50 protein-coding genes and 1 tRNA gene (1 of these 51 only partly in view) are annotated in these 57,671 nt (G+C 39.8%); 35 read left to right on the top strand and 16 right to left on the bottom strand.

What is annotated here, in order from left to right:
- Positions 1-291 precede the first annotated feature (291 nt).
- Both ACQ96U_RS17495 and ACQ96U_RS17500 read right to left on the bottom strand, forming a co-directional pair.
- Entirely contained in the window at positions 292-786 is a 495-nt protein-coding gene (locus ACQ96U_RS17495; RefSeq protein ID WP_431722554.1) for a hypothetical protein, read from the bottom strand.
- A 181-nt stretch (positions 787-967) separates the two neighbouring features.
- Positions 968-2,929: a M4 family metallopeptidase gene (locus ACQ96U_RS17500; RefSeq protein WP_431722555.1), complete on the bottom strand. Its 1,962-nt coding sequence runs from the start codon at positions 2,927-2,929 to the stop codon at positions 968-970.
- A gap of 478 nt (positions 2,930-3,407) precedes the next feature.
- Between ACQ96U_RS17500 and ACQ96U_RS17505 the strand changes: the two genes are divergently transcribed.
- From ACQ96U_RS17505 to ACQ96U_RS17585, 17 genes are all read left to right on the top strand, one after another.
- The gene (locus ACQ96U_RS17505) at positions 3,408-4,022 is read left to right on the top strand and encodes a flavin reductase family protein (RefSeq protein WP_431722556.1); all 615 of its coding nucleotides are present in this window, start codon (positions 3,408-3,410) and stop codon (positions 4,020-4,022) included.
- 310 nt (positions 4,023-4,332) lie between these two features.
- Complete coding sequence (gene mnmG / locus ACQ96U_RS17510; protein ID WP_431722557.1) at positions 4,333-6,222, top strand: tRNA uridine-5-carboxymethylaminomethyl(34) synthesis enzyme MnmG; 1,890 nt, start codon at positions 4,333-4,335, stop codon at positions 6,220-6,222.
- 139 nt (positions 6,223-6,361) lie between these two features.
- Entirely contained in the window at positions 6,362-7,006 is a 645-nt protein-coding gene (rsmG, locus tag ACQ96U_RS17515; RefSeq protein ID WP_431722558.1) for a 16S rRNA (guanine(527)-N(7))-methyltransferase RsmG, read from the top strand.
- Positions 7,007-7,031: 25 nt separating this feature from the next.
- Positions 7,032-7,820 carry a ParA family protein gene (locus ACQ96U_RS17520; protein ID WP_431722559.1) on the top strand — a complete coding sequence of 263 codons (789 nt, stop codon included), beginning with the start codon at positions 7,032-7,034 and terminating at the stop codon, positions 7,818-7,820.
- 35 nt (positions 7,821-7,855) lie between these two features.
- Positions 7,856-8,728, top strand: a complete 873-nt coding sequence (locus ACQ96U_RS17525) for a ParB/RepB/Spo0J family partition protein (protein ID WP_431722560.1) — start codon at positions 7,856-7,858, stop codon at positions 8,726-8,728.
- 255 nt (positions 8,729-8,983) lie between these two features.
- Positions 8,984-9,358 carry a F0F1 ATP synthase subunit I gene (locus tag ACQ96U_RS17530; RefSeq protein WP_431722561.1) on the top strand — a complete coding sequence of 125 codons (375 nt, stop codon included), beginning with the start codon at positions 8,984-8,986 and terminating at the stop codon, positions 9,356-9,358.
- A 27-nt stretch (positions 9,359-9,385) separates the two neighbouring features.
- Positions 9,386-10,264 (top strand): F0F1 ATP synthase subunit A, encoded by an 879-nt coding sequence (atpB, locus tag ACQ96U_RS17535; protein ID WP_431722562.1) that lies wholly within the window; start codon positions 9,386-9,388, stop codon positions 10,262-10,264.
- A 61-nt stretch (positions 10,265-10,325) separates the two neighbouring features.
- On the top strand, positions 10,326-10,583 hold the full coding sequence (atpE, locus tag ACQ96U_RS17540) for a F0F1 ATP synthase subunit C (protein ID WP_431722563.1): 258 nt from the start codon (positions 10,326-10,328) through the stop codon (positions 10,581-10,583).
- 78 nt (positions 10,584-10,661) lie between these two features.
- On the top strand, positions 10,662-11,132 hold the full coding sequence (locus ACQ96U_RS17545) for a F0F1 ATP synthase subunit B (RefSeq protein WP_431722564.1): 471 nt from the start codon (positions 10,662-10,664) through the stop codon (positions 11,130-11,132).
- 14 nt (positions 11,133-11,146) lie between these two features.
- On the top strand, positions 11,147-11,680 hold the full coding sequence (locus ACQ96U_RS17550; protein ID WP_215821859.1) for a F0F1 ATP synthase subunit delta: 534 nt from the start codon (positions 11,147-11,149) through the stop codon (positions 11,678-11,680).
- 16 nt (positions 11,681-11,696) lie between these two features.
- Positions 11,697-13,241 (top strand): F0F1 ATP synthase subunit alpha, encoded by a 1,545-nt coding sequence (gene atpA, locus ACQ96U_RS17555; protein WP_431722565.1) that lies wholly within the window; start codon positions 11,697-11,699, stop codon positions 13,239-13,241.
- An 89-nt stretch (positions 13,242-13,330) separates the two neighbouring features.
- The gene (atpG, locus tag ACQ96U_RS17560; RefSeq protein ID WP_431722566.1) at positions 13,331-14,191 is read left to right on the top strand and encodes a F0F1 ATP synthase subunit gamma; all 861 of its coding nucleotides are present in this window, start codon (positions 13,331-13,333) and stop codon (positions 14,189-14,191) included.
- Positions 14,192-14,233: 42 nt separating this feature from the next.
- A complete protein-coding gene (atpD, locus tag ACQ96U_RS17565; RefSeq protein ID WP_431722567.1) occupies positions 14,234-15,610 on the top strand; it encodes a F0F1 ATP synthase subunit beta in 1,377 nt (458 codons plus the stop codon).
- 62 nt (positions 15,611-15,672) lie between these two features.
- On the top strand, positions 15,673-16,092 hold the full coding sequence (locus ACQ96U_RS17570; RefSeq protein ID WP_431722568.1) for a F0F1 ATP synthase subunit epsilon: 420 nt from the start codon (positions 15,673-15,675) through the stop codon (positions 16,090-16,092).
- A gap of 219 nt (positions 16,093-16,311) precedes the next feature.
- Complete coding sequence (gene glmU / locus ACQ96U_RS17575; protein WP_431722569.1) at positions 16,312-17,685, top strand: bifunctional UDP-N-acetylglucosamine diphosphorylase/glucosamine-1-phosphate N-acetyltransferase GlmU; 1,374 nt, start codon at positions 16,312-16,314, stop codon at positions 17,683-17,685.
- 70 nt (positions 17,686-17,755) lie between these two features.
- Complete coding sequence (glmS, locus tag ACQ96U_RS17580; protein ID WP_431722570.1) at positions 17,756-19,588, top strand: glutamine--fructose-6-phosphate transaminase (isomerizing); 1,833 nt, start codon at positions 17,756-17,758, stop codon at positions 19,586-19,588.
- Positions 19,589-19,859: 271 nt separating this feature from the next.
- Positions 19,860-20,633, top strand: coding sequence for a substrate-binding periplasmic protein (locus ACQ96U_RS17585; RefSeq protein ID WP_431722571.1), 774 nt, complete (start codon positions 19,860-19,862; stop codon positions 20,631-20,633).
- A 97-nt stretch (positions 20,634-20,730) separates the two neighbouring features.
- Here the strand turns inward: ACQ96U_RS17585 and ACQ96U_RS17590 are convergent, their stop codons facing one another.
- From ACQ96U_RS17590 to ACQ96U_RS17610, 5 genes are all read right to left on the bottom strand, one after another.
- Positions 20,731-21,996 (bottom strand): MFS transporter, encoded by a 1,266-nt coding sequence (locus tag ACQ96U_RS17590; protein ID WP_431722572.1) that lies wholly within the window; start codon positions 21,994-21,996, stop codon positions 20,731-20,733.
- Between the two features lie 237 nt (positions 21,997-22,233).
- Entirely contained in the window at positions 22,234-22,974 is a 741-nt protein-coding gene (locus tag ACQ96U_RS17595) for a helix-turn-helix transcriptional regulator (protein WP_431722573.1), read from the bottom strand.
- Between the two features lie 130 nt (positions 22,975-23,104).
- Complete coding sequence (locus ACQ96U_RS17600; protein ID WP_431722574.1) at positions 23,105-23,848, bottom strand: SDR family oxidoreductase; 744 nt, start codon at positions 23,846-23,848, stop codon at positions 23,105-23,107.
- A 111-nt stretch (positions 23,849-23,959) separates the two neighbouring features.
- On the bottom strand, positions 23,960-25,141 hold the full coding sequence (locus tag ACQ96U_RS17605) for an SGNH/GDSL hydrolase family protein (RefSeq protein WP_431722575.1): 1,182 nt from the start codon (positions 25,139-25,141) through the stop codon (positions 23,960-23,962).
- A gap of 578 nt (positions 25,142-25,719) precedes the next feature.
- The gene (locus tag ACQ96U_RS17610; RefSeq protein WP_431722576.1) at positions 25,720-26,808 is read right to left on the bottom strand and encodes an SGNH/GDSL hydrolase family protein; all 1,089 of its coding nucleotides are present in this window, start codon (positions 26,806-26,808) and stop codon (positions 25,720-25,722) included.
- A gap of 774 nt (positions 26,809-27,582) precedes the next feature.
- Here ACQ96U_RS17610 and ACQ96U_RS17615 point away from each other — a divergent pair.
- From ACQ96U_RS17615 to tcdA, 7 genes are all read left to right on the top strand, one after another.
- On the top strand, positions 27,583-28,215 hold the full coding sequence (locus ACQ96U_RS17615; RefSeq protein WP_431722577.1) for a PEP-CTERM sorting domain-containing protein: 633 nt from the start codon (positions 27,583-27,585) through the stop codon (positions 28,213-28,215).
- Between the two features lie 168 nt (positions 28,216-28,383).
- Positions 28,384-29,172: a substrate-binding periplasmic protein gene (locus tag ACQ96U_RS17620; RefSeq protein ID WP_431722578.1), complete on the top strand. Its 789-nt coding sequence runs from the start codon at positions 28,384-28,386 to the stop codon at positions 29,170-29,172.
- Between the two features lie 493 nt (positions 29,173-29,665).
- Positions 29,666-30,400 carry a substrate-binding periplasmic protein gene (locus ACQ96U_RS17625; RefSeq protein WP_431722579.1) on the top strand — a complete coding sequence of 245 codons (735 nt, stop codon included), beginning with the start codon at positions 29,666-29,668 and terminating at the stop codon, positions 30,398-30,400.
- A gap of 373 nt (positions 30,401-30,773) precedes the next feature.
- Positions 30,774-32,123, top strand: a complete 1,350-nt coding sequence (locus tag ACQ96U_RS17630; RefSeq protein WP_431722580.1) for a sodium-dependent transporter — start codon at positions 30,774-30,776, stop codon at positions 32,121-32,123.
- A 361-nt stretch (positions 32,124-32,484) separates the two neighbouring features.
- Positions 32,485-33,228, top strand: a complete 744-nt coding sequence (locus ACQ96U_RS17635; protein ID WP_431722581.1) for a tryptophan 2,3-dioxygenase family protein — start codon at positions 32,485-32,487, stop codon at positions 33,226-33,228.
- Positions 33,228-34,364, top strand: coding sequence for an aminotransferase class V-fold PLP-dependent enzyme (locus ACQ96U_RS17640; RefSeq protein WP_431722582.1), 1,137 nt, complete (start codon positions 33,228-33,230; stop codon positions 34,362-34,364). The genes ACQ96U_RS17635 and ACQ96U_RS17640 overlap by 1 nt, the downstream gene beginning before the upstream one ends.
- Before the next feature lie 66 nt (positions 34,365-34,430).
- The gene (tcdA, locus tag ACQ96U_RS17645; protein ID WP_431722583.1) at positions 34,431-35,225 is read left to right on the top strand and encodes a tRNA cyclic N6-threonylcarbamoyladenosine(37) synthase TcdA; all 795 of its coding nucleotides are present in this window, start codon (positions 34,431-34,433) and stop codon (positions 35,223-35,225) included.
- 18 nt (positions 35,226-35,243) lie between these two features.
- Here tcdA and ACQ96U_RS17650 read toward each other — a convergent pair whose 3' ends face one another.
- Positions 35,244-36,953 carry a SufS family cysteine desulfurase gene (locus ACQ96U_RS17650; protein ID WP_431722584.1) on the bottom strand — a complete coding sequence of 570 codons (1,710 nt, stop codon included), beginning with the start codon at positions 36,951-36,953 and terminating at the stop codon, positions 35,244-35,246.
- A gap of 205 nt (positions 36,954-37,158) precedes the next feature.
- On the opposite strand from ACQ96U_RS17650, the gene ACQ96U_RS17655 reads away from it, so the two are divergent.
- The gene (locus ACQ96U_RS17655) at positions 37,159-37,605 is read left to right on the top strand and encodes a VanZ family protein (protein WP_431722585.1); all 447 of its coding nucleotides are present in this window, start codon (positions 37,159-37,161) and stop codon (positions 37,603-37,605) included.
- A gap of 8 nt (positions 37,606-37,613) precedes the next feature.
- On the opposite strand, the gene ubiT is transcribed toward ACQ96U_RS17655, so the two are convergent.
- Positions 37,614-38,096 (bottom strand): ubiquinone anaerobic biosynthesis accessory factor UbiT, encoded by a 483-nt coding sequence (gene ubiT / locus ACQ96U_RS17660; protein ID WP_431722586.1) that lies wholly within the window; start codon positions 38,094-38,096, stop codon positions 37,614-37,616.
- A 141-nt stretch (positions 38,097-38,237) separates the two neighbouring features.
- On the opposite strand from ubiT, the gene ubiU reads away from it, so the two are divergent.
- From ubiU to ACQ96U_RS17675, 3 genes are all read left to right on the top strand, one after another.
- The gene (gene ubiU / locus ACQ96U_RS17665; protein ID WP_431722587.1) at positions 38,238-39,236 is read left to right on the top strand and encodes a ubiquinone anaerobic biosynthesis protein UbiU; all 999 of its coding nucleotides are present in this window, start codon (positions 38,238-38,240) and stop codon (positions 39,234-39,236) included.
- A gap of 8 nt (positions 39,237-39,244) precedes the next feature.
- Positions 39,245-40,120 carry a U32 family peptidase gene (locus ACQ96U_RS17670; RefSeq protein WP_431722588.1) on the top strand — a complete coding sequence of 292 codons (876 nt, stop codon included), beginning with the start codon at positions 39,245-39,247 and terminating at the stop codon, positions 40,118-40,120.
- A gap of 908 nt (positions 40,121-41,028) precedes the next feature.
- A complete protein-coding gene (locus tag ACQ96U_RS17675) occupies positions 41,029-41,892 on the top strand; it encodes a DUF4123 domain-containing protein (RefSeq protein ID WP_431722589.1) in 864 nt (287 codons plus the stop codon).
- Positions 41,893-42,090: 198 nt separating this feature from the next.
- Here ACQ96U_RS17675 and ACQ96U_RS17680 read toward each other — a convergent pair whose 3' ends face one another.
- Both ACQ96U_RS17680 and ACQ96U_RS17685 read right to left on the bottom strand, forming a co-directional pair.
- Positions 42,091-42,276 (bottom strand): PA3496 family putative envelope integrity protein, encoded by a 186-nt coding sequence (locus tag ACQ96U_RS17680; RefSeq protein ID WP_431722590.1) that lies wholly within the window; start codon positions 42,274-42,276, stop codon positions 42,091-42,093.
- A gap of 146 nt (positions 42,277-42,422) precedes the next feature.
- A complete protein-coding gene (locus ACQ96U_RS17685; protein WP_431722591.1) occupies positions 42,423-43,280 on the bottom strand; it encodes an SIS domain-containing protein in 858 nt (285 codons plus the stop codon).
- Positions 43,281-43,466: 186 nt separating this feature from the next.
- Here ACQ96U_RS17685 and uvrD point away from each other — a divergent pair, with 186 nt between their 5' ends.
- The 4 genes from uvrD to ACQ96U_RS17705 all read left to right on the top strand — a co-directional run bounded on the left by uvrD (position 43,467) and on the right by ACQ96U_RS17705 (position 48,262).
- A complete protein-coding gene (gene uvrD / locus ACQ96U_RS17690) occupies positions 43,467-45,641 on the top strand; it encodes a DNA helicase II (protein ID WP_431722592.1) in 2,175 nt (724 codons plus the stop codon).
- A gap of 302 nt (positions 45,642-45,943) precedes the next feature.
- Entirely contained in the window at positions 45,944-47,053 is a 1,110-nt protein-coding gene (locus ACQ96U_RS17695) for a TRAP transporter substrate-binding protein (protein WP_431722593.1), read from the top strand.
- Between the two features lie 105 nt (positions 47,054-47,158).
- Entirely contained in the window at positions 47,159-47,437 is a 279-nt protein-coding gene (locus tag ACQ96U_RS17700) for a polyhydroxyalkanoic acid system family protein (protein WP_431722594.1), read from the top strand.
- A 183-nt stretch (positions 47,438-47,620) separates the two neighbouring features.
- A complete protein-coding gene (locus ACQ96U_RS17705; protein ID WP_431722595.1) occupies positions 47,621-48,262 on the top strand; it encodes a TetR/AcrR family transcriptional regulator in 642 nt (213 codons plus the stop codon).
- Positions 48,263-48,319: 57 nt separating this feature from the next.
- Here the strand turns inward: ACQ96U_RS17705 and ACQ96U_RS17710 are convergent, their stop codons facing one another.
- Complete coding sequence (locus tag ACQ96U_RS17710; RefSeq protein WP_431722596.1) at positions 48,320-48,784, bottom strand: phasin family protein; 465 nt, start codon at positions 48,782-48,784, stop codon at positions 48,320-48,322.
- 472 nt (positions 48,785-49,256) lie between these two features.
- On the opposite strand from ACQ96U_RS17710, the gene ACQ96U_RS17715 reads away from it, so the two are divergent.
- Positions 49,257-51,065 (top strand): alpha/beta fold hydrolase, encoded by a 1,809-nt coding sequence (locus ACQ96U_RS17715; protein WP_431722597.1) that lies wholly within the window; start codon positions 49,257-49,259, stop codon positions 51,063-51,065.
- An 8-nt stretch (positions 51,066-51,073) separates the two neighbouring features.
- On the top strand, positions 51,074-51,979 hold the full coding sequence (phaZ, locus tag ACQ96U_RS17720; RefSeq protein WP_431722598.1) for a poly(3-hydroxyalkanoate) depolymerase: 906 nt from the start codon (positions 51,074-51,076) through the stop codon (positions 51,977-51,979).
- A 54-nt stretch (positions 51,980-52,033) separates the two neighbouring features.
- Here phaZ and ACQ96U_RS17725 read toward each other — a convergent pair whose 3' ends face one another.
- Together ACQ96U_RS17725 and ACQ96U_RS17730 are read right to left on the bottom strand one after the other, a co-directional pair.
- Positions 52,034-52,513: a MaoC family dehydratase gene (locus tag ACQ96U_RS17725; RefSeq protein ID WP_431722599.1), complete on the bottom strand. Its 480-nt coding sequence runs from the start codon at positions 52,511-52,513 to the stop codon at positions 52,034-52,036.
- 330 nt (positions 52,514-52,843) lie between these two features.
- A tRNA-Gly gene (locus ACQ96U_RS17730) sits at positions 52,844-52,917 on the bottom strand.
- Positions 52,918-53,073: 156 nt separating this feature from the next.
- Here ACQ96U_RS17730 and ACQ96U_RS17735 point away from each other — a divergent pair.
- A complete protein-coding gene (locus ACQ96U_RS17735; protein ID WP_431722600.1) occupies positions 53,074-53,598 on the top strand; it encodes an RDD family protein in 525 nt (174 codons plus the stop codon).
- Between the two features lie 64 nt (positions 53,599-53,662).
- Here ACQ96U_RS17735 and ACQ96U_RS17740 read toward each other — a convergent pair whose 3' ends face one another.
- Both ACQ96U_RS17740 and ACQ96U_RS17745 read right to left on the bottom strand, forming a co-directional pair.
- Complete coding sequence (locus ACQ96U_RS17740) at positions 53,663-56,179, bottom strand: glycoside hydrolase family 15 protein (RefSeq protein ID WP_431722601.1); 2,517 nt, start codon at positions 56,177-56,179, stop codon at positions 53,663-53,665.
- Positions 56,180-56,954: 775 nt separating this feature from the next.
- Positions 56,955-57,671, bottom strand: partial view of an FAD-dependent oxidoreductase gene (locus ACQ96U_RS17745; RefSeq protein WP_431722602.1) — the 3' portion only. Its footprint extends 534 nt past the window's final position; the window shows 717 of its 1,251 coding nt (coding positions 535-1,251); its start codon lies off the right edge, out of view; its stop codon occupies positions 56,955-56,957.

Consider the following 57,671-nt stretch of genomic DNA (forward strand, 5'->3'; position numbering starts at 1 on the left):
GCTAGTATTAAACAGTGGGCTAAGTGAAGATATATGGTACCTTTGCGCTTGCAGTTACTGATACCATAAGAACTGGCTGTGCAATGGGGTGATTTAATAAATAACTAGACTTGAAGTATAACTATACTATGCAATTGTATTTGCTTATTTTATTGCTCCAAGTCATTAATAGGTTTAGATTGTTTATGTAATGCGTAACTTAAAATAAAATTTTAATTTCTTAGTTGTTTATAGCTGATATTAGATCAACTACGGTGTTTTCTAATAATAGCTTTTACATCAGTAAAGTGATTAGTTTGTAGAAATCCAATTACGCTGACGACTTTTAACTAACAGTAATTTTCCATTATTACGCACCATTAGCATAGATGTTAAAGGTGTAGAATGAATATTATCAATGGTCGTGGCAATTAAATAACCGTGTCGTTCAGATTGACTGGGAGAAGTGGGTAACTGTAAGTTTAGATTTAACCAAATATAATTTGGTATGGAGAAATTATGCAACTGTTCTGGATAAATAGTTAGCATTCTATGCGCTGGATGCAGTGTAATCACCATTATCTCGCCGAGAGAGAATACGTCAGAAGAGCGTAATTCTGCTTGAATAAAAAATTGTCTAATGGTTAAGTCGAATGTGTTTGCAGCAAAGTCCTGGTCGGTGCATTCGCAACTGAATGAGAATGAACTTATCTCAAAGATTTGTTTATTTCCTAAGAAATCTTCCAGAATAATTTCTTGTTGATCGTGAGGGCTTCGGGAGTATTGAAAAAATTTTGGATTTTGCACCAGCCTGTCCTCCACGCATTGATAAGATCGTTCTATTTAAAGTACAAAACCAGTGCCAATTTGGAATAATTGCTAATAATCAATAAGTTGGGTTTGGGCGAAAGCGCTAAGTGTAAAATATTCTGAATAAAAAGCCCGCAAGAAAGCGGGCTTAATCAGATGTATTAATTAGCAGAAAGGGTTATTTGTTTTTCCAGTTCCACTGTTGTCCTTTCCACTCTGACTCATTATTCCAAACACCTACCCATTCACCGTATTTTTCAAAGTGTGTGATAAATAAAGTAGGGTAAGCTAGGTTTTTAATTTTTCCTGCGGATAAGACCCAGCGTTGGTTTAGTTGCTTGGCATCACAGTTACCAATTTTGGCTTGGTTTTTACCACTATACCAAGAAGGCATTTGTAAACATTTTTCTGGTGCTGTGGATGGATGAACTAACCCGTTGTTGTCAATAAGCCATTTTGCACTGTTTGAGCTACAAGAAGGCGCATTAACAATATCGCTACTTGAACTTAGACATGCATCTTGAGCATTAGCAAGTACCTTGTAGTCACTACCTGGGTTTGGATTGGGGTTAGGATTGGGATTTGGGTTAGGGTTTGGATTAGGATTGCTTGAATCATCAGGCTTATCACCACCATCTGCTACATTACAGTTATTACCTAAACCAACAACTTTAAAGGCAGCTTTTACATCGCCAACTGACCAGTTTTTATCTTTTGCGGCCCGCATAACATCACATGAACCCTGTTCAAAATTAGTGTTCGATTTCCAATACATTTTGTTGGCAATTAAAAAGATTTCAAAGGCATGTTTAATGTTCCAGCCATCTGTTGTCGCCAAGTTATAAAAAGCACGGTTATATACACCTGAGGAGTTGTGTACATCCATTCCTTCACGATAGTCTTTTGCATGATCAATGGAGCCTCGATGATCACTTGGCTTTTTGAAGTTACGAATGCCGCGTTTGTTTTTGGTTGCTTGAGCACCAATGATCCAGTCTACTTTTTTAAAGTTGTAGTATTCTGCTGTTTCTCCTGCCATGTCAGAGAATGCTTCATTAATGCCTCCAGATTGGCTTCGATAGGCGAGATTTGAGTTATTTGATGTGACGCCATGGCTTACTTCGTGAGCTGCGATATCAAGTGTTGTCAGTGGGTAAAATACACTGCCACCATCACCAAATGTCATGGCACGGCCATCCCAGAAGGCATTGTCATAATTACGTCCGTAATGAGCGCGCATGGTTAATTTAAAGGGTAGTGGTTTGGTTTGATACCAATCTTGGTACATGCGGAACACGATATGTCCAAAGTGATGAGCGTCATTTAGTGGGGAGTAACCACCATTTGATTCTCGTGCTGTATTTTCAGGGCAGTTGAATTGATGAACACGACCTCCACTTTGTCTATTACCCATATCCTGGGTTTCGACATACTCTGTACTCATACGGCACTGGCTATCTACTTCTAGATTCGGGTAGTCAGTACCATACTGGTATTTACCCGTATTTGGGTTGCCCCCTGGACCCGTTGCTTTCTGAAAGTTCAAGCCTTCCCATTGCTCAATAACTTCTCCAGTATGTGCATCAATGATGTAAAAAGGGCGTGTTGGACCTTCTGAATTATGGGTGAAATATGAGATTTCATAAACTAAGCGGGGTTGATCTGGGTTTTCTGCATACACATACAGTTGGCTGTTATGATGCTCAACTTGAGTATTGCTTTGGCTGAAACCTTTGGCATTGAGTGCAATTTGCAACGCATCTTCACTTGATAAGCTAGGTGACGTATTTAGGTTATCGTTCGAAAGACCTTGGACAATGAAACCACTTAAGTCACTATAAATCTCCTGCTTATTTTTTGCTGCAACAAAAGACTGACCATAAACAGGTACACCTTGATATAACTGCTGGTACTTAGTTTTTGTAGCCCCATTAGCCAGCTTCATACTGGCAACAGGCTTGATGTCTTTTTCAGATCTAAGACTTAAAACTTCATGAAGGGGGGCTATTGTTCGAAATGCCTGAAATTCGGTTTCTTGTTCCAGATTGACAATTTGTGCGGCTAACGCTGTTAGTGGAAATGCAGCAAGTGAGCTGATAGCGCCAGCACACAACATAATTTTAAGGCTATTTCGGCTCATGTTTACTCCTCAGGTGTTTACCATCTATGCCAACAGATGAGGTTTACTAACGGTTTTTGTGTGTTTTAGTTCTACTTAAGTTGGTAACGTCTATTACCCTTTTACGTCGACTTATAACCGTTTAAATAAAGTAAATTGCCCGGCAGTACCGGCATAGTCATTTGGCATAACTGACAAACGCATTGAAACTTTTACTGAAAATTAACGTTATAAAAATTGTTTTCTTCTTTTCCATTTTCAACACGCTTGGTTCTAAATGAAGGTAAGCGAGTTGAATGGGGGACAAGCATATTTGAGTTTTAATAATGACAAAAAATAAGACAGGAGATATTTACCTCGTCACATAATGGGTTAAGCTGGCGAGTAATGTGGATATTTTTGACACCTGTGGTCTTTATGATTTTTGGTTATTCACGGTCTAAGAGTGATGTAAAACAGTTGATGTAAACGAGATGATTAGATGTAGAAGAGGGACACAATGCTGATTGACTTTTCAACCCTAACACCAAATCAAACTTATCAGTGGATGACACAGAGTATTGTACCAAGGCCTATTGCGTGGGTACTTTCTGTGAGTGAGTCGGGAGGTTACAACCTGGCTCCTTTTTCTTATTTTAATGCGATTTGTAGTGATCCACCGCTTGTCATGTTATCTGTAGGTAAAAAACCTGATGGTGAACATAAAGATACCAGTACGAATTTACTGGCTCGCAAAAAGTTTGTGATTCACATTGCTAACAGTCATTTGGCACAACTGGTTACCGCCTCTTCAAAAACCCTTCCAGCAGAAACTTCTGAAGTTGATGAGTTAGGGTTGGAGCTTGTAGCGTTTGAGGGCTTCGATATTCCTAGATTAGCGTGTTGTGACATAGCAATGGCGTGCAGCTTTTATCAGGTGCATGAGCTGGGTCAAAATCAACAAAGAGTGATCTATGCAGAGGTTCATCAGCTTTTTGTCAGTGATGAAGTCATGTCAAAAGATGCAAAGGGGCGTAGTAAGATTGATGCGCTTCGAGTTGACCCTTTAGCTCGTTTAGGGAGTAGTGAGTATGCTGTTATGGGTAAAGTGATCAGTATTCCAAGACCAAAGTAAGCTTTTCTTGCTTAATTCGTTTCAAAGCAGAGTAACTACAAAAGCAAACTGTAGCCAGCAAAAGCTGATTAAGCCTTTTTAACTTATAGCAAAATCATCATAGAGAGAATGATAAAAGGTGCTTTCCTCGCTAAATATCTAGTTATTTTTCTACGGTTTCCTTTTATAATTAGCGGATTTTGCAGCAAGCACTGGTTTGGCCTTATTAGTGTGTAAAGTGTTGGCATGACACGCTGAAGATTGCGAAGGGTCCATGTGCTATATAGTTCTTGCTAGCAGTTAATGTTGCTAAAGATCGAGGTTAGAGATTGTGGATTTTCCGACACGCTATGATGTGATTGTAGTGGGTGGTGGTCATGCAGGTACTGAAGCTGCATTGGCTGCGGCACGCATGGGCGTTAAAACATTACTGTTAACACACAATATTGAGACACTGGGACAAATGTCCTGTAATCCCGCCATTGGGGGCATTGGGAAAAGTCACCTGGTAAAAGAAGTGGATGCCCTGGGTGGAGCAATGGCTCAAGCAACCGATCGGGCAGGGATTCAATTTCGTATTCTTAACTCCCGAAAAGGGCCAGCTGTTCGGGCTACACGTGCACAAGCCGATCGTATTCTTTATAAAGCTGCCATTAGACATATGCTGGAAAACCAGCCCAACCTTGATATTTTCCAACAAGCGGTTGATGACCTTATTGTTCATCAAGAGAAAGTGGAAGGTGTGATTACCCAGATGGGGCTGAAGTTTTATGCGCCTAGCGTGGTCATTACAGCGGGTACCTTTTTAGGTGGCGTTATTCACATTGGTCTGGAAAACCATTCTGGTGGTAGAGCTGGTGATCAACCCTCCATTGCTTTGGCAAAGCGTTTAAGGGCATTACCTTTCCGCGTAGAGCGTCTGAAAACAGGGACACCCCCTCGTATTGATGCACGTTCAGTTGATTTTTCTGTCATGACGCCACAGCCTGGTGATACGCCATTGCCAGTCATGTCATTTTTGGGCAACGTCACTGACCATCCACAGCAAGTTAACTGCTTTATTGCGCATACAAATGAGCAAACCCATGAAATTATTCGGAGCGGGTTGGATCGTTCACCGATGTATACCGGTGTCATCGAAGGGATTGGGCCACGTTATTGTCCTTCAATCGAAGATAAAATTATGCGTTTTGCGGATAAGTCTTCTCATCAGGTATTTGTTGAGCCTGAAGGACTGACCACCCATGAACTTTACCCGAATGGTATTTCTACCAGCTTGCCCTTTGATGTGCAGCTTGCTTTAGTTCGTTCAATCAAAGGCTTTGAAAATGCACATATTACCCGCCCTGGCTACGCCATCGAGTATGACTTCTTTGATCCAAGAGATTTGCAGAGCTCTTTAGAAACCAAGTTTATCCAAGGGTTGTTCTTTGCTGGGCAGATCAACGGCACTACAGGTTATGAAGAAGCGGCTGCTCAAGGGCTTTTAGCGGGGTTGAATGCGGCACGCAGAGCTCAAGAAAAAGAAGCATGGTGTCCACGTCGAGATGAGGCTTATATTGGGGTGCTTGTGGATGACCTAATCACTCATGGAACCCGTGAGCCCTATCGAATGTTTACGAGTCGAGCTGAATATCGACTCATTTTACGAGAAGATAATGCTGATTTACGGTTAACAGAAAAAGGGCGTGAGCTAGGACTCGTGGATGACCATCGTTGGGAAGTTTTTTCTGCTAAGCAAGAAGCTATTGCAAAAGAGCAGGAACGATTAAAAACTTCGTGGGTACAACCAGGTTCTGTTGTCGCTGAGCAGCTTAATAAAATCATTACCAGTCCGATCACTCATGAGTACAATTTGCTTGAGCTGTTGCGTCGGCCTGAAGTGAGTTATGAGCAAATTGCTGGTCTTGTAGGTGAGCCTGTATCCAGTGACGGCCAGGTTGCAGAGCAAGTTGAAATTCAAGTTAAGTATGAAGGTTATATCGCTCGCCAGGAAAACGAAATAACTAAATTGCGTCGTCATGAAGAGACGCGTTTACCTGCTGACTTGGATTATGACAATATTTCTGGTCTATCAAATGAAATAAAGCAAAAGCTGATTACACATAAGCCTGAAACGCTTGGGCAGGCATCACGTATATCAGGTGTTACGCCTGCAGCTGTTTCTTTACTGATTGTGCATCTAAAGAAGCGCTCATTGCTGAACGAGAAGTCAGCTTAATCACTATATCTATCCTTCATTTGACTTTTACGAGAGGTTAAGGCTGTTATCAATATTTTGGTAACAGTCTTGGTTTTACTTTTAACCTTCTCAGTTTTAAGTTGCTGTATTATGTAAAACCCATTTAATGATAAGTAATATGAGTATGGTGGAATCACAACGTTTACTCCTGGTCAATGGTATAAAACAGATGGGCTTGACGCTGGCGACGGATCAAATTGATGCGTTGATGACGTACTTGGGGTTACTCGTCAAATGGAATCAGGCTTACAACCTCACAGCAATTCGTGACCCCAACACCATGGTTAAGCGACACTTGTTGGATAGCCTAAGTGTTACACCGTATATCGATAAAGATCACATTCTTGATGTAGGAACTGGCCCAGGTTTACCAGGTATACCGCTAGCGCTTTTTTTTCCTGAAAAGCAGTTCACATTATTGGATAGCAATGGTAAAAAAACCCGTTTTTTAACCCAGGCAAAAATTCAGTTAGAATTGGATAACGTTATAGTTGTGCAGTCTAGAGCAGAAGAGTTTGAGGTGGAGCAGACATTTGACATAATTGTGTCACGGGCTTTTGCCTCACTATGTGATATGTTACAAAATACACATCATTTATGTGCCGATGAGGGTTGTTTTTTAGCGATGAAAGGACTCTACCCGGAGGCAGAAATAGCACAACTTGATTCTAAAATGGCAGAACAAATTGAAGCTTATCAATTGTCTGTCCCTGGGTGTGATGCGCAGCGTCACCTCATTAAAATAAGCAATAAACCTATTTAATTAAGTCAGCTGAGGGACATCCAAGGTGGCGAAAATACTTGCAGTGACCAACCAAAAGGGCGGGGTGGGTAAGACAACCACTTGCGTCAATCTGGCTGCATCTTTAGTAGCCACCAAACGCCGTGTACTTCTCGTTGATCTTGACCCCCAGGGAAATGCAACCATGGGCAGTGGGGTTAATAAACAAACACTGTCGGCATCTGTTTATGATGTGTTAACAGGGCAAAAAGAAGTGGTGGATGCACTGGTAAAAAGTGAATCTGGTGGATTTGACTTATTACCCGCGAATGGTGATTTGACTGCTGCTGAAGTACAACTGTTGGAGCTTCCGAATAAAGAAAAGCGACTCAGCTATGCATTGGCAAAGGCTGCGTCTAAATACGACTATATCATTATTGACTGTCCTCCATCATTGAATATGTTAACCGTCAATGCCCTGGCTGCGGCTAATGGTGTTATTATTCCTATGCAGTGTGAGTATTATGCGTTGGAAGGGCTAACCGCTTTACTTGATACGATTCAACGAATTAGTCGTGTTTTAAATGCCAATCTAAAAATAGAAGGCTTGTTACGTACTATGTATGACCCGCGTACAAGTTTGGCAAATGAAGTATCATCACAGCTGGTTAATCATTTTGGTGATAAAGTTTATCGCACAGTAATACCTCGTAATATTCGCTTGGCGGAAGCGCCTAGTTTTGGTATGCCCGCACTGGCGTATGACAAAGCATCTCGTGGGGCGGTTGCTTATCTTGCCTTGGCTGGGGAAATGCTTCGACGCCAGGAAACACCGCTTAAACAAGAGTCTGCATAAGTATTCTAACCCTTGGACAAAGTTGATTATTTCCTATGGCAGCTAAAAAGCGTGGTTTGGGCCGAGGCCTAGATGCTCTGCTGGGAGGTTCATCTTATAACGAGCCTGATCAAAGTAGCGAGCAACAAGAAAAAGAGCTTATGCATCTTCCTGTTGAATTTATTCAGCGGGGGCGTTACCAGCCTCGGCGGGATATGCACCCTGATGCCTTAGAGGAACTGGCAAGTTCTATTAAAGCCCAGGGGGTGATGCAACCTATTGTTGTAAGGCCAATGGGTACTGATCAATATGAGATTATTGCTGGGGAGCGGCGCTGGCGTGCGAGCCAGTTAGCGGGTTTAGATACCATACCTGCAGTGGTACGTGAAGTGCCAGATGAAGCGGCTATTGCGATGGCGCTGATTGAAAATATTCAGCGTGAGGACTTAAATCCCATTGAAGAAGCCATTGCTTTACAGCGTCTGCAGCAAGAGTTTGGATTGACTCAGCAGCAGGTGGCTGATGCCGTTGGTAAATCTCGTGTTGCCATCACAAACTTGCTTCGTTTGATGACGTTAAGTGATGACATCAAAACGATGTTGGAGCATGGTGATCTGGATATGGGCCATGCTAAAGCGCTTTTAGGCTTACCCAAGTCTACTCAAACAGAAACAGCAAAAAGTGTTGTTGCAAAAGGACTTTCTGTCAGACAAACTGAATCTTTAGTGCGTCATATTCAGGCAGATAAAAAAGTAAAAGACAATAAAAGTACGCCTATTGATCCTGATATTAAAAAGTTGGAAGATGATTTAGGTGAGAAGTTGGGTGCACCTGTTGTCATCCAACATACAGCTAAAGGAAAAGGAAAGCTCATCATCAAATACAACAGTCTTGATGAATTAGATGGTGTATTAGATCACATTAAATAAGATAGCTTTTTCAGCAGGTTATCTGCGAAGTTTTGTGTATTTGACTAATGAGCCTGGTTCATTAAGCTGCATGAGTGTTGAACACTCGAGCCATTCCCAATATACTTCAAGCCCCAAAAATTAACTGAAAATGTTTTGAGGTCTCGAGGGGGCCTTTTGTAAGCTCGAGGGGGCCTTGTTGGACAGTTGTAGGCGAGTAGCACACGTCAGTTGGTTGGTGGTGTTGTTTGTTATAGTAGCAAAGGCTTTTGCTACATGATTGCACCCCACTTAAAAAAGCCGCCCATATACCGTGTAATAATTATACAACTCTTAATTACGGTATTGGCCGCATTGGTTTTATGGCTGCATAGTACAGTTGTCGCCTATTCGGCATTGCTGGGTGGGTTAGCTTCTTTGTTGCCTAATGCCTATTTGGTTAGCAATGCGTTTGCATACTCAGGTGCTCGTGCTGCACAAAAAATAGCCAGATCGTTTTACAAAGGTGAAGCTGGAAAACTTATTTTGACCGCAATAATTTTTGCGTTGGTTTTTATTTTCGTAAAACCACTTAATGTCTTCGCCTTGTTTGGGATCTTTATTGTTGTTCAGATGGTGAACTGGTTTACTGCCTGGATAATAAAGTTTTAGCTTATTGGATTACTGCGAGAGCATACCATGGCGACTGAAAACCAAACATCTGCTGAGTATATTCAGCACCATTTACAGAATTTAACATTTGGCCAGCTGCCAGAAGGGTTTGAGCGGGTTGATCATCATGGTAAGGTGGTTGAGACGTTAACCGACTCGGCATGGACGATTGCGCATAATGCTGCAGAAGCCAAAGCAATGGGCTTTTGGGCATTTCATTTAGATACACTTGGTTGGTCGATCTTTCTGGGGGTAGTATTTTTATACCTGTTCAGAAAAGCAGCTATTTATGCAACAAGTGGCGTACCAGGTGCTTTGCAAAACTTTGTCGAGTTGATGGTAGAGTTTGTAGACACCAACGTTAAAGATACCTTCCATGGTCGGAATGCGTTGATTGCTCCCCTTGCGCTGACTATTTTTGTCTGGGTCTTTTTAATGAACCTCATGGACCTGGTACCTGTCGATTGGTTGCCTCTCATTGCGACAAATATTGGCATTCCATATATGAAGGTAGTACCTACCACGGACCCTAATGCCACAATAGCAATGGCGTTGGCTGTGTTTGGGTTAATTATTTACTACAGCATTAAGGTTAAAGGTGTAGGTGGCTTTGTTAGCGAGTTAACGCTGCATCCTTTCAACCACTGGTCTCTGATTCCTTTTAATTTCTTACTAGAGTTCGTTGGGTTGCTGGCTAAGCCTGTTTCTCTGGCTTTACGTCTATTTGGGAACCTGTACGCTGGTGAGCTGATATTTATTCTTATAGCGCTGATACCTGTTTGGTGGGCGCAGTGGTTCCTTTCAGTACCATGGGCAATTTTCCATATTTTGATCATTGTACTGCAGGCGTTTATTTTCATGATGCTGACTATTGTGTACTTAAGTATGGCTCATGAAGACCATTAATCTATCGGTTTTTGTCATCACTTTTCTTTAACTAAAGACGACGACTGTCGGGAGGAAATAAATGGAAACTGTAGTTGGTTTAACAGCGATCGCAGTAGCTCTTTTAATCGGAATGGGTGCTTTAGGTACTGCGATTGGTTTTGGATTGTTGGGTGGTAAATTCCTTGAAGGTGCTGCTCGTCAACCTGAAATGGTACCAATGCTACAAATTAAAATGTTCATCGTAGCGGGTCTATTGGACGCGGTTACTATGATCGGTGTGGGTATTGCGTTGTTCTTCACTTTCGCTAACCCCTTCCTTGATTTGGTTGGTAAGTAGGTCATTTATGCAAATAACGGCTAGTGCCAGTCGTTTGTGCATTAGTTGTCCTATAAAAATACAGCGAGAGGTGTTGGCATGAATCTCAATGCGACCCTTATAGGACAGTCACTGGCCTTCGCGATTTTCGTTATCTTCTGTATGAAGTATGTATGGCCTCCAGTCATGCAAGCACTGAAGCAGAGACAAAAGAAAATTGCTGATGGTTTAGAGGCTGCGGATCGCGCGAAGCGTGATTTAGAGCTGGCTCAAGATAAAGCTGGCAAGCAATTACGTGAAGCAAAACAACAAGCTGCTGATATTATCGAGCAGGCTAATAAACGTTCATCTCAGATTATTGAAGAAGCTAAAGAGCAAGCAAGAACTGAAGGTGAGCGGATAAAGGTTGCAGCTCAGGCAGAAATCGAGCAAGAAGTTAACCGCGCACGTGAAGCACTTCGTGCTCAGGTAGCAACTTTAGCGATTGCCGGGGCAGAAAAAATTCTTGGTGAAGCGGTTGATGAGAAAGCGCAAAGCAAACTCGTAAACCAGCTTGCCGCTGAGCTATAACAGGGGTTAGCCAAATGGAACTGACCACCTTAGCTCGACCCTATGCAAAAGCAGCGTTTGAGTTTGCAGTGGCTAAAAAAAGCCTGTCAAAATGGTCAGCAATGTTAAATCTGGGTGCTGCAATTTCCGTGCAGCCAAAGGTACAACAGTTGCTGTCCTCTCCTGATGTAAATGGAGAGACCCGGGCAGCCGTTTTTTTAGATGTGTGTGGTGATGAAATTGATAGCCACGGAGCAAACTTCATTCACGCTCTAGCAAGCAATAAACGTTTAACCTTGCTGCCATACATCGCTGGCCTGTTTGAGCAGTTAAAGGCTGAAGAAGAGAAGAAAGTTGACGTACAAGTAACTTCAGCTTTTGAACTGACAGCTGAACAGCAGGATAAACTGGCAAAATCACTCAGCTCGCGTTTCGGTCGTGAAATTAATGTTGAGAATAAGGTTGATAAGAGCCTGTTAGGTGGTCTTATCATCAAAGCTGGCGATCTGGTAATTGATGGCAGTATCCGTGCCAAGCTTGATCAATTGGCCGACGCGATGAGATCCTGAGTTAAAGGGGCATAGCATGCAGCAACTGAATCCATCTGAAATCAGCGATATTATCAAGCAGCGAATAGAAAAGCTTGATATCGCAAGTGAAGCCCGTAATGAGGGCACGATCGTCAGCGTATCTGATGGTATTGTTCGTATCCATGGACTGGCTGACGTAATGTACGGAGAAATGATTGAGTTTTCCGGCGGCGTATTCGGTATGGCGCTGAACCTGGAACGTGACTCAGTCGGTGCCGTTGTTCTAGGTGATTACAAAGGTTTGGCTGAAGGTCAAACAGCAAAATGTACGGGTCGTATTCTGGAAGTACCTGTTGGTGAAAAGCTTTTAGGCCGTGTAGTTGACGCATTGGGTAATCCTATTGATGGCAAAGGGCCTATTGATGCTGAACTGACTGCACCTGTTGAAAAAGTAGCACCTGGGGTAATTGCACGTAAGTCAGTTGATCAGCCAGTACAAACGGGTTTGAAAGCAATTGACTCCATGATTCCAATCGGTCGTGGTCAGCGGGAGTTGATCATCGGTGACCGCCAGGTAGGTAAATCTGCAGTAGCGATTGATACCATTATCAACCAGAAAGGTACTGGTATTAAATGTATCTACGTAGCGATTGGTCAGAAGCAGTCTTCTATTGCTAACGTTGTACGTAAGCTTGAAGAACATGGTGCCATGGAGCATACCATTGTGGTTGCAGCAGGTGCTGCTGATCCTGCACCGATGCAGTTCCTGGCACCCTTTGCGGGCTGTTCAATGGGTGAGTACTTCCGTGACCGTGGTCAAGATGCATTAATCATCTATGATGATTTGACCAAACAGGCATGGGCTTACCGTCAAATTTCCTTGCTATTACGTCGCCCACCTGGCCGTGAGGCTTATCCTGGGGACGTATTTTATCTACATTCTCGCTTGTTAGAGCGTGCCGCCCGGGTAAATGCTGACTATGTAGAAGCGTTTACCAATGGTGAAGTTAAAGGCAAAACGGGTTCTCTGACTGCATTGCCAATCATAGAGACTCAGGCAGGTGACGTTTCTGCATTCGTACCTACAAACGTAATTTCGATTACGGATGGTCAGATTTTCTTGGAAACGAACTTGTTTAACTCTGGCATACGTCCTGCGATTAACCCTGGTATTTCAGTATCTCGGGTAGGTGGTGCTGCGCAGACGAAAATTATGAAAAAACTGTCAGGTGGTATCCGTACTGCTTTAGCTCAGTATCGTGAACTGGCTGCTTTCTCACAGTTTGCTTCAGATTTGGATGAAGCAACACGTAAGCAGTTGGAGCATGGCCAGCGCGTAACTGAATTGATGAAACAGAAACAATACTCGCCGCTGAGTGTGGCTGAAATGTCCGTCAGTATTTACGCAGCAGATAAAGGGTACCTGGAAGACGTTGAGCTGAAGAAGATCGTTGACTTTGAAGCTGCATTAATTTCATTCATGAACAGCCAATACGCTGAGCTGATGAGTAAGATTAATGAGTCTGGCAGCTACAACGACGAAATTGAAGCAGGTATCAAACAAGGTATTGAGAAGTTTAAAGCAACTCAAACCTGGTAAGTAAGGTATCAGTCAGGGACTTAGGTCATTGACTGATCCGCTGCTGCATTACTGGCATCAGTAATGTTTTCAACCTGAAAGGGTGCTACATGGCAGTCGGAAAAGAAATTCGCACACAGATTGCGACTATTAAAAACACACAAAAGATCACCAGTGCTATGCAGTTGGTGGCGGCGAGTAAAATGCGTAAGGCGCAGGATCGTATGCAGCACAGCCGTCCTTATGCGGAGCGCATTCGTGAGGTGGTTGGTCACATTGCCAACTCAACCCCTGAGTATCGCCACACCTACATGACCGAAAGAGAGGTCAAGCGGGTTGGTTTTATCGTCGTGTCGTCTGATCGCGGTCTGTGCGGCGGCTTGAACATTAACCTGTTCAAGAAAACCATTACTGAAATGAAACAGTGGGCTGACAAAGGTGCAGAGATCGATCTTTGCCTCGTTGGCAGCAAAGCTGGTGCCTTCTTCCGCCACTATGGTGGTAATGCGGTAGCAGCTATCAATGGTTTGGGTGATGAGCCTTCCATTGCTGACCTGATTGGTGGCGTTAAGGTAATGCTTGATGCCTATGAAGAAGGTCGAATTGATCGCCTGTATCTGGTGTTCAACCGTTTTGTGAATACTATGACGCAAGAGTCTAACAGTGAGCAGTTGCTCCCCTTGCAAGCCAGTGATGACAAAACATTGAAACATCACTGGGACTACTTATATGAACCTGATGCCAAACAGTTACTTGATGGCTTACTGGTTCGTTATGTTGAGTCTCAGGTTTATCAGGCCGTTGTTGAGAACAATGCCTGTGAACAGGCTGCCCGAATGGTTGCAATGAAGAGTGCAACGGATAATGCGGGTAATCTGATTGATGAGCTACAGCTGGTTTATAACAAGGCCCGTCAGTCAGCAATCACTCAGGAAATTTCAGAAATCGTTGGCGGCGCTGCCGCTGTTTAATGGTTTGAACAGGTTCAGGTTATTGAATATGAGGAACCATCGATGAGTAGCGGACGTATCGTACAAATTATCGGTGCCGTGGTCGACGTAGAGTTTCCCCGCGATTCTGTACCCAAGGTTTATGATGCTCTTTTAGTTGAGAGCAGAGACTTAACCCTTGAAGTACAGCAGCAGCTGGGTGATGGCGTGGTGCGGTCAATCGCCATGGGTTCAACTGAAGGTGTGAGCCGTGGTTTGGATGTTAAGAACACTAACGAGCCAATTAAAGTGCCAGTGGGTAAAGAAACCCTGGGCCGTATTATGGACGTGTTGGGTAATCCAATTGATGAAAAAGGGCCTATTGGTGAGGAAGAGCGTTACTCTATTCACCGTGAAGCACCCTCTTTCGATGAGCAAGCGGCTGCCAATGAGCTGCTTGAAACAGGTATTAAAGTAATCGACTTGGTTTGTCCTTTTGCGAAAGGGGGTAAAGTAGGTCTGTTCGGTGGTGCAGGCGTTGGTAAGACTGTCAACATGATGGAGCTTATCCGTAACATCGCCATCGAGCACAGTGGTTATTCTGTGTTTGCTGGTGTAGGTGAGCGGACACGTGAAGGTAATGACTTCTACCACGAAATGCAGGAATCAAATGTACTGGACAAAGTATCTCTAGTATATGGTCAGATGAATGAACCACCTGGAAACCGTTTACGTGTGGCTCTGACAGGTTTGACCATGGCTGAGAAATTCCGTGATGAAGGTCGTGACGTACTGTTGTTTGTTGACAATATTTATCGTTACACCTTGGCGGGAACTGAGGTATCTGCACTGTTAGGTCGTATGCCATCTGCGGTAGGTTATCAGCCAACACTGGCAGAAGAGATGGGTGTACTGCAAGAGCGGATTACGTCAACGAAAACCGGTTCGATTACATCAATTCAGGCCGTTTACGTACCTGCGGATGACTTGACTGACCCATCGCCCGCAACAACCTTCTCGCACTTGGATGCTACTGTTGTATTGTCTCGTGATATCGCGGCAAAAGGTATTTACCCTGCAGTTGATCCGCTAGACTCAACATCACGTCAGCTTGATCCTTTGGTTATTGGTCAAGAGCACTACGACGTTGCACGAGGTGTCCAGTCTGTTCTCCAGCGTTATAAAGAACTGAAAGATATCATTGCCATTCTGGGTATGGATGAGCTTTCAGAAGAAGATAAGACTGTTGTTAACCGTGCACGTAAGATTGAGCGTTTCTTGTCTCAGCCGTTCTTCGTTGCTGAAGTCTTTACTGGTTCATCAGGCAAATATGTACCACTTAAAGAAACTATCAGTAGTTTCAAAGGCATTCTGGAAGGTGAATATGATGACCTACCAGAGCAGGCTTTCTATATGGTGGGAAGTATTGACGAGGCTATTGAAAAGGCCAAGAAACTTTAATGAGCCTTCAGCCGGTAGCAGGTTTACAGGTACCGGCTTAGGCCGCAGCGAGGCATACCGCGATGGCAATTACAGTACATTGTGACATCGTCAGCGCAGAGCAGGAGATCTACTCAGGCTTGGTTGAGATGGTTATTGCAACAGGTAACTTGGGTGACCTGGGTATTGCCCCTGGCCATGCTCCCCTGTTGACTGACCTTAAACCTGGTCCTGTTCGTGTCGTGAAACAAGGTGGCAAAGAAGAAATATTTTATGTTTCTGGTGGCTTCCTTGAGGTTCAACCGAATTCAATCACTGTGCTTGCTGATACTGCATTACGCGCCAGTGATGTTGATGAGGCGGCAGCTGTTCGTGCTAAACAAGAAGCAGAGCAGGCTCTGGCTAATCAAAGTGGTGAGTTTGATTATTCTCGTGCAGCTAGCCAGTTAGCAGAAGCGGCAGCAAAACTTCGTACTTTGCAACATATTCGGCAAAAGCGTTGATAAGATACGAGCTGATTTGAAAAAGGGTAGCTATGCTACCCTTTTTTTATGATTGAACTCTCGCTATAGACGCTTTTTTAATTTTTACGATGGTGTAGGATTTGCAAAGCAACTATTGCCACCTTAATAGTTCGTTTTAATTGTACGGTTTTTCAAAAAGTTGGGATTACTGCTAATCCCTATCTGTAAAAATTACCAACAAGTACCTCACGACTAATCATGAATGTTGATATTGTCATCTTGGCTGCAGGCCAAGGCACACGAATGAAATCCAAGCTGCCAAAAGTTATTCATTCTTTGGCAGGTAAACCCATGTTAGAGCATGTCATGTTGGCAGCTCAGCACGCCATGCAGCAACAGGATCAACGGCAATTGCATGTCGTTGTTGGCCATGGTGGGGATACTGTAAAGCACCGACTTAACCATTATGCTGTAAATTGGATAACCCAAGCTCAACAGTTGGGTACGGGGCACGCTGTTGCTCAAGCTGTTTCCCATATTGATGAGTCAGATGTTGTACTTATTTTGTATGGTGACGTGCCATTAATACAGACGAATACACTGCATGACTTATTAATTGCAGCAAAGCAGAGTGGTTTTGCTTTGTTAACTGTTGAGTTAGCTGATGCCACAGGTTATGGACGTATTGTACGTGATGCCAAACAGAATATTAGGGCAATAGTTGAACATAAAGATGCAAGCCCAGAGCAGCTAACCATTAAAGAAATCAATACAGGCATCATGGCGGTAAAAACTGAAAAACTAAAACAGTGGCTACCTAAACTGAGTAATGATAATGCCCAAGGAGAATACTATTTAACGGATATTGTCGCCATGGCAGTTGCTGATGGAATGACGGTTAATGGTGTTCATCCTAGTTGTGAGCAGGAAGTTCAAGGTGTTAATAACCGTGTACAGTTGGCTGAACTAGAGCGATGGTTTCAGTTCGAACAAGCTAAGCGGTTAATGCTTGCAGGAGCAACCATTGCTGACCCAAATCGTTTGGATGTTCGTGGAAATGTAACGGTTGGGCAGGATGTATTTATTGACGTCAATGTCGTTTTTGAAGGTGCTGTGACTATTGGTGATAACGTAGTAATAGGACCTAACTGTGTTATTTCTGATAGTGTCATAGCGGATAATGCGGTTATTAAAGCAAATTCAATGCTGGAGTCTGCTGAGGTGGGTATTGCCGCTGAAGTTGGACCTTTTGCACGTTTACGACCCGCCACCGTTTTGGCTAAAAAAGCTAAAGTGGGTAACTTTGTTGAAACCAAAAAAGTAAATGTGGGTGTAGGGAGTAAAATAAACCACTTGACGTATGTGGGCGATGCAGACATTGGCTCAGGTGTAAACGTAGGTGCAGGTACCATTACCTGTAACTATGATGGCGTAAATAAGCACAAAACCGTAATAGAGGATAATGTATTTATAGGCTCCAATAGTTCGTTGGTTGCTCCAATAACTATTGCTCAAGGAGCCACTATTGGTGCTGGTTCAACTATTACTCGAGCCGTTTCAGCTGAACAGCTTGCGGTAGCTCGTGGAAAACAAACGAATATTGATGGTTGGCAACGACCAAAAAAGAAATAGCAAGATAATGCAGCACGTAAATAAGACGTGTTACCTGTAAAGCTGGTTTTTAAGTATAAGGAACGTGGTTATGTGTGGAATTGTGGGTGCTGTAGCTCAACGGGATGTCGCTGAGATTTTGCTTGAAGGGCTTCGTCGTCTGGAATATCGGGGTTATGACTCGGCTGGTATGGCTGTCGTTAATCAAGCTGGCGAGCTGAATCGGTTGCGTCGTCTAGGCAAAGTGGCTGAGTTGGCTGATGCACTTAAGCTTGAGCCCTTGCAAGGTGGTACAGGAATCGCTCATACCCGATGGGCAACGCATGGAGAGCCCAGCGAACGTAATGCGCACCCTCATGTTTCTCGCGGTGATATAGCGGTAGTCCACAATGGTATTATTGAAAATCACGAACTATTACGGGAAAAACTAATAAAACAGGGCTATGAATTTATCTCGGAAACAGATACCGAAGTTATTGTTCATCTGATTCACGCGGAAATACAGCATACAAATAGCTTACTTGAAGCTGTGCAGCGGGCTGTTGAGCAACTGGAAGGGGCGTATGGAATGGTTGCCATGGATCGTCGTGATCCTAGCCGATTGATTGGTGCTCGTTCTGGTAGCCCCTTAGTGATAGGGGTCGGTATTGGTGAGCGCTTCTTTGCTTCTGATCAGTTGGCTTTATTGCCAGTAACACGGCGCTTTATTTATCTTGAGGAAGGTGATGTTGCTGAGATAACGCGTGACAGCATTGATATTTATGATCAAGCTGGCAAGCCCGTCCAGCGTGAAGAATCTGAAAGTACAGTCACTCATGACGCTAGTGATAAAGGCAAGTTCCGACACTACATGTTAAAGGAAATTCATGAGCAACCTGATGCTATTATCAATACGCTAGAAGGACGGCTTACGGATAAGCAAGTGATTGAAGCAAGCTTTGGTCATGAAGCGCATGATATTTTCAGTAAAGTTGAGTCAGTCCAGATTATTGCCTGTGGCACAAGCTATCATGCTGGACTTGTTGCCCGTTACTGGTTTGAGAGTATCGCAGGGGTGCAGTGTAATGTTGAGATTGCCTCTGAATTTCGCTATCGCAAATCAGTTGTCCCCAAAAACTGTTTATTTGTAACCATTTCTCAGTCAGGTGAAACGGCAGATACCTTAGCGGCATTGCGTTTGGCAAAAGAGCAGGGATTCATGGCATCACTGGCTATTTGTAATGTTCCTGGTTCATCACTTGTACGTGAATCTGACCTGTCGTTTATGACCCGAGCCGGTGCAGAAATAGGTGTTGCATCAACTAAAGCATTCACAACTCAGCTGGTATCCTTCTTAATGCTGGTTGCTGCGATTGGTCGTTATCGTGGCATGTCCGCAGAAACAGAAGCTGAAATAGTTAAAGCATTAAAAGAACTACCTAATCATCTTAATCATGTTTTGCAGCTAGCTGGTGATATTGAAGACCTTGCTGAAGACTTTTCAGAAAAGCACCATAGCTTATTTTTAGGGCGTGGAAACCAGTATCCCATTGCAATGGAAGGTGCATTAAAATTAAAGGAAATATCATATATTCACGCTGAAGCTTATGCAGCAGGAGAGTTAAAACATGGACCTCTTGCGTTAATTGATACCGATATGCCTGTCGTTGTTGTCGCACCGAATAACGATTTATTGGAAAAACTTAAGTCAAATATGGAAGAAGTGCGTGCACGGGGTGGCCAACTCTATGTATTTGCGGACCAAGCGACTCAAATTAAAGGTGGAGATGGGGTAAAAGTCATGTACATTGAGCATGTACATGAGGTGGTTGCCCCAATTATTTTCACTGTACCTCTCCAGTTGCTGTCTTACTATGTAGCTATTATCAAAGGTACTGATGTTGACCAACCACGTAACTTAGCAAAATCAGTGACGGTTGAATAATTTCATTAGTAGTCAACTCAGTAATAAAAAAGCTGGAATGATTTCCGGCTTTTTTATTACTTATTATTGATAAAATCCTAAATAATCATGTCTATCTACCTATTTGTTGGTAAACCATGAAAGTTTATCAATTTATATGACAGCATGGATGTTATTTCAATATGTTGGCTGTATTGGAAAGCTAAACTGTCCAATGCTAGTGTTAAGTTAGTTTGATAACCAAGTTATTGTATTTACACTAAATGGATAATCCTACAGCAGAGAATTGTTCATGGTAACTAAGCTGAACAACTCAGTGGTAAGTGGTTTATTTGCTATTTTGTTTTCCTTTGTGATTGTGCTGTCTCACGCTTACAGTAAAGAACTTAAGTTTGCTGCGACTGAATGGCCCCCTTATAGTGGAGCAAATTTAAAAGGTAATGGTTTTTCACCACAATTAATTAGAAAAATTTTTAGTAGCAATGAATATGAAGTTCAGGTGCATATTTTGCCCTGGGCCAGGGCTCTCAAAGGAACCATAGAAGGAGATTATGATGGTTTGCTTGATGTTTGGTATTCTGAGGAGCGAGCTCAAAAACTGAATTTTTCTGATCCTTATATGTATAATCGGATAAAGTTTATTAAGCGTACTAATAGTGATATTACATATAATAAATTTTCTGATCTAAAATCTTATCGAATAGGTGTTGTTCGTGATTATGCCTATAATAAAGAATTTGATATATCTAAAGAAATAGCAAAAATTTCTGAGCGAACTTTCGTTATAAATTTTTATAAATTGTTACACCATCGAATAGACTTAACACTTGAGGATGAACTTGTTGCTCGACATGAAATAAAGAAAATATCCCCTTTACTATTAAAAGAGGTAAAATTTTTACCTAAAGTATTATCTGAGAATAAATTACACGTAGCTTTTAGTAAAGAAAATGAAGCGCTTGTTAAAGTATTTAATAGTAGCCTTGAAAAAATGCAAAAAAATGGTTCTTTGTTGCAGTTAATGCTAGAACATGATTTTTTTATTGAACCAAACCCGACTCTTTAATGGATTAAGTTAAATATTAATGTGAAATAAAAAGCCGGACATGATTCCGGCTTTATAATTTTTTAACTTATATTCAATACACAGGGAGTAGCGGTAATTAAGCTCGTTGTAGTTGTTGTGCATATGCTTGGGGACTGAACTTTGCAATACACAGTAGTGATATAAGTGATACTACGGAGATATAAACACCTGGAAACACCGGGTTATAGTTGCTTAACATAAGATTAATGGTTGGTGTAAATCCCCCAAAGAGTACCAAGCATAAGTTATAGCTAATGGCTAATACTGTAGTTCGGGTACTGACTTCTGTGCTATCAACAAGTGAGATAGGCACACAAGAAAGAATGAGCGCAGCAATAATTGCCCACAGTAGTTGTGCTGATAGTAAAGCGAATAAGCCTGGTTGCTGCATAATATAATAGATGGGTGTTGCGGCAATAATGGCCAGAATAAAACCAGTACCCATCACTTTTTGCCAGCCTAGGCGATCAATTAATAGGCCACAAACGGGCATAAGTCCTGTTAGTAATATTGCATTGAAAACAGGCAACCACAGTTTGACTTGGTCTGATACTGGCAGTCGCTTTACTAACATTTGCCCTGAAATATTATAAGTATAAAAAACAACAGCAGGTGCCATAATCATAATAAAGATAAAAATGATGCTACGATAATGCTGGGTTAAAGCCTCTTTGACGGGGGCTTTCGTAAAATGCGTGAGTTTCTTGCGTGCAGCTTGAAACTCAGGAGTTTCTAGTAATTTGAATCGATAATACAGACATATTAGTAATGTAATGAAGCCAATGCCAAATGGTAAACGCCAACCCCAGGCAATAATTTGTTCATCCGTTAACCAACTATTAAGGCCCATCATAGCTAATGTTGCCAGTAAAACACCACCAGTGGTTGATATTTGAACAAAGGTACCGTAAAGCCCCCGTTTTCCAGTTGGACTCGATTCTATTAAGTAGGTTACGAGTGCTGGGTATTCTCCCCCAATAGCAATGGACTGTATGACTCGTACTAACAGTAAAATTATAGGGGCAGCAATACCCAGTGTTTCATAGGTTGGCATGAGTGCAATTGCTATTGATGTAAACGCTAAAATACCCCCTGAAGTATACAAAGCAAGTCGTCGCCCATAAGCATCTCCTAAATGTCCAAATATTAAACCACCAATGGGGCGTGCTAAAAATGACATTGAAAAAATGGCTAATGTCATTAGTAAGCCAGAATTAAAATCTGTATTGGGAAAAAACAACTTAGTCAGCACACTGGATAGGCTTGCATAGACAACAAAATCAAGCCATTCGAAAGCATTTCCAGCAATAACCAGTGCTATTTGTCTTTTTGAAATTGACATATACTTCTTATCCTTCCTTGTCCCCAGCTTTAATGTTTAAAGCGTATTCACTGCTGATGAGAATCTGAATAATTACCATAATACAAGGCATTTGGTTGATTGAGTTTCTTCAGCATAATGCTTTATAGGAAACCGCCTTGAAGAAAACATACAATGTTCAGCAAACCTACAATGTTCAGCAAACCTACAATGTTTAAGCCTGAATCCCTATAAAACTTATTGTAGGATATAGTAAAACTAAGCTTTCATTAATCCAATAGACTGACTTTTTTCCTTAAACTGAAAGTAAGCGGGATGGTCTTCTTTTAATTTTGCATTGATACGGTAAATAATCGCTTTTATACCAATTTCGCTTAGTCCTAATGAATTAGCCATTTCCTTGGTGGAGTATTTAAGGTTAAGCAAATCCAGGCACTGCTTTTCTATGTGGGTAAGGTTTAAACTGTCTGCTGGTTGCTGAATTTTATTATTAATAACCAGCTGATCACGTAGTGAAATATCTGGCTCTAGATAGATTTTAGAGCCAGTCTCATCAATAATGTTGTGTAGGCTATTTGCTAGAGTCTGCAGTTTTTCTTGAAATAATTGGTAATTGCTTAGAATGTTATCTAGTACAACTTGAGCAGGCATGAGACTACCAATGCTAAACAATTGACAATAGTTTTCATGTTGGATAACGATATCGAGCTTGTATTTTAGTCCGCTTTTATGGGCGAGTCTGGTTTCAGCTCGAAGATGATTATTCAGTGTCCAACTATGAAACCCAGGCTTAAGCCTACCAATGACTTTGTTTTGTAACCCATACTCCCAGTACGCTCTAAACCAATCAATATCCGTTCCGAAGCTAGCAATGCCATAATCATAATGCACATAATTGTAAACTATCTGATTAATAGGTAGCCAGCTAAAGTGACGTATTTGCCATTGAGGCATATATGTTGACGCTTTTATAAGCGGATGGTTATTTTTAATAATCACGGATGATCCCTCTTTCCATAGAGTGGATTAAGTAACTCCTTTGAGTGTGTTTTATGGCACTTTCAGCTTGTCATCATATTAGATAGTACTGTTATTTAAATTGTCTGACACTGCTACTTATTATCAACAATTACAAACCGCCTGTTAAATTCAAAAAACTTCCAACGCAGTAAGAAGCTTTTTCTGATAAGAGCCATAAGATTGCTTCTGCAATTTCTTCAGAACTCCCGCATCTTCCAAGTGGAATAATTTTATTTGCGTTGTTAAAGCGATCTGTATTTCCTGTATCGGCATGAATCTCTGTGCTTATAAAGCCAGGACGAACAGCATTGACCCGGATACCTTCCTGAGCAACCTCCTTGGCTAATCCTTTGGTGAAAACATCAAGCGCACCTTTACTTGAGGCATAATCAACATATACATTTGGGCTGCCAGTAATCACTGAGCTTGAGCTGACATTGATGATACTACCACCATTACCCCCATGACGAGTAGACATTCGTCTAATAGCCTGTTGAGCGCATAACATAGCACCAATCACGTTAGTATTAAAAATACGTTGTAAGCGATCAGGGCTAACATCAACAAACGAGGATTGTAAATCCACAACACCTGCGTTATTAACCAATGCTGTCAGTATACCTAATGAATCAATTTCATTAAACATATGAATCACTTGGTTTGGACAACTTACATCTGCCTGGATTATTGAGGCATTACCACCATGCGCTTGAATTTGTTCCTTTAAGCGGGTTGCTTTATCTTTTTGAGACTTATAATTGATGATTACATTGTAGCCTTTTGAAGCAGCAAGTAGTGCAGTTGCTGCTCCTATACCACGACTGGCACCTGTGATTAAAATAAGCTTATGCATATTCTTCCTTAGAGTTACTCATGTTAGAAATACTGACTAAAGGAAGCTGTTACTATAGCTTGATTCTATTAAAGCGCCTATCAGTAAAAAACAACTGTTTACAGTAACGCATTAGTATGAGCTATTGTAATTAACATAGCGTTGTTGGAGAAACTTGAAAATTTTATCAGCTAAAATCTTATGCGCCGCAGATGTTGGGTGCACTTTGTCCCAAAATAAATAACCTTCACAGCTTTCGGGTTTATCACCAGCTAACTCAAGGTCTTGTTCTACTCGTCTATCTTGAGAGTAATAAACCTGCTGAGATGGAAGTGCATCTTGCATCATTGGGTTATTCGCGAGAGGTGAGTTCATGAGCAATTGATAGACTTCTTTTGCACTCATTTCATCTAGAGACCTTGTCTGATTGTTTTCTGCTGAAAAGGTAACCTCCTTAGCAACCATCTGTTGTGGTTGGTAATATTCATTTAGAAAAGGTCGCCAAATGTAACCTTTTTTATAACAGGCTTGATCTATGTGATGAAAACCATAGTAAGTGGGGGTTTTCATTATATTTGAAAATTCATAAGCAATATCATACAACCTGACATGCTTGTAATTTCGAGTTTTAATTAATCGACGTAGTTTATTATTGTGTTCTTCAGTAATTTCTTTAAGCTCATTAAGTTTTTCTGGCTCATAGTGAATTGCAAAAGGAGTAGTACTCAATAAGGGTAGGTTAAAAACTAATACATTATTAGCTCCAGCCAATAAGACTTTGGTAATAAGCTGGTCGATTGCAAGCATAACGGTGTCGCTGTCGCGCCAGCCATTTGTCATATAATCATTAGCACCTGCCCATATGACGACTAAATCATTAGGTTTAAATTGATAGTCTTTCGAATATTGATTGAACTCAAAATCAAGATTGTTAATAACTTGGTAGGTAGGATTCCATGACTCTTTTTCATAAGCGGCTGCGGTTGCGCCACCTTCTGCTTCATTGATAACTGTTACCTGATGAGTATACTTTTTCTGCAGCTTTTCTTTTAAGTAGTCCACCCAGATTGGACCATCCGAAAATCGACCTTCATGGTAAGGTGGGCTAGAAGGTAACCATCCTTTAGACTTTTGATACATTTTCCCGGTATCACTTAAACTGTCTCCAAATATGATAATACGATCGAATGTTAACCCTGCTTGTGCATAAAAACTAACAAGGAATAAAAAGCATCCCAGTAAATATTTGAAATGTAGCATTCTGTTTTTAATTATATAAATGTGTGGCAACATGATGTTTGTTTTTATTTTCATGATAAAGTTTACTTTAAAAAGTTAGTTGTAGCGTAAATAGGTAGTTCGTTAAATGTCATTGAAACTGTAAGCAATTTATGTTGATTGCATGGGGCTATAGGTTTTCTTTGTAGATACTATGTGTGCTTACATGATTTGAGCAATCAGAATACCTATTGAATAAATCGGAAGACTAATTTAATTGCATGAAAAAAAGAATATCTAAACTTGTTGAAATTTATAAAATGAAATCCACTTCAATAAAAACAAATTATCTTATTCGGCAATCTAAGTTGATTTAAAATTATAGAGGCGGTGTATAGAAAGATATATTTAATACTGCTATTATCTACAGTTTAATTCAAGCAAGAAAATTAGCTAAAACTAATTTTGTTTCAACTGTGTAGAGTAACACCAAAAGTTAAATAGTAATGTTAGTTGAGCACGGTGTTGTTATTACAATCAAGGGTGGCCCATAAGAGGAAACTGTTCAGAAGCAAACCCGTACAGCTAGGTTTGCAAGTGGTACGTTACAATGTTGTAAGAGATAGGAGTATAAGTCTATTTATATAAGCAAAAGGACTTTGTGCTGTTATGCTTTAAAGCATTGATTGCTCGAATAAGTACCCGTAAAATTTGTTTGCTAACACTTTGTGTGTTGTTGTGGTTGGATGAATTTTATCCCAAAATAAGTAGCCATCACAGTTTTCTGGTGCATCACCTGCAGGTTCAATTCTTTGAGGACCTGATTTTTTGCTTTGTATACGTGGTAATGCATCTTGTAGCATGGCGTTGTTAGTGAATGCTGGGTTTTGAAACAGCAGTGCAAGCTCTTGAGGCGTCATTTGATCAATTGGCTTTAATGCTAAATACTCTGCGTGATAATCATCAATGTAGGGCATAGCTTTTTTACCTTTGATGAAAGGTCTCCATAGATATCCTTTTGTGTAACATGCTTGCGTTGTATTAGTTAATGCGTATTGCACAGGATTAGTCATCATATGTGCTAATAATGATTCTACATCAAATACTTTCACCTTTTCACTATCGTATTTTTTTATGAGTTGAAGTAAACGGCTATTATGCTCTTTGGTTATCTTAGCCAATTGGCTTAACTTGCCTGGAAATTTTTTTTTGGCATGTGGTGTAGTATCCAGTCGTGGTAAGTTAAACGCAATAACCTGGCTAGCATTACTATTCACAGCCTGGTTCAGTAAGTTATCGATAGCAGATAACACAGTACTAACACTTTCTTGTTTTTGGTTTAAGTAGTCATTACCACCCGCCCAGACTATGACTAAATCTCCAGATCGAAAATAATCTTTATTGAGAAATTGGGTTAATTCATTACTTAATGTATTGATGAACAAGGTTACAGGACTATTTGTAATGTCGTATGCAGCTGCAGTTGCACCTCCTTCTGCTTCATTAATAATAGATATTGGAATATTGTCTTGCATTAGTTTGCTTTTTAGGTGGTCAACCCAGACAGGGCCATCAGAGAACCGGCCATCATGATAAGGTGGGCTAGAGGGAATCCATTTTAGTGACTTCCCAAACATTTTCCCTGTATCACTTAAGCTGTCTCCAAAAACGACAATACGGCTAATCGTTTGTTGCGTTGCGAGTACAGGATTTAAAAATACGATTGCGGTAGAAATAAGCAGGAAGTGTATTAGTTTTTTCATATCGTTATATTTATGTCGTTATTGTTAGTTATGAAAATAGGTTAGTTTATAGGGTATACTTTAATTTTGATTAAATTGTAAACAGTTGTAGGGAGTGAAATTACGCAATAAGGGCCTCCTAAATAAGGGGTGTAAGTTGTTTATTTTATGCTTCCATTATTATTGGCTTACAACTTAAAAAACGTGCCAATGATAAATTACATTAAATGAGAACTATTAACAAATTATTGATTATTTATGTAAGGGGGCTATACAAGTAAATAATATTACATTCGTGATGGTGCAAAGCGATGAAAACCTTGTTTAGTAAAGCGTTTATGTTTGTAAATCATCGTTTGGGCTAAGAATGGGTGTTGGTATATTTTACAGGTATAAAATATACGATCTGTTTAAAATTTAATCAAAAAGAGATGGTTTAGTTTGTTTATAAAGATTTTTGTGATAGGTGTAACGAAATAGTGCAGCTTATATTAGTGTAAATTTATGTTCTAATTTTACAGTTTTGATACAGTTTTCAGTAGTGATTGTTAAAAGTGAAGTGCTTTCTAATAGTGTGTAAATAAAGTTAGTCGTAAGGTTTATTTTTTTACAATAAAATCAACGTGTTGTGTATTCACAAGTGATTATTCTGAAAGTCAGCCATTTTTTTAATCAATATTCATAAATATGGCATTTAGATTGCTAATTAGAAATGGCAATGAGAAATCTACTACTTATTTGATTAAATACTAAACAGTAGATTAAGTAGTTTTAAGCAGTAAACAAGGAATAATCATGAAAAAAATCGTGAGTGCAGTTGCTTTAGCTGCATGCTGTATTGGAAGTGCACATGCTAGTTTACTCTCTGTTAATGGTGGGGTAACTACACGTTTACCGGGTAGCCATAATCCTAATACTGGAGAAACCAGACCTGGAATGACAGTTATTCAGGGAGCTAATATAAAAGCAACTGCAGCAGTTAAACTGACTTATACGTATCTTGGCTATGAAGCGTCGTGGCGTAATTTATTTGGCTCTATTGGTGGGCAGTTTGTAAACAAAACAACCGCAAAAGGGACAGAAATTTCAGAAGTTTTATCTGATGCTGGGTGGTTGAATTTCAACTTCACAACACCAAAAGGAACTGTGAAAAATGGTTCTAATAATGGTGCCGGTTCCTTTAAGCCATCCTTCTTTGTTGCCTATGCAGGACAAGACAGTTATTACATCGGTTTGAATGATGATGGTGGAAGTATCGATCGTGACTACGATGATATGATTTTGAAGGTGACTGCTGTTGCCTACAATTGTCCTAATCCACCAAAACCGCCTAAACCACCAAAGCCTCCTAAGCCAGTACCTGCTCCAGCCCCTGTAGTACTTTTAGGGTTAGGTTTGCTTGGAATGTCCCTTAGGAAAAAGAAATAAAATTTGAACTGATGTTACATAAAAAACCCGCTGTTAAGCGGGTTTTTTGTTATGAGGGATGAAAAATTATACTAGCATTAAAAGGTAATCTGTTAGTGTCTATTTGATGGTATCGAATACAGTGGGTGGGTATATAAGTTGATAGTATTGACGAGCTAATCTCCAATTATGAAACTCCTTGCTGCCCTTTGTTTATTCTGCACAATTTTCAGTGTAGAGACACAGGCTTATGCTTTGTCTATTGCTGTCGCAGAATGGCCACCTTACTATTCAAAAAACAATATCAATGACAGCATACAACAGAAGCGTATTTCTGATGTATTGAACCGTCAACACATTAAACACACATTTATTTGGTTGAATAACTGGGTTGCTGTGTATAACCAAACTCTGGCAGGAAAATTTGATATTTCTGCTGGTTGGATTTGTAATGAAGAGCGAGCAAAAGACTATTATTTCTCGTTTCCCATAAGTGTTATTGACCAATATTTCTTCCATTTGAAAGAATATCCGTTTGATTGGAATAGCTATGAGGATTTAAAAGCTCATCAACCATTTGGTATTACAACAGGATATGACTATGGTAACGAGTTTGCTGATGCAGTAAAAAAATATTCTTTGGAATTGAAAAAGGTAAGAATTGAACGATTAGTATTCAATTTATTATTGAAAAAGCGAGTCAATGTTGTACCACTTAATGTGGAAAATGCCATGTCTATTCTGGAAAGGTATTACTCAAAACAGGATGCGGAAAAGATAACCTTTCACGCGAAGCCTTACCAACGTAGCTACTTACATATCATTGTTTCCAAGTCAAACCCCCAGGCGGCACAGATACTGAGGCTCATCTATAAACTCTTTCATGAGCAGAATGATGTCATGGGGAAAAAAGTTGGAACACCTCTGGTCAGTGATGTTTGCCCCAAAAGCTTTCAGAAAGACTGGGTGATTAATTAGCTTAATAACTTGACTAATGCGAATTCTACCCACTGATTGTTATATCCTCATTTAAATATTCTTAGTGGGACTGACCTCTTTAAAAACTTCATTGCTGTTTATATCGCCAATTGTTATATAAAAACAAATTTTAATGTGATGTTTGTCACATATATTGGTTTTCCTGCGTGGTCAACCGTTTTCATTTCGGAAATTACATAATTAAATCACGGGCCTTGCTCATTTAAATGTGAACTGTTTCTGGTAAAAATAGGCGCCAGAAAAAATGAGTAGATAATTTCATCAGCTTTGCAGGTTGCAAAGCATTAATGCCGGTGAAGCTCTCTACCCTTATAAGGGGTATCCACCTTTTTCAATGTCTTTGAACATACGATGTCTCACATGGGAACACGTTAGTGAGTATTTTATGGTCAATGATATGTGGGTTTAATTTTGGTAAGTCAATGCTTATCAAATTTAATGTTGTTGGCGCGGTAGTATGTGGGACTAAGATATGCGAACAAAAGTAATAGCACTAAGTTTACTGGTTTTGTTTAGTGGAATAAGCAATGCGCAGACTATTCAATTAGTTACAGAGCCATTCCCTCCATTAAATATGACTGTTACATACAGTACGTTTGGCAAGAACGAAAAAGTAACAGGTTTTGCCACAGAGATTGTTCGAGAAATGTTCAATCGTGCAAATGTTGATATGGAACTGACCTTATACTCTAACTGGGATCGTGGCTATAAAAAAGCAGTTAAGAAAACAAATTATGGTATTTACTCTGCTTTCCGTACGCCTGACAGAGAAAAAGATTTTAAATGGGTTGGTCCTTTGTTTAAAGAAGAGTGGATCTTATTAGCGCCTAAAGACTCTGGTATTAAAGTAGCTAATTTACAAGATATGAAAAAATACCGTATTGGTAGCTACGAGAATGATGCAATTTCTGCATTTTTGGAAAATAAAGGCGTTAACGTAGAAAAGGCACAAAATGATGTAGTTAATGCGACTAAAATTAAACTTAACAAGATTGATGCTTGGGCAACAAGTTCATTATCAGGTCCATTCATTGCTAAACGCCATAAATTAGATGATTTGGTTGTTGTTTATACTTTTAATAGTAGTGGCCTTTGGTTAGCGATGAATAAATTTACAGATGATGAAACAATTAATCAATTGAATGCATCTTTAAAGCGCATGGAGCAAAATGGAAGCATTGAAAAAATAATAAATAGCTATTTATAAGGTTTATTTTTGCTTCAAAATTAAGCGTAAATATCCCCCTTATATTCCATTGAAGTGTAAGGGGGTCTCTTCTACTCCCCCCCTTTTTTAGTGACTGCTCATCATAATGTTATATTTCCACTAAGCACTCTTGTGTGATTAAGCTGTGGATAATTTGTTGAAAAGTTGTGTGTAATGTGGTGTTCTCATTGGCTCTCTCAACATTTGATCCTTAATTAGCAGTTACTCCATTCAATCTCATTAAGCTATTTAGTACAGTTACCAAGCATCTATAAACGTATGTCATTGCTTTTTGTTGGTTACATGGTAACTTGCCACGTCTTTCAATGGTTAATTGTTAGCATATACTTTCATTGCATATAGGGTTGAAGTTGTGGGTGAAGTGCGCGAACAGTTTAAAAGCCGGTTCGGGTTTGTCATGTCTGCAGCCGGTGCAGCAGTTGGCTTAGGTAATATTTGGGGTTTTCCAACACGAGCAGCTGAAAATGGAGGGGCAGCATTTTTGCTGGCGTATGTCGTGCTAATTGCAGTACTTGCATACCCTATGCTGGTGGTTGAAATTACAATAGGTCGTTTTGGACGTTCTAACCCCTGGGATAGCTTACGAATGTTAGATCGTCGTCGTATTAGCTTGTGGCTTTCAAGCTTGGCGGGTTTAGGAACTATCCTTGTGCCTACGTTAGTAATGACGTTTTACTGCATAGTCGCTGGTTGGTTCTTATGTTTTATGCTGGCTCCAATTGCCAACATGTTTCAGTTAACCTCATTTGCTGAATGGTTGACTGGTTTTAGCATTTCACGGAACCTGGTTTCAGCAGCCGTTTTTTATATTTTGACAATTGCTATTGTTCAAAGTGGTGTTCGTAACGGGGTTGAGAAATGGTCGCAACGCCTGATGCCTGCTTTATTTCTCTTGTTTGCTGCACTTATTGCGTATTTGCTGACATTGCCTGGTGCATATCAGGGGTTGGCGATGTATCTCATCCCTGATACCGATAAACTATGGGACTCAGAGCTTTTAATCAGCGCTATGGGACAGGCTTTTTTCTCTCTCACAATAGGGGGAGGGTCCATGATGGTTTATGGTTCTTACCTTGCAAAAAAAGAGCATATTCCCAATATGGCTTTGCAAGTTACCGCCATTGATACCTCAGTTGCTTTTATAGCTGGCTTGTTAATTCTTCCTGCGATGTTTGTGGCGATGAATCATGGGGTACAGATTTATGGTGATCAAGGCGAGTTATTAAGTTCAGACACTTTGGTTTTTGCGGTACTCCCTGCACTCTTTGAAACAATGGGTAGTATTGGTAGTTTATTGGCTGTTGCATTCTTCTTATTAATGACCCTAGCAGCCCTGACATCATCTATATCCATGCTTGAAGTACCTGTCGCACTGATTCAAGAAAAAACTCAACAAAAACGAAGCTATATCACTTGGGGGCTTGGTTTGCTGGCATTATTGGTCAGTACCTTGATAATTTTTAACTTTAAGCAACTGTTTGGCCTTGTGATTGCTATATCTACAGAATATATGCAGCCACTGACTGCCTTGATTACCTGTATTTTAGGGGCTTGGCTGTGGAATAGACAGCAAGTCATTGCTGAACTGAAGCAAGGCTATCCGGAGTTAATGACAGGCTTTTTCTGGAAAGTATGGCCATGGTATGTTCGCGTGGTATGCCCATTGCTTATTGTTGTGGTTATTGCAAACACCTTGTTCTAAGGGCTCCGTAAGAGTGACCCTAGATCTGTTAATCTAAGGTGTTAGAAACAATACAACCACGTTTTTGTTATTGTCTTATTTGCATGCTTGGGGCTTTTTATCTAGAGTGTTTTCGTGGTTTAACACAATAATAAAGATAAAGAACATCTAATGAGATGAGCCCCTTATGAGTGTAACGTGTGGTTATACACTTGCTGAGGCAAGTAGCCAAAGCCTCTTACCTAATACATCCTCTCTTTGGGTAACCATTGACCCTGCATTAGTTCTTTTTTTCCCCTAACTCCTCCATTCCACTCGCAAAAAGCACTTACCAAAAAATAACTATTAAACATATAAAAATTAAGGTTTTGGAGGTTTGTATATGGATCGTCAACACTATTATCAGTTGATGCAAGGCGAGGGTGAGTTAGATTATGAGGTTTACCTACAAACTCAACGGTTACTGACATGCCAAAAGCCCTATGATGAGTTCTGTAACCGCGATGAGTTGATGTTCCAGATAGTTCATCAAGTTCAAGAGTTATGGATGAAGCTTATTGGATTTACACTGTTAGAAATTGATGACTATCTTGCTCAAAAACACACCAACCGAGTGATAACGCTCTTTGGACGGGTTTACCAGTTACAACAACAAATGATCAATGGTTTGTCTATTTTAGAGACCATGTCACCAAAAGAATATCAGGTTATTCGATTACAGCTGGGTAATGGTAGTGGGCAAGAGTCACCTGGTTTCCGCAGCTTATTGAAGATGGCACCCCAGCTATGGAAAAGCTATGAACAGCACTATTTAAAAGCTAATGGCCTATCAATTGAACAAGTTTATGACTCTGCTTATTGTCATGACGATACATATGTTGTTGCAGAAGCGCTCGCAGAGTTTGATGAACAGTTTAGATTATTTCGATTTCGCCATTTATTACTGATTGAGCGAAGTATTGGTCTGGGAGCTAAGTCATTGAAAGGACGTTCTGTTGGTTTGCTGGAAAAAGGTGTGCAACACTATTTTTATCCTGCGTTATGGGAAATTCGTAATCAGATGACGGATTCCTGGGGAGGTGAATATGGTGTTAAGCGACCTTCAATTAGCGATGGTGAAAGTTAATGAGTTACCGAAAGTCATTTTATGTACCTGAAGGCCTCTATTTTCTTAATCACTCAGTTGGAGCAAAGACAAAAGCAAGTGATTTAGCTGAACAGGAATTTAGTCAGCAATGGCGTGAACTGGGAAACGGGGCATGGGGTCCTTGGTTAGTGAGCCTACAGGGATTTCGTGATGCAGTAGCCGAACTATTTAACTGTGAGTCTCATGAAGTTTGTCCACAACCCAATGTAAGTGCTGGGTTAAGTAAGTTAATTGGTGCTTTACCTCGGCGCGCTGGACGCAATGTATTGCTGCTCTCTGAATTAGATTTTCCTTCAATGGGGTTCATCGCAAAGCAAGCGGCTACATTTGGCTATAATGTAAAGCTTGTTCCAGCCAAAGATGGAGTGATTTCTGTTGAAGACTGGCAACAACACATGGATGAGCAGGTCCAGTTAGTGTTATTTACCCATGTTTTTTATGGTAATAGCTATCAACAGCCTGTTGAGCAGCTCACCAAGCTTGCTCGTGAAAAAGACATTTGGTCTGTGGTTGATGTTGCGCAATCAGCAGGTATCGTACCTATTGATTTTAAACAATGGCAACCTGATGCTGTCATTGGTTCATGTGTAAAATGGTTGTGTGGTGGTCCTGGCTGTGGCTACTTAATTCTTAAGCATGATCGCCTTTCACTTCTTGAGCCAACGGATGTAGGTTGGTTTTCCCATCAGGACCCCTTTGAGTTTGATATTACTCATTTTGCTTATGCAAATGATGCGTTGCGATTTATGGGAGGAACGCCAAGTATTCAATCGTTTGCTGTTGCTGCATCAGCAATACGTCAATTAACGGCTATTGGCCTGTTAAAAATAAGGGCGCATAACCTGTATTTGGGCGATGTACTCATTGAAGCAATGCAGGCTAATAAATTGAAGGTCATTACACCAAAAGCTATGGAACAAAGAGGAGGGACTATTTGTATTGCTATGGCTCAGCCAGAAGTAGCGGTTGATAGCCTAAAGCAAAAAAATATTGCAGTAGATTATCGTCCGCGTTTTGGTGTGAGGGTTTCCCCTCACATATATAATACAAGTGCTGAGCTGGAGCAGTTAATCACGGCCATCCTACAACTTGATCCAGACGTCTCAGGAAGGTAACTGCGGGTATCAATCGTCAGGGATGACGGTATAATCAGCAGCCGGATAATTAGCACACACTGTACAATGAATAGAGACGTATTTGAGCAAAGATTTTCAGGTATAACACGCTTGTATGGCGAGCAAGCAACTAACAGCATTGTTAATGCACATATCTGTGTCATTGGCATTGGCGGTGTTGGTTCCTGGGCTGCAGAAGCATTAGCTCGAACAGGTGTTGGCAAGCTTACCTTAATTGATTTAGACGATATTTGCGTTACTAATACCAATCGCCAAGTACACACTTTGCAGAGTACTGTAGGCCATAGTAAAGTTGCAGTAATGGCGGAACGTATACGACAGATCAATCCTGAGTGTCTGGTTGAAGAAGTGGATGACTTTATTACTGAGGATACCCTTGAAGAGTATATCTCAACCGATTTCTCTGTAGTCATTGATGCCATTGATAGTGTTAAAGCGAAAGCGGCACTTATCGCTTTTTGCAAAAGGCGCAAGATTCCTATCATTGTGACTGGTGGTGCGGGAGGGCAAAAAGATCCTACTCAAATTACCTACGGTGATTTAAGTAAAACGTATAATGATCCGCTTTCTGCAAAAGTGCGCTCTTTACTAAGAAGAAACTACAATTTTAGCCAAAATCCAAAACGACGTTTTAGTATTGAATGCGTTTATTCTACTGAACAACTCGTTTATCCACAGGCAGATGGTTCTGTTTGTCAACAAAAGTCCTTACAAGAGGGTAGTACCCGCCTAGATTGCGCAAGTGGTTTTGGCGCAGTGACGATGGTCACTGCGGCTTTTGGGTTAACTGCCGCAGCGCGCGCAATAGAAAAGGTTTTAAAAAAAGCAAACAATATATAGCAAACTTTAATAGTTATTTTAACTGTTAATTGTTTGATATTCTTGTGCTATATGCTGAATAGAATGCACAATACTGTTTAAACCATTGCTTCTTGATGGACTTAAATGATGAGCTAAATTTAGGTTAGAAAATAGCGCTTGGAAATCAGTGGCAAGAATATCTTCAGGCGTTTTATTATTTGCGAGGCTTATGACTAAGGTAAGTAAGCCTCTTAAAATTCGCGCATTACTATCAGCCCAAAACAGCAGTGTTTTATTTTGCTCATCAAAGTCAGAAACCAGCCATACTTCGCTCTCGCATCCAGATACTCGATTTTCTTCAATTTTATATTCTGTAGGTAATGGGGGTAACAGTTTGCTATTTTGCATAATAAGACGATAGCGATTGTCCCAGTTTTTCTGTGCAATAATTTTGGAGGTTATTTGCTGGCTGTCTAATGACAGGGGGGGTAAATCCTTTGAGTGATGACTCAAAGCTTCAGAGGGTTTGTCTTCTGAGTGTTTTAAAATGCTATGAAGAGACTCAATTAACCAATCAATTTCTTGCTGGGTATTATAAAAAGAAAGAGAAATTCGTAGTGTTCCCGTCAAGCTCAAATATTCCATAAGTGGCATTGTGCAGTGATGACCTACGCGAACGGCAATGCCTTTTTGATCAAGTAACATACCAATATCTTGAATATGTTCATGGGAAAAGGTCAGTGCTGCGATGGGAATTTTATTAGGTTGATCTATTGAATGTGTTGGACAGATGAGGTTGATACCTGGGATTGTGCTCAGTGCCTCTTGCAGATAATTCATTAATTGATGTTCGTAGGTTATGAGCTGTCTACGATCAACCGTTTCAAGATAATCAATGGCGGCACCTAAACCAATTGCACCGGCGATATTAGGTGTTCCTGGTTCAAACTTGAAGGGAAGTTGATTATAGGTTGTTTTTTTAAAGCTAACATGTTGAATCATTTCTCCACCTGTTTGCCAGGGGGGCATCGCCTCAAGTAAATCATAACGTCCATACAACACGCCAATACCTGTTGGACCGTACATCTTGTGGCCAGAAAAAACGTAAAAATCACACCCTAATTGTTGTACATCAATGGGAAAATGGCCTACCGCTTGAGCACCATCGACAATGGTAGTGATTTTATGTTGTGCAGCGAGCTTACAAAGTGTTGAAATGTCATTGATTACACCAAGCGCATTAGATACATGCGTTAAAATAAGTAGACGAGTCTTGTCAGAGAGGTGTTGTGGCACTATCTCGGGGTCAATATGTAGCGCATTATTAAGTGGTAAGACTTTAAGCTTAGCGCCGGTTTGTTGAGCAACTATTTGCCAGGGAACAATATTCGCATGATGCTCAAGAGGTGATATAAGTATCTCATCGTCTTTTTGTAAGGTTGAGAGCCCATAGCTTTGAGCAATCAGATTTAAGCTTTCTGTGGCTCCTTTGGTCCAGATAATTTCTTCTGATCGAGTAGCATTAATAAAGTGTTGAACCTTATTTCGAGCATTTTCAAAGCGTTGGGTGGCGACACTACTTAAGAAATGGCTAGCACGGTGAACATTGGCATTGCACTGTTGATATACATCGACTTCGGCTTGTATAACTGAAGTTGGCTTATGGGTTGTTGCAGCATTATCAAAATACACCAAAGGGTATCCATGCACTGAATGGAGCAGTCCAGGAAAATCTTGTCGTATTGCATTAACGTCAAATAAGCTCATAAAGTCGGTCTGTTATTATTCCTGTGGGTTGGAAGGCAGTTTAATGTGTAGTTATGATTTTGGGAAGTTTAACCTTGCGTAATAGTTAAAAATTAAATGACAGTTTAATTGTTATTTCCAGAGTGCGTATCTATTCTTCGAATTATATCTGTTTTCATAGATATTTTTCCTCCTGATTTGATTTGGTATTCAATAATAGATATTCATGATTAGGCTCATTTTTTTTGTAATCTCTTGTTTAATTGTTTGGATACTATATTGTGCAGAACAAGGTACATTGCCGTATGTTTTATATCGTATCTACAAATTTCCTGGCGGGGATAAATTAGGCCATTTTTTAGCGATGGGTTTTATTGTTTTAACACTTGTAGCCAATGCTTTAGGTGTTTTAAAACAGTATCGTATTTTCTGTGTTATTCTAATTTCAATGATAACGGCTATTTATGCAACATATGCTGAATTTGCCCAACAACATATCATTTATAGAACTTTTTCATACTATGACTTAATGAGTAGTTATTTAGGTATAGTAATTTTAGGAATGATTCCAAGTATTATATTAGCCCAAGCTCGTTTTGGGAGTGAATGGGCTACAGTTTTTTATTGGTTTAACCTAAGAATTAAGTTAATGTTAATTAAAGTTAATTTTTAGAGGCGCTATTAAGTCTGTGGTAATGGAAAAGTAGTAGACAGCAGGCGAATGATATGTCCAAGTGGAAAGCCAAGTTTATCTAGCTCAACCGTATCAAGTATATTTTTGAAGCCATGACTCAGAGCTGTATTACCTTCCAATAACAGTCGGCGTTGGAAAAATAATGTATCAGGATCAACTTGTTGAGTGATTAATGCAATGGCATCGGTTAACTTACAACTGATACTGGCGTCAGGCTCTCCTTTTTCTTGTACAATACAACGCTGTGTTTGTGGGTTATAGCTTAAAAAATAGCTTAAATCACAATCCAAGAGTTTTAGTTCTATCCACTGGTCTTCAAGAAAATCAAGTTCCCCATCATTTACTACAGAGCACAATAAGTGATTGAGAAGCTTCTCCAATACATGTGTTTGTAAAATGGCTGGGCATAAGTGCACAGGTTTGGTTAAAAGTGCTGCATGTTTCTCAAGCGCTGTAAGCAATAAGTTCATGGGATAATAGCTATCTTCGTTGTCATCAGTAGTAGTGCAATCTAGGAAACCTGTAAAAGATTTGCGTTGATATCAATCAACGGTAGTGTAGGCAGACTATGTTACTTTGCTGGACATTTTCCTGCTGCTTGAGGTGTCCATATGTTAGAACTTGTGTGTCCTGCGGGTAATTTGCCTGCTTTAAAAGCAGCAGTTACTCACGGGGCTGATGCTGTTTATGTTGGGTTTCGAGATCAAACCAATGCACGTCACTTTCCGGGTTTGAACTTTTCTGCAGAAAAGTTGGACGAAGGTATTCAATTTGCCAAGCGGCAGGGTACCAAAGTCTTTCTAGCATTAAATACTTATCCACAAGGAGCACAAATTAGGCCTTGGTTACAGGCAATAGATAATGCGGCGTCAATGAACGTGGATGCTTTAATCATTGCTGATTTAGGACTTATGGCTTATGCACATCAGCATTATCCTCACTTACCACTTCATCTGTCAGTACAAGGTTCAGCAACACATCCTCAAGCATTGCATTTTTACCAGAAGACATTTGGCGTTAAACGGGCTGTTTTACCAAGAGTCTTATCGGCCAAGCAGGTTGCACAAGTAGTAGCCAATTCAACCGTTGATATTGAAGTGTTCGCATTTGGTAGCTTATGTATTATGGCTGAAGGACGTTGTCACTTGTCGTCTTATTTGACGGGTGAGTCGCCTAACAAAAATGGTGCTTGCTCACCTGCACAGTATGTACGTTGGGAACCACAGGAGCAGCACCTTGATGTACGTTTGAATGGTGTGCTTATTGATCGTTACCAGCCAAATGAACCTGCAGGTTATCCGACATTGTGTAAAGGACGCTTTCAGGTTAACCAGGAAACATTTCATGTATTAGAGGAGCCAACCAGTTTAAATACATTAAGCTTGTTACCTGAGTTGTATCAAATGGGGGTGAAAGCGGTAAAAATTGAAGGACGTCAGCGTAGTCCTGCCTATGTGGCTAATGTTGTACGTATTTGGCGCGAAGCGATTGATCAACTTAAAGCGAATCCAGAAGCGTTTCTTGTTCAGGAGCAGTGGGCTCAACAGCTGTGTAAGCTGTCTGAGGGAGTACAAACAACATTAGGTGCTTATTCACGGCCATGGCAATGAGAAATGATATGAAACTGTCTTTGTCTGCAATACCATTTTACTGGCCAAAAGGGGATGTTGCTCATTTTTATGAGCAAGTTGCTACAAGTGCCGTGGATTATATTTATCTTGGTGAAACTGTATGTGCTAAGCGTAATGAGTTGTCGTTAGAGGATTGGTTGGTCATTGCTAAAGATCTGCAAGAGGCTGGTAAGCAAGTTTACTTATCTAGCTTAGCACTGGTTTGTGCAAAGAGTGACTATAAGTTGATTGAGCGTGTTTGTAACGCTGGCATGACGGTTGAAGCGAATGATATGTCTGCGGTCTCCTTGTTATGTGAAATGCAAGTGCCTTTTGTTGTAGGTAGTAGTATTAATATTTATAACCATCTCAGTTTATCTGTATTGCTTGATAAAGGACTTATTCGGTGGGTTCCACCTGTTGAAATGTCAGGTCAACAAATTAAAGAAACATTGATTGAGCTTGATAATACACAGCAAGAGCGCCCTGAAGTTGAAGTTTTCAGTTATGGATGGTTACCCTTAGCTTTTTCTGCTAGATGTTTTTCTTCAAGAGCAAAAGGTGTTCAAAAAGATAACTGTCAGCGTAATTGTTTAGATGATCCAGAAGGGCTAAAAGTCCAAACCAGAGAAAAGGATCAACTGTTTACGCTTAATGGTATTCAAACGCTGTCTGGTAAAAAATGTAATCTATTACCGTTGATGGGGGCATTAAGTGAGGTTGGTGTTGATGTGGTTAGAATAACGCCTCAACGTGAAGGCTCGTTTGAAGTAATACATGTTGCTCAACAAGCTTTGGAGAGCAGTGAAGCTTTTAATGAATTAGCTGAAGATGAATGTAATGGTTATTGGTATGGTGCTCCAGGCTTGATTGCAACAGGGTAATATGTGATAACGTGTGTTACATGTATGAAGTAAAAATGATTTTTAAAATAGTGTTTTTTAGGTTAATCGTTAAAGCAAAACCTTAGAGAACAGAAATAAAACATATGCTGTATTTTTGTTCTCTAGCACTTTGATAAAATTACAAAAGTATATTGTAAAGATTTTAGGGCTCTATACTGACTAGAGTTGCGATTTTCGTGTGTATTTGCCAAGGGAAAAGTATCCCCATTGCACTGAATATGCATAGTACTTTTATAATTAATATCCTGTCATATTGACTTTTATGTTATAGCGCTATCATAGTGAGAATATGCACGGCTTTGCTGGTACTTAAAATCACTATTTTTGAGGTGCCCTAATAGTTAATCCAGCATAATATACCTTTTATCTGAGTAGTATATTTTTATAATATACGTATAATGTCTTATATATAAAATATAGCTATGCTTATGCAAAGAGGTAAAAGTGCATGCGAGGTATTGGGAAACGTTTTACATATTGAGATATGTTGATGGTAGATGTTGTTATGTAAGATACATTAAGTGGTTTTATATCATACAAATATAATAAAAAGTATTGAAAACCTGTTGATTAATATAGAAAAAGTACAAGAGTTTACATGGGGAGTAACATTGTTGTTAACGGCCAGGATAAAAGGGTAAACCTAATACTCTATAAGTGATGTAAAACTGTTGTTTAGCTTGGGCTCACTACTTGACGTGGCATAGTTTATAAGTTGTGCTACGCTATTCAAGGTTAGGAAGTTTAAGATGGATCGTATGCTGTACGGCATGACGTGTATATAAGTAAAGATCAATAATAGAAGTAAAAGGGATCAAACCAGTTCTGTTTGCAGATAACATGATCAAATAAAAGCAAACACGCATAATATGCCAATGGAGGGAGTGATGCTGCTCGTTGCCTATCGGGAGAAGATGTCTGCAGCAATAGAAGAAGAGGGGGCAGACAACCTATATTTTGTATTAGATTCAGCTTGCGAGGCTGAATTACCTGATAAAATATGGGAGCTTGATGATAACTTCAATCCTCAGTGTGAATCATTATTTAGAGGAACACCTGCAGAAGACTTATTTGCACAAGCACCTTACTTAATTAAGTTAGAACCTGATAGTATGCTGTATGAGTGGGTTCTTAATAAGTCTTGTCAGGAGCCACTAGGCTTTTTTGCTTTTTGTTCAGAAAATATCGCTGCTTATTTTGTGCACTTACAACGTGTATTGGAGTTTATTTTACCAAATAAACATTGGGTACATATTCGGTATTATAACCCTACATTATTGAGATTATTGAGTCGTACATTAGCGTGTTACCAACTTAATCAGTTAATAGGTCCAGCTACACGGTTAATTGGTGCAGATTTAATGACTGATGAGCTTTTTGACTTAGCTAAGGATAGTCAAAATGCTGATATTTATGAAACCAGAACTTCCCTTGTTATTAGCCGTCAACAGTTTTCAATGTTGATCAGTCAGGCTTTAACTTATGCACTAACGTGGTCTATACAAAATAATTTTCAAAATGAGTTGGACGAGGGAATGATGAGCAAGACAATAATGCTTTTTAATAAATTAAAAAAATCATCAAGTACTGTTGATAGTGAGTCACTTATTGAGCTGGGTTACATAAATAGTTTAGTAGAATTTTTGACTCCAATTAGTGCAGAAGGCACTATTTTAAGTCAGGCTATCTTGAATTATTGGGAAAAAGTCCGCATTACAGGCAATGGTGTTTTACTTAATAGTGTAGCTTAAAAGTATTAATAACAATAGTTGCTCTATAGGCATCTATTGTTATACCCATATGCGAATGACTTTTAGGGGAAGTTCGCATTCGTTAAAATTTTGTCACTTATTTTTTATAAGCTTCTTCAATTTAGCATTTAGCGCACCCTACAAGTTTTCGCGATGGGTATACTGGATAAGTTTGTGTACTATGTTCAATTTTGATTTCTAATTACCTTTTCCCCAGTAGTCGTCACCAATGAGCGAATTCAGTCGTTTGTTTTCAAAGTAGTCTTCAATGGCCCTCCGTGCTAATAGAGAACGCTGAGAAGATTTTTCTCGGTTGGATTTAACAGCGTGTTGCGTTGAAAATTGATTATTATTGTTGTTGGTTTCAGTTGCTTCAATACGCATAGCCGCACCTTTCTGTTGTATCGTTATTGGTAAGATGCAATATTCAAATGACGAAATTATGAAATTAAAGTGACAACCTCAAGAAGAAAAGTGGTAAATATCAATGTTTAATACTACTTCTTAGAAAAGTATCTTGATAGTGTGAGTTATTTCTCTTTTTTATTTAAGCGTAGTGTTCTTAAGTTTTCTTTAATTTGTTTTAGTTGATTATTGATGTCTGGTTCTTTTGTTAATGCGACACCCATCGCTAACATATCGATGACAACCAAGTGAGCAATTCGAGATAACAAGGGAGTATAGCGGTCTGTATCTTCCTGAATACCAATGTCTAATACCCAGTCAGCAAGTAGTGCAAGAGGGCTATGTTCTGGGCATAAGCCAATTACTTTGGCAGATGTCTGTTTTACTAACTGTGTTATTTGTAATAACGCATCTGTTCTTCCCGTTTGAGAAATAACCACCACGGTGTCATCAGCGCTAAGTGTGGCTGCAGACATCGCCTGCATATGGGGGTCAGTGTAGGCTGCACAGTGTTTAATCAGACGAAAAAGTTTATGTTGTGCATCTTGCGCAACAATACCAGATGCACCAAAGCCATAAAACTCAACACGCTCACTGCTTGCCAATCTGATAATTGCTTGTTCAGCTACTGCGGGAGAAACAGTATTTTTAGCTTTTAGCAAACTTTCAATGGTGTTATCGAAAACGGTCTCTAATGTAGCGGGTGTGTACGTTTGTTGGAGACGATAGGCACCAAAATTACTATGTTGCGCCAGGTTTTGGGCTAACTGTAGTTTAAAATCCTGGAAGCCTTTACAACCAATTGCTCTGCAGAAGCGTACAACAGTAGGTTCACTCACCTCTGTTGCCAATGCAAGATCAGCAATACTCAGATGGATCGCAGCAGATGGATGTTTTAGTACATATGTAGCGACTTTTTGTTCAGACTTTCTTAACGCTGAAAACTGTTGTCTGATTTGATTGAGTAGGCTGCTCGACTGCATTATCAAACTCATTCCTATTAACAATGTAGTAATACTACAAAATTCTTGTATTAAACGACAGTTATCACGCTACGTGTCATGTTGCACTCTTTACGAGAAGAAACTGGTCAATATGATCAAAAGAAGCGAAAATGGGCTGATTTCTGGCGATTTAAGCGACATAGCTAAAGGTTTTTTCCACTGCTTATGGATATTTCTCATATATTGAATGACTTAAATGACGCACAACGCGAAGCTGTTACCACTACAGCAGATACTGCACTGGTATTAGCGGGAGCAGGGAGTGGTAAGACACGTGTACTAGTGCACCGGATTGCCTGGTTAGTGCAAGCTGTTGGTATCTCTGCACACAGCGTGTTAGCAGTGACATTCACCAATAAAGCGGCCGCAGAAATGCGTTCACGGATTGAGTCATTACTTAATATTCCAGCAAGAGGCATGTGGGTTGGCACCTTTCATGGTATTGCACACCGTTTATTACGGGCGCATTGGCAGCTAGCAGGTTTACCTGAGCAATTTCAAATCATGGACAGTGATGATCAACTGCGTTTGATTAAACGACTGATGAAAGAGATGGGGTTAGATGATAGCAAATGGCCCCCACGACAAGCGCAGTGGTTTATCAATAACAAAAAAGACGACGGGTTGCGTCCAGAGAATATTGAGGATTATGGTGACCTACAAACCCGCACATGGCTGAAAATATATACCGCTTATGAAGCTGCGTGTAGAGCGGGAGGGCTTGTTGATTTCGCAGAATTATTATTACGATCTCATGAGCTTTGGCTAAAACAGCCAGAACTACTGAAGCATTATCAGCAACGCTTCTCTCATATTCTTGTAGACGAGTTTCAGGATACTAATGCTGTACAGTATGCATGGCTGAGAGTATTGGCTGGCCAACAGGCAAGTGTTATGGCTGTGGGTGATGATGATCAGTCAATTTACGGCTGGCGTGGTGCAAAAATTGAAAACATACGGCAGTTCAGTAGTGACTTTCCAAATGCTGTCACCATTCGTCTGGAGCAAAATTACCGCTCTACTAGCACTATATTAAAAGCAGCTAATGCATTGATTGCTCATAATAATGATCGTCTTGGCAAAGAGCTTTGGACTGCAGGTGACGGCGGTGACAAAATAAAGGTATACGCTGCTTATAATGAAGTTGATGAAGCACGCTTTATCAGTGAGCAGATCCAGGCCAGGGTTGATGAGCATGGCAGTTATAAAGATATTGCCATCCTGTATCGTTCAAATGCCCAGTCTCGGGTTCTGGAAGAAGCATTATTGCGTTCAAGTATCCCCTACCGCATATATGGTGGTCAGCGCTTTTTTGAGCGTGCTGAAATTAAAAATGCACTGGCTTACCTTAGACTATTGAGCAATCCTTCTGATGATACGGCTGTTGAGCGTGTTATCAATGTGCCTGCTCGGGGGATTGGTGAAAGAACGGTGCAAGTACTCCGAGATTTTGCTCGAGAGCAACAGTTGTCTTTGTGGCAATCTGGTCAAGAGGTTATTACACGTAAGCTGTTGCCTGCACGTGCACTCAATGCACTTCAACAGTTTTATACACTTATTCAAACGATGCAGCAGGCAACAAAGGGCTTGCCTTTACATGAGCTAACAGACCATGTGATCGCTGTGAGTGGTTTGATTGAACATCATCGTAAAGAAAAAGGTGAGAAGGGCCGAGCGAGAATTGAAAACTTAGAGGAGTTAGTGACTGCAACTCGTGAGTTTGATCCTGTGGAGGCTATTCCTGATAGTGAGGATGAGTTGAGCCCTCTTGCACTGTTTCTTGATCATGCGGCATTAGAGGCAGGAGAAACACAAGCAGCTCAATATGAAGACAGCGTGCAGATGATGACCTTTCACTCTGCTAAGGGGCTTGAGTTCCCGTTAGTGTTTATGGCGGGGTTGGAACAAGGCCTTTTTCCACACGCCATGTCGCTGGAAACACCTGATGGAATGGAAGAAGAGCGACGGTTATGTTATGTGGGAATTACACGCGCTATGCAACAGTTGTATCTCACATATGCTGAAACTCGTCGCCTGCATGGCACTGAGAACCTGAATAGACCATCTCGTTTTTTGAAAGAAATACCTAAAGATTTGCTACAGGAAGTACGTCTGACGACTAAGATTTCTCGCCCTGTCTCGTTAACGACAAAGTCTATGAAAGCCTCAATACCGGATACGGGGTTGGCGCTTGGGCAACGCGTACAGCATAGTATTTTTGGTGAAGGGATTATTTTGAATTATGAAGGTCAAGGCGCTCAAGCACGTGTACAAGTAAACTTCGATCATGAGGGCGTAAAATGGCTAGTAGTCTCTTATGCAAAGCTAGAGGTTATTTAGCGAATAATTATCACTTCATTAAATTACTGCTTCACGTTCAGTAATGAGCAAGGTACATTAACATTGAGGTACATTAATATATAGTTACCCCTTCGTTATAGGTATATATCTCCAACGGATGGAGATATAAAACACTTATGACAAAAGCTTAGCCACAGTAAAGGGGTGATATGTTTAAGTTTCAGTGGTTAAAAATAAAAAGAAGACCAAATAAGAATAAAAGAGGGTACCCAAGCTGATATAACAATAATAAATCCATCTGCTGAGGGTATGAAATGAGCAAAGTGTAGGGAGTCATAAAAATGAAACGTCGTGATTTTATGACTGCAGCCAGCTTAGGTGCAGTCGGGGTTGCTGTTGCTGGGTGTTCTCAGCAGTCTGAAAAAGAATGCAGCCAAGTAGTTAAACCCGAAGAAAAAAGCACGATACATTGGAAAATGGTGACAACCTGGCCAAAAAATTTCCCCGGTTTGGGCACTGCACCTGAACGTTTCGCTAAAAATGTAAAAATTATGAGTAACGGGCGCCTGGAAATCAAAGTATATGGAGCGGGTGAGCTGGTGCCTGCGTTAGAAGTGTTTGATGCGGTCTCCAATGGCACAGCAGAAATGGGCCATGGTGCAGCCTATTATTGGAAAGGAAAATCAGCTGCTGCACAGTTTTTTGCGGCAGTACCTTTTGGCTTTAATGCTCAGGAAATGAATAGTTGGCTGCACTATGGAGGTGGGCAAGCGTTATGGGATGAAGTATATGCCCCATTTAACCTTAAGCCCTTTGCCGGAGGCAACACTGGTGTGCAAATGGCAGGTTGGTTCAATAAAAAAATTGAATCAACAGAGGATCTAAAAGGCTTGAAAATGCGCATTCCTGGTCTTGGAGGGGAAGTATTAAAAAGATTAGGAGGAGTACCTGTTAATATTCCAGGAGGCGAGTTATTTACTGCATTACAAACAGGTGCAATTGATGCAACAGAATGGGTTGGTCCTTATAATGACCTGGCATTTGGCTTATATAAAGCAGCTAAATATTATTATTACCCAGGATGGCACGAGCCAGGGACGACACTAGAAGTCATTATCAATCAAAAAGCACTTGAATCATTGCCGACGGATTTACAGGAAATTGTCAAACAAGCTGTGCGTGCTTCAAATCAAGACATGCTTGATGAGTATACCGCCAGGAATAATAGTGCATTAGAACAATTAGTTAATAAGTATAACGTTACCTTGCTTCGCTTACCTGATGATGTCTTAAAAAAGCTTAAAGAGACATCAGAAGTAGTTGTGAATGAAATAGCTGAAACTAATGAGCTCACAAAGCGGATTTACACATCATTTGTTCAGTTTGCCAAGCAAGTAAAGGATTACCACAAAATTTCAGAACAAGCTTACTATGAAACAAGAGCGTTATAGTTGAATCATGAAATAGCCTTGTATACTCTTTGCTATAAAGGCGAAGGGTATTAGCCCTAGCATTAACAACGTGGTTTATGTCGTATTTGAGGATCTATTCGGTCAATGGCTAATATTGAAATTAAACGCACACATGGCACCAGTATTGAGAAGGCAAAACAAACTGTACAGAAAATTGCGGATGAAATGCAGTCTTCTATGGGGTTAACATGCCAGTGGGATAGTGATTATCACCTAACCTTTAAACAAACTGGTGTTCAGGGTTCCATTAAAGTAAGTGAAGAACTTGTTGAGATTGATGTGAAGCTCAATGCTATTATGAAAGCATTTAAAGGTACCATTGAGCAACAGATAAATCAGCGTTTAGATAAAATGATAAAATAGCAGCTCATTTAGAGTTTCTTGATCATTTTAATAATGCTTGCCGTTATGGTCGTTATTTAAATGAATATATTGACGGCAAGCTACAGAACCCATTAGGAACAGTGTAAAATGATCGCTGTTACAAGCCGGACTGATCCCTAAAAAATAGGGATTCTGATTTTTTAACCTAACAAGGCTGTTTAGATGAAAACCAGGGAGCGGATTTTAATAACAAGTCTAGAGTTATTCAATAGTAATGGTGAGCCTAATATAACAACGATTGACATATCAAATGAAATGGATATCAGCCCAGGTAATCTTTACTACCACTTTCAGGGCAAAGAAGAAATTATCACAGAACTTTACCTCAGGTATGAAAGTGAAATTATTGAACTCTTAGATTCACCTAGCAGGCACTCATTAGCGATTGATGATTACTGGTTATATTTACATTTAATATTTGAAACAATACATAGTTATCGGTTTTTATATAGAGATTTATTAGATTTATTAGCGAAAAATCAAAAAATAAAACCTCGTTTTACACGCGTTCTGAGTAAGAAAAGAAAAACATTTATCGAAATATGTGAATACTTAAGGAATGCAGAATACTTGGTTGCAAGTGATGATGATATTGCAGTATTAGCTGATAATGCAACTGTTATTGCTACTTTTTGGCTAAATTATGAGGTTATGCGTACCAAGAAAGAGTACGATACGCGTTATATAAATCAGGGGATTTATCAAGTTATTTGTTTGGTTAAACCCTACATGATTGATGAGCAGCGCGAAATACTAGAGAAACGAAGCCTCATTTACAAGTCATCTGTTGGCTTTCCTGCATAAAATATACCCTTCGTGAAATGCTTTATCACACGAAGGGTTTAACCTCGAAGGTATATATTATACAGCGGCAGGTTTTTTCGCCGTTGATGAGGTTGAAGTTTTAGAAGAAGCGCTGGTAGTACTGGATGATGTTGAGCTTTTACTGCTAATGCCTCTATCTGAGGTTAAGGATTTTACCGCTTGGCTTAACTCTTCAATTTGATGACTTAGCTCTTTTAGTTCATCACGTGATCCACTTGATAGTTTATCTTTCAACTGTTTTATTCTGCTTTCTAAACGATCAGTTGTTTTAGATTTTATTTTTTCCTTTACTTCGTCTACTTTAGTTTGTGTACGGGCTTGTACTTCTTCACCGTCTTTAACTAGGTTTTCAAATAAGCGAATACCTTCTTGACCCAGTTTTTCATACTGAGCGTAGGCTCCTAATCCTGCCAGCCAGATTTTATGAGCAGAATCACGAATTCCTGTAAGTAATGATTTTTCTTTATCAGTTGTTTTATCGGTTTTTTTAGCATCTGACATTGTAGCGTCCTCGTTGCTTGGGCTGGGTAACCCTTTACGATGTGTTTTGGGGGCTAAACCTCAGCTTTATTACTTAACACTAAGTATTTTACTACTAAAGAAGTACTTTACTGTAAATGTCAACTTTATAAGCTAAGGATATATAACACTTCTACAGTTCACTTTTCTTCAATAGCTCGACTATAGCAATGAAAATTAGAATGAACATACTAAATTTGCCAATTACAATAGTCAAAAGGAGGCAAAAAATTGTTACTTAGTTGTGCTTTTAATGTCATTGTTATAAGCATTCTAGAAGTAGTTATTGTGTTGTGTTAGTTCATTGTAAACTATATAAATCACTTGATTTATATAGTTAAAGTTTATAAAACCATTATTCTGTCATCAAAATTTGATACTTTTGAGATGATTGGCTTTAACAAAAATGTAACAAGCCATGGTTGGTAAACACAGCACAGGGAAATAGATATCCATGAAGAACGAAGCTGCGATAAATGACATTAGCCAACGCATAGAAGTATTAAGAGAGACTATTCAGCGGTTAGAGAAAACAGATAGAAGAGCAGCTGAACGGTTGAAAAAAGCATTACAGAATGAGTTAGGCACGGAACACCAGCCTAATAAAACGAATGGGCGGTCAAATCCTGATCATGCTGCGATGGGAACACCCATTGTAAGGTTACATAGTAAAGATTTATTTTCTACTGCAGGAACGATTGTCAAACAAGCTGTTTCTCATCCAAAGGCGGGATTAAAGCAGCTACTGGAATTTGGTAAAGATATGTCTCAAGTAATATTGGGAACCTCAGAGTTTTTACCAAAACGAAATGATCGTCGTTTTAGCGATCCGACATGGTTGGAAAATCCAGTTTATCGTCGTTATATGCAGGCATATTTTGCATGGTATAAACATCTTAATGATTGGGTTGATGATGCCGAGTTTGATAATGATGATAGTCGTCGCGCTAAATTCATTATCTATCTTTTTGCTGAAGCGGTTGCTCCTTCAAATTCATTGATAAATCCCGCCGTTATAAAACGATTTTTTGAAACAGGTGGTCTTAGCCTGGAAAAAGGCTTATTGCACTTACTTGATGATATTCGACATAATGGTGGAATGCCGGCACAAGTTGATAAGTCCGCATTTTCCGTAGGAAAAAATATTGCTACTTCAGAAGGTAACGTGGTTTTCAGATGTGATATTTTAGAGCTTATTCAATATAAACCAACATCTGAAAAAGTATTTAAAATTCCTCTGTTTATAATTCCACCACAAATTAATAAATTTTATGCTTTTGACTTAAGCCCAGAGAAAAGCTTTATTCGCTTCTGTACCTCTATTGGTTTGCAAGTATTTATTGTCAGTTGGCGAAATCCAACACCAGAGCATCGTAATTGGGGGCTTGATCAATATATTTTGGGGTTAAGTGAAGCTGTTCATGTTATCCATGAAATTGCTGAAGTTGATACTATAAATATTTTAGGTGCTTGTTCAGGAGGTTTAACTTCTGTACTGTTATCCAGCTATTTACAAAGCATGGATAAGCCAATAGTAAATTCAATTACGCAATTAGTCAGTATTATTGATACGCAAGTTAATTCTGATATAGCACTTTTTGTTACTGAAAAAACATTAGAAACTGCCAAACAAACATCTGCAGCTAAAGGTGTTTTAGAAGGTAGAGATATGGCACGTGCGTTTGCATGGATGAGGCCAACTGACCTTATTTGGAATTATTGGGTTAATAACTATTTATTAGGGAAAGAGCCTCCTGCATTTGATATTTTATATTGGAATAATGACTCGACTAGACTTCCAGCTAAACTCCATGCAGAATTTATAGATATTTATAAAGAAAATAGCTTGATGCATCCTAATAAGCTAAGAATTGCGGGTCAACCCGTTGATGCTAAAGCTTTAAAACAAGATGTATTCGCAGTTGCAGGACTCACTGATCATATTACGCTGTGGGACGCTTGTTATCGGTCTACACTGTTATTGGGAGGTCAGTGTGAGTTTGTTTTGAGCAACAGTGGACACATTCAAAGTATTCTTAATCCTCCAGGAAATCCAAAAGCGCACTTTTTTACAAATAAAGATCGTACAGAAGAACCTAGCGACTGGTATCAAGGTGCAACGCGTAATAATGGTAGTTGGTGGGAATACTGGCAAAAATGGATCATTACTCATTCTGGTGAACAAAAAGATGCACCACCATGTTTGGGCAATGAACAATATCCACCTCTAGAACCAGCACCTGGTTTATATGTACATGATTAGGTGATCCATTGGAAACAACATTTTCAACGAATATTCGCGAACCCATGAGGGTTCGCTTTAAAACACTTAATATAAATGGCCAAATAATACGTGCAGCTATCAGGCCGGGTAATGAACCCATATTGCCTTTATTAGTATTTAATGGTATTGGTGCGAATTTAGAGTTAATTAAACCATTTGCAGACGAGTTACAAGGTGTTGAAATAATAGCGTTTGATGCACCTGGAACGGGAGGATCATCAACACCTACATTTCCTTATCGTTTTTCTGGCTTATCACGAATCATTGGAAAAATGCTAGATGAACTGAATTACGGACAAATTAATGTATTAGGTGTTTCTTGGGGAGGAGCGTTGGCACAACAGTTTGCCTATGATCATCCACACCGCTGCCGGCGTCTTATTCTTGCTGCGACTTCAATGGGATCAGTTGCTGTTCCAGCTAAGCTTTCAGTACTTTTGAAATTGGCAAGTCCAAGACGGTATGTTCAACCAAGTTACATGCAACGTATTGCAGCCTCTATCTATGGTGGAGCCTTTCGGAGAAATGATAATTTAATTAAAAAACATTCATTAAAAATTCGTTCACCCAGCGGGATTGGCTATTATTACCAGTTATTAGCGGGAGCTGGTTGGACCAGTTTTCACTGGTTGCATAATATTAAGCAACCTACTTTGATTTTAGCTGGAGATGATGACCCAATTATCCCTATTGCCAATGCGAAATTAATGGCAAAACGAATTCCTAATGCAGAATTGCGTATAATACGTTGTGGGCATTTATTCCTGCTGACAAAGACCAAAGAAATAGCACCTATTGTCAGAGATTTTTTAACAGACAATAAACGACGATTAACCAGCCCACTCCCTCTGGAAACTGTTTCACCTAGTGTAAGTAATGAAGTTATTGAGTAAATGACTAAGGCCACATTACATTTTATGCTATGAAATGTGACCTCATATACTAGCTTAATAGATTAAACGCACCAAAACTTCAGCAACACAAGCAGGCTTGGATTGCCCCTCTATTTCAACAGTTACTTGTTGTTTAAGTTGTATAGTACGTTCATCTTTTAGCTCGGCTTCAAGTAAGGTTCTTTGCGCACGAACCTTTGAATTCACGGGTACAGGATTCATAAACCTTAATTTATCCAAACCATAGTTTACCATCATTTTCAGGTTTTTGAATGCCTCCTGATAAGGTGCTGTAATTGATTCAGTCAAGTGTGGTATTAATGATAATGTTAAGTAACCATGAGCAATGGTTGTTTTAAAGGGTGAAAGTTTTGCTGCTTTTTCGGGATCAGTATGAATAAACTGGTGATCTAATGTTGCATCAGCAAAGAGATTGATTCTATCTTGGTCAACATTAAGCCAATCTCCTGCTCCCTCCGCTTGATTGATATGTCCTTTAAGTATTTCCAGTGCTAATTCTGCATTATTTGCCATATTAACCATCCTAGTTAATGTAAAGATGAACTGATTTCATTTCCGTTTGGAAGCTTAATCTTTAGCAATTGTCCTTAGGACTGATGCTTACATCTATACTCAGCGTTTAGATCTGTATTTTAAGCTTTTTTGTTTGTCTGTCATAATATAATCATGAAGACGTTATGTAACAAACAAATGACAACAGGTGTTCTCTAAAAGAAGGCGTTACTGCCTAATGTTGCACGAAGCAAGATTCACTGATAAGAGATAAAGTACAATAATCTAGAGATACGTAATTAGATGATAGGAGGGTTCTAAAATGAACTACTATGAATGGGTTTTAAACCATGGAGCGGGTGATGGGAATCGAACCCACGTATTCAGCTTGGGAAGCTGATGTTCTACCATTGAACTACACCCGCTGTGTGTATTCACCTTGTATTATAAACACTATGAATACCTAAGTACAACAGATATAATTTCAATTTGCGGCATTATAATATACATAAAATAAAATATGCAGGTAAACTCTATTTTGTTATTAATGTTAGTTATGAGCATTTAAGGTGAATAGTGGTATGTCTGGTAGTCATAATGTATATAAAACACCATCTTCAGATTTGGAAGCAGAAATTCAAGAATTAGAAGGGGGAGAACTTGCGAGTCGTTGGAGTCGATTAGGAGCCTCTCTCATTGATGCTTTTATTCTAAATATAATAAGTATGCCAGTGTTGTATGCTGTAGGTTATTTTGATGGCGTATTGAGTGGACAACAGCCTAGTTTTACTAGTCAAGCAATGGCGATGTTATTTAGTCTTGTTCTTTTTATTATTTTGCATGGGTACTTTTTGGCAAAAAGTGGCCAAACAATAGGGAAAAAAATCCTTGGACTTTCAATCGTGTCATATCGAAATGACACTATTCTAAGTTTAGGAAATGTCTTGGCGCTACGCTATTTACCTCTTTGGGTTGCTTTGATGATTCCTTATGTTGGTATGATTGCTACATTGATTGATCCTCTATTTATTTTTAATAAAGAGAAACGTTGTATCCATGACTTTATTGCAGGAACGAAAGTAGTAAAAGTAGCTAAAAAAGCCTAACCCCAATAAAATCAACCCAACGTGAGTTGGGTTGATTTTATAAAAGTATTAGGGTTGTTTTTAATTAAAAACGTGGCCAGAAATGGTTATCTTCACAAGGTTTAACTTTAAAGTTCTCTTGTTTTTGCCAGGTTTTATCGTTGATTAGGGCTTTCACTTCAAATGCCGATGTTTGCTGTGGAAGAGTTAAACGCCATACATTGCCTTCTGTCCAGCGAGCTGGTGCCCCTTCTTTCCAATTAAGTAGTGTTGCGTCTCCTCTGACAGCAATATGATTACCCCAACCAGCATTATAATGTACATTTACTGTAGTCATACAACCTTGATAGCGTTTTGCTACAATATCAGGCGTATCAATAATACGTTGTTCACGTTTTGATTTTAACAGTTTAATGTATTCTGCATGGGACCAGGCAAGAGGTGTTGCACCACCGGTACCTTCACCAAACTGGTATGGTCCTTCAGCTTTATCCCAAACTTGTTCTGGAAGCATATTGCCTTCGTTAGCAAATTTTTCCATTGTTTGGATATACCGATCAACACTTTGCTTTTTAGCTATTTCCAGCTGGGCCCGCTCACCTGTAAGCAGTGGCCATAAACGACCTTTTCCTTCGCCAGTATAGTCACTACCACCTAGCTTTTCTCCGTAGCCATCATGATTGTATCGGTAAAAACCTGGGCCATTAGGTGTCTCGACTTTTATGGATTGTTCGTAGTTCTTCAACGTATTCGTTATTGATGTATCAAACGGACTTTTCACACCGAAACGAACAAGTTCAAGAAAACCACCATCCATCACATTACGTTCTAAGTGTTGGCCACCACCATTCGCAATATATAAGACACTATCATCATTTGGGTTGTAACTTGAATGGCAATAATCTGCACCTTCTATACGTTGATAGTATTGCCCATCACCTAATTCACCTTGGTGTGTAAATGACCAGTCGGCAATGCCATCAGCCCATAAATCAGCTTTTAAACGATAGGAACGGGCAGCTGCTTTATCACCTTGGTGGTCTGCAAAATCAGCTGCTGCTATTAGTCCTGCAATCGCTGCTGAAAGTGTTGAAGGAGAAATACCGCTCGTTTCTTCCCATCTTTCTTGATGAGTCCAAGGGCCTACTTTAGCAACAAAATCCGCTGCAGGTTTGACAAATGAGGTGTAATAGTTGCTTGGATTAATAGCGCCTTCTTTCCATAAGCGCCATGCTAATACTATAGGCATGGCTGTTTCATCAAGCTGCATGCCTTGCCAGTGACCTTGTCCAGAAAGCCAGAAGTTTTGAGGAAATGATCCCTTTTTATTAACGGAAGATCCACATAGTTGCCAGTCACCATCATCAGCTTGGAACTGTACTTCTTTTAGGTAGCTTAATGCTTCTTTGGCGGTATGCTGGTCCCCTGCGGCAAGAAAAGCAGTGGCAACTTGATATAAATCTCTGGGCCAAACAACATGATAACCTATTGGGCCATCTTTATAGCCATCCGCTTTTGAACCTGGCAAAATACCGCGTTGGTCTCCAGAGTCCTTATCAAATTGACTTTGACCCCAAGGCACGCTTAATGAAGCGATCATAGCGCCATTGTAAGTTTTATCCTCGTGGGCTTTGAGCACCATGGCTGAAGTATAATATAAGGCTCCATTGTCAAAAGATTCCGCACTTAGATCTTCTAAACCATTACAATAATTATTCCACTGCTGGTTATAGAGTGAGAGTACGTTATCAAATGATTTTTTCACGCTATTTTTAGCGGTTTGTTGAGCTTTGCCTTTATCTTCTGCAAATCCAATGGCTACTGTAAAGGTATATTCTCCCGCTTTTTTGGGTAAATCTAGCTGTCCAGTAAGAGCAATGTTACCATTTCTAGCATATTGATAACTCCAATCCATACGATAGTTGTCGTTTAAATCTTGCCAGCCATCACTTCTACCCACAAAACCCACTGAGGTTTGCTTAAATGGTATGCTTGCTGTCAGTGCTTGGTATTGAGCCACATGGTTGGTACCATTATCATACTGAGCTCGATCATCCCAAGCATATAAAGTGTCTTTTGTTGCTTCGCCATAGTCATATAAACCTGTATTACTTACGGCAGGGTTGAGTAAAATAAATAAACCCAAATTATCTTCGTAGGCTTTGAAGGTAACTTTTAGTAGTAATGTATTTGTTGTTGGGTCGGTAATTACCTGCTTATGAATTTCGTACTTTCTTTCCTGATCAATATTTACTTGTTCATAAGCCAGTGTTTTTTTATTTAAAGGACGTATTTCATGTTCTGTATGTTTTTTTTCTTCATCAAAAAAAGTCTTACCATCACTGACCATGAATTGTAAGTCAGTAATTTGAGCCATATCGATTTGTGGCCAGTATACTTCAGAAACAATACCATCGACTAAACTAAACCAAACTTTTGATTGTTTACTATTGGCTGTTCCAATTCCTGTTTTACTGGCAGAACTCCAATGGTGGTCAATGCCAGGGGCTCCAGGTGCAAGACCACTGTTACTCCAGGCAAGGCCACTCGTAATGCTTGCAATAACAAGTGTTAACGCCTTTTTTTTTAGGCTTGTCATCATTAATTCCTCTCAAATTGCCATCTTTGTTTTTATATAAATAGTTTTAGCTATAGTTATTTTTATATTTTGTATCGATTTAAAAGACTATGCAGTTTTATGTGATACTTATACAAACTTTTTTACAATGCGCAATGAATTGCGGCTGTGTTAATTTTAATCTTTTGCTATTACCCCCCGTCAGTAGGTTGCTGATTAAAGTGATAAATGAATACTCTTACTGCTTTTCAAATCTTGAAGCTGAGTTGCTCTAGGTATATATGATGTAATTATTCTAAATGCCAATAATTTTTGTTGATAAATATATGCTTGCAGTGATGTATATTTAATTGAAAATATTTTGGCTGGTAATTGAAGGCAATTTTATATAAAAATGCATTACCGCTATTGTTTTACTATTACAGTAAATATAGGAAAAGGCTTTTATTTAAGTAACTTATAGAAACTATGGTGGTGTGCTGTAGATTAACTTCATATTTATGACTTCTTTTTTTGTTAGGATAAATAGCCATCAGTATAATTATATATTTTGTAACTGCTTGAACGTTGATGCAAGTCATTTATGTAACTGAAACAAGCTTTAATACAAAAGTAATAATTTGTTACTTTTTGAATTATTTTTTTACAGAAAGCTATCTAAAAGCAAATAGAAAACAAACGACGTAAATTATTGAGTAAGGTGTGAATAAATGGGCTTTTTTAATATATATTTTTCACGAATCATTTTTATACCCCTTGTGCCCTAGGGGTATAAAAACCCTTCGTTATGGGTATGGCTTCATTGAAAACTATCTGGCAACTGGTGAGATAAACCTGATGCATATTGAATAACAGGTTTATGGAACGGTCTTGCAAGATTGGCAAGGGTAAGCCCAGTATTTCTTAGTAGCTTGAGAGGTGCTTTGTTATTGCTAAAAAGATAGTAGAACATATCCATAATATACATCATTCGAGTATTCTCTGGACGCCGACGTTTTTCATAAGTAGATAACATCCTTGAGATGTTTGATTTAGAAAGGTTGTCCTTCTCATTAATAATGATATCGGCTAAAACGGCTGCATCCATAAACCCCAAGTTTGCACCTTGTCCTGCTAGGGGATTAATTGTATGTGCAGCGTCTCCTATAAGAACCGTATTATTTGAGGAGTAGGTTTGAGCATGTCTTTTAGTGAGTGGAAAGCTGCCAGTTGCTACTATTTGTTCTAGTTTTGGTAGTTCTTTTGGAAAAGACTGTTGGATTGTATGCAGGAGCTGATTTGTGTTCAGCTGTTTAAGTTGCTCAATGGTGTCAGGGTGGTTATACCACACAAGTGAAGCGTAGTTGGTACCATTGACGCTTGGTAGTGGTAGAAATGCCAAAGGTCCAGTCGGTGTGAAGGCTTGCCAAGTAATATGCTGCTGAGGTCCTTTTTGTAGAGCAACAGTAATGACAAAAGCATGTTGCTCATAATCACTTTGTGTTATTCCAATATTAGCTGCTTGACGAACGGCAGA

The organism is Zooshikella sp. RANM57 (assembly GCF_050749885.1).
In the GTDB taxonomy this organism is placed as follows: domain Bacteria; phylum Pseudomonadota; class Gammaproteobacteria; order Pseudomonadales; family Zooshikellaceae; genus Zooshikella.

Excerpts from the sequence above, each read along its gene's own strand:
- ACQ96U_RS17500 (WP_431722555.1), bottom strand. The coding sequence starts at position 2,929 with ATGAGCCGAAATAGCCTTAAAATTATGTTGTGTGCTGGCGCTATCAGC.
- ubiU (WP_431722587.1), top strand. The coding sequence starts at position 38,238 with ATGTTAGAACTTGTGTGTCCTGCGGGTAATTTGCCTGCTTTAAAAGCA.
- ACQ96U_RS17715 (WP_431722597.1), top strand. The coding sequence starts at position 49,257 with ATGAAGAACGAAGCTGCGATAAATGACATTAGCCAACGCATAGAAGTA.
- ACQ96U_RS17735 (WP_431722600.1), top strand. The coding sequence starts at position 53,074 with ATGTCTGGTAGTCATAATGTATATAAAACACCATCTTCAGATTTGGAA.
- ACQ96U_RS17505 (WP_431722556.1), top strand. The coding sequence starts at position 3,408 with ATGCTGATTGACTTTTCAACCCTAACACCAAATCAAACTTATCAGTGG.
- atpG (WP_431722566.1), top strand. The coding sequence starts at position 13,331 with ATGGCAGTCGGAAAAGAAATTCGCACACAGATTGCGACTATTAAAAAC.
- ACQ96U_RS17620 (WP_431722578.1), top strand. The coding sequence starts at position 28,384 with ATGAAACTCCTTGCTGCCCTTTGTTTATTCTGCACAATTTTCAGTGTA.
- ACQ96U_RS17635 (WP_431722581.1), top strand. The coding sequence starts at position 32,485 with ATGGATCGTCAACACTATTATCAGTTGATGCAAGGCGAGGGTGAGTTA.
- ACQ96U_RS17585 (WP_431722571.1), top strand. The coding sequence starts at position 19,860 with ATGGTAACTAAGCTGAACAACTCAGTGGTAAGTGGTTTATTTGCTATT.
- rsmG (WP_431722558.1), top strand. The coding sequence starts at position 6,362 with ATGAGTATGGTGGAATCACAACGTTTACTCCTGGTCAATGGTATAAAA.
- tcdA (WP_431722583.1), top strand. The coding sequence starts at position 34,431 with ATGAATAGAGACGTATTTGAGCAAAGATTTTCAGGTATAACACGCTTG.
- ACQ96U_RS17685 (WP_431722591.1), bottom strand. The coding sequence starts at position 43,280 with ATGCAGTCGAGCAGCCTACTCAATCAAATCAGACAACAGTTTTCAGCG.
- ACQ96U_RS17680 (WP_431722590.1), bottom strand. The coding sequence starts at position 42,276 with ATGCGTATTGAAGCAACTGAAACCAACAACAATAATAATCAATTTTCA.
- ACQ96U_RS17625 (WP_431722579.1), top strand. The coding sequence starts at position 29,666 with ATGCGAACAAAAGTAATAGCACTAAGTTTACTGGTTTTGTTTAGTGGA.
- atpA (WP_431722565.1), top strand. The coding sequence starts at position 11,697 with ATGCAGCAACTGAATCCATCTGAAATCAGCGATATTATCAAGCAGCGA.
- ACQ96U_RS17675 (WP_431722589.1), top strand. The coding sequence starts at position 41,029 with ATGCTGCTCGTTGCCTATCGGGAGAAGATGTCTGCAGCAATAGAAGAA.
- glmU (WP_431722569.1), top strand. The coding sequence starts at position 16,312 with ATGAATGTTGATATTGTCATCTTGGCTGCAGGCCAAGGCACACGAATG.
- ACQ96U_RS17700 (WP_431722594.1), top strand. The coding sequence starts at position 47,159 with ATGGCTAATATTGAAATTAAACGCACACATGGCACCAGTATTGAGAAG.
- ACQ96U_RS17670 (WP_431722588.1), top strand. The coding sequence starts at position 39,245 with ATGAAACTGTCTTTGTCTGCAATACCATTTTACTGGCCAAAAGGGGAT.
- ACQ96U_RS17740 (WP_431722601.1), bottom strand. The coding sequence starts at position 56,179 with ATGATGACAAGCCTAAAAAAAAAGGCGTTAACACTTGTTATTGCAAGC.
- ACQ96U_RS17525 (WP_431722560.1), top strand. The coding sequence starts at position 7,856 with ATGGCAGCTAAAAAGCGTGGTTTGGGCCGAGGCCTAGATGCTCTGCTG.
- ACQ96U_RS17570 (WP_431722568.1), top strand. The coding sequence starts at position 15,673 with ATGGCAATTACAGTACATTGTGACATCGTCAGCGCAGAGCAGGAGATC.
- ubiT (WP_431722586.1), bottom strand. The coding sequence starts at position 38,096 with ATGAACTTATTGCTTACAGCGCTTGAGAAACATGCAGCACTTTTAACC.
- atpD (WP_431722567.1), top strand. The coding sequence starts at position 14,234 with ATGAGTAGCGGACGTATCGTACAAATTATCGGTGCCGTGGTCGACGTA.
- atpE (WP_431722563.1), top strand. The coding sequence starts at position 10,326 with ATGGAAACTGTAGTTGGTTTAACAGCGATCGCAGTAGCTCTTTTAATC.
- ACQ96U_RS17600 (WP_431722574.1), bottom strand. The coding sequence starts at position 23,848 with ATGCATAAGCTTATTTTAATCACAGGTGCCAGTCGTGGTATAGGAGCA.
- ACQ96U_RS17610 (WP_431722576.1), bottom strand. The coding sequence starts at position 26,808 with ATGAAAAAACTAATACACTTCCTGCTTATTTCTACCGCAATCGTATTT.
- ACQ96U_RS17725 (WP_431722599.1), bottom strand. The coding sequence starts at position 52,513 with ATGGCAAATAATGCAGAATTAGCACTGGAAATACTTAAAGGACATATC.
- ACQ96U_RS17640 (WP_431722582.1), top strand. The coding sequence starts at position 33,228 with ATGAGTTACCGAAAGTCATTTTATGTACCTGAAGGCCTCTATTTTCTT.
- ACQ96U_RS17655 (WP_431722585.1), top strand. The coding sequence starts at position 37,159 with ATGATTAGGCTCATTTTTTTTGTAATCTCTTGTTTAATTGTTTGGATA.
- uvrD (WP_431722592.1), top strand. The coding sequence starts at position 43,467 with ATGGATATTTCTCATATATTGAATGACTTAAATGACGCACAACGCGAA.
- ACQ96U_RS17695 (WP_431722593.1), top strand. The coding sequence starts at position 45,944 with ATGAAACGTCGTGATTTTATGACTGCAGCCAGCTTAGGTGCAGTCGGG.
- ACQ96U_RS17705 (WP_431722595.1), top strand. The coding sequence starts at position 47,621 with ATGAAAACCAGGGAGCGGATTTTAATAACAAGTCTAGAGTTATTCAAT.
- ACQ96U_RS17650 (WP_431722584.1), bottom strand. The coding sequence starts at position 36,953 with ATGAGCTTATTTGACGTTAATGCAATACGACAAGATTTTCCTGGACTG.
- ACQ96U_RS17605 (WP_431722575.1), bottom strand. The coding sequence starts at position 25,141 with ATGAAAATAAAAACAAACATCATGTTGCCACACATTTATATAATTAAA.
- ACQ96U_RS17710 (WP_431722596.1), bottom strand. The coding sequence starts at position 48,784 with ATGTCAGATGCTAAAAAAACCGATAAAACAACTGATAAAGAAAAATCA.
- ACQ96U_RS17615 (WP_431722577.1), top strand. The coding sequence starts at position 27,583 with ATGAAAAAAATCGTGAGTGCAGTTGCTTTAGCTGCATGCTGTATTGGA.
- glmS (WP_431722570.1), top strand. The coding sequence starts at position 17,756 with ATGTGTGGAATTGTGGGTGCTGTAGCTCAACGGGATGTCGCTGAGATT.
- ACQ96U_RS17530 (WP_431722561.1), top strand. The coding sequence starts at position 8,984 with ATGATTGCACCCCACTTAAAAAAGCCGCCCATATACCGTGTAATAATT.
- ACQ96U_RS17550 (WP_215821859.1), top strand. The coding sequence starts at position 11,147 with ATGGAACTGACCACCTTAGCTCGACCCTATGCAAAAGCAGCGTTTGAG.
- atpB (WP_431722562.1), top strand. The coding sequence starts at position 9,386 with ATGGCGACTGAAAACCAAACATCTGCTGAGTATATTCAGCACCATTTA.
- ACQ96U_RS17590 (WP_431722572.1), bottom strand. The coding sequence starts at position 21,996 with ATGTCAATTTCAAAAAGACAAATAGCACTGGTTATTGCTGGAAATGCT.
- ACQ96U_RS17545 (WP_431722564.1), top strand. The coding sequence starts at position 10,662 with ATGAATCTCAATGCGACCCTTATAGGACAGTCACTGGCCTTCGCGATT.